Annotated in this window: 52 protein-coding genes and 1 pseudogene; 29 read left to right on the top strand and 24 right to left on the bottom strand. The window is 73.0% G+C overall.

Going from position 1 to position 56,124, the window contains the following annotated elements; translation table 11 throughout:
• Positions 1-134 precede the first annotated feature (134 nt).
• The 13 genes from ACZ3KJ_RS23315 to ACZ3KJ_RS23255 all read left to right on the top strand — a co-directional run bounded on the left by ACZ3KJ_RS23315 (position 135) and on the right by ACZ3KJ_RS23255 (position 11,686).
• Positions 135-1,427: a hypothetical protein gene (locus ACZ3KJ_RS23315; RefSeq protein ID WP_467529651.1), complete on the top strand. Its 1,293-nt coding sequence runs from the start codon at positions 135-137 to the stop codon at positions 1,425-1,427.
• 46 nt (positions 1,428-1,473) lie between these two features.
• The gene (locus tag ACZ3KJ_RS23310) at positions 1,474-2,046 is read left to right on the top strand and encodes a GNAT family N-acetyltransferase (RefSeq protein WP_467529650.1); all 573 of its coding nucleotides are present in this window, start codon (positions 1,474-1,476) and stop codon (positions 2,044-2,046) included.
• Between the two features lie 127 nt (positions 2,047-2,173).
• Complete coding sequence (locus tag ACZ3KJ_RS23305) at positions 2,174-2,257, top strand: putative leader peptide (protein WP_309486338.1); 84 nt, start codon at positions 2,174-2,176, stop codon at positions 2,255-2,257.
• Between the two features lie 128 nt (positions 2,258-2,385).
• Complete coding sequence (locus ACZ3KJ_RS23300; RefSeq protein WP_467529648.1) at positions 2,386-4,083, top strand: nitrite/sulfite reductase; 1,698 nt, start codon at positions 2,386-2,388, stop codon at positions 4,081-4,083.
• Positions 4,080-4,262 carry a hypothetical protein gene (locus ACZ3KJ_RS23295; protein WP_385066436.1) on the top strand — a complete coding sequence of 61 codons (183 nt, stop codon included), beginning with the start codon at positions 4,080-4,082 and terminating at the stop codon, positions 4,260-4,262. The genes ACZ3KJ_RS23300 and ACZ3KJ_RS23295 overlap by 4 nt, the downstream gene beginning before the upstream one ends.
• The gene (locus ACZ3KJ_RS23290; protein WP_467529646.1) at positions 4,259-4,978 is read left to right on the top strand and encodes a phosphoadenylyl-sulfate reductase; all 720 of its coding nucleotides are present in this window, start codon (positions 4,259-4,261) and stop codon (positions 4,976-4,978) included. Before ACZ3KJ_RS23295 ends, ACZ3KJ_RS23290 begins: the two co-directional genes overlap by 4 nt.
• Before the next feature lie 62 nt (positions 4,979-5,040).
• Complete coding sequence (gene cysC, locus ACZ3KJ_RS23285; RefSeq protein WP_467529902.1) at positions 5,041-5,601, top strand: adenylyl-sulfate kinase; 561 nt, start codon at positions 5,041-5,043, stop codon at positions 5,599-5,601.
• Positions 5,598-6,542, top strand: a complete 945-nt coding sequence (gene cysD / locus ACZ3KJ_RS23280) for a sulfate adenylyltransferase subunit CysD (protein WP_467529644.1) — start codon at positions 5,598-5,600, stop codon at positions 6,540-6,542. Before cysC ends, cysD begins: the two co-directional genes overlap by 4 nt.
• A gap of 2 nt (positions 6,543-6,544) precedes the next feature.
• Positions 6,545-7,879: a sulfate adenylyltransferase subunit 1 gene (locus ACZ3KJ_RS23275; protein WP_467529642.1), complete on the top strand. Its 1,335-nt coding sequence runs from the start codon at positions 6,545-6,547 to the stop codon at positions 7,877-7,879.
• 230 nt (positions 7,880-8,109) lie between these two features.
• Entirely contained in the window at positions 8,110-9,216 is a 1,107-nt protein-coding gene (locus ACZ3KJ_RS23270; RefSeq protein WP_467529640.1) for an aliphatic sulfonate ABC transporter substrate-binding protein, read from the top strand.
• A gap of 12 nt (positions 9,217-9,228) precedes the next feature.
• Complete coding sequence (locus tag ACZ3KJ_RS23265) at positions 9,229-10,038, top strand: ABC transporter ATP-binding protein (RefSeq protein ID WP_401693136.1); 810 nt, start codon at positions 9,229-9,231, stop codon at positions 10,036-10,038.
• Complete coding sequence (locus tag ACZ3KJ_RS23260) at positions 10,025-10,939, top strand: ABC transporter permease (RefSeq protein ID WP_467529638.1); 915 nt, start codon at positions 10,025-10,027, stop codon at positions 10,937-10,939. The genes ACZ3KJ_RS23265 and ACZ3KJ_RS23260 overlap by 14 nt, the downstream gene beginning before the upstream one ends.
• 6 nt (positions 10,940-10,945) lie before the next feature.
• Positions 10,946-11,686, top strand: a complete 741-nt coding sequence (locus ACZ3KJ_RS23255; protein WP_467529636.1) for a sirohydrochlorin chelatase — start codon at positions 10,946-10,948, stop codon at positions 11,684-11,686.
• 139 nt (positions 11,687-11,825) lie between these two features.
• Here ACZ3KJ_RS23255 and ACZ3KJ_RS23250 read toward each other — a convergent pair whose 3' ends face one another.
• Positions 11,826-12,086, bottom strand: coding sequence for a hypothetical protein (locus ACZ3KJ_RS23250; RefSeq protein ID WP_467529635.1), 261 nt, complete (start codon positions 12,084-12,086; stop codon positions 11,826-11,828).
• Entirely contained in the window at positions 12,083-12,631 is a 549-nt protein-coding gene (locus tag ACZ3KJ_RS23245; protein ID WP_467529633.1) for a DUF1697 domain-containing protein, read from the bottom strand. Before ACZ3KJ_RS23245 ends, ACZ3KJ_RS23250 begins: the two co-directional genes overlap by 4 nt.
• Positions 12,632-12,986: 355 nt before the next feature.
• Between ACZ3KJ_RS23245 and ACZ3KJ_RS23240 the strand changes: the two genes are divergently transcribed.
• Positions 12,987-15,299, top strand: a complete 2,313-nt coding sequence (locus ACZ3KJ_RS23240) for an MMPL family transporter (RefSeq protein ID WP_467529631.1) — start codon at positions 12,987-12,989, stop codon at positions 15,297-15,299.
• Positions 15,300-15,410: 111 nt separating this feature from the next.
• Here ACZ3KJ_RS23240 and mgt read toward each other — a convergent pair.
• The 4 genes and pseudogenes from mgt to ACZ3KJ_RS23220 all read right to left on the bottom strand — a co-directional run bounded on the left by mgt (position 15,411) and on the right by ACZ3KJ_RS23220 (position 19,775).
• Positions 15,411-16,644 (bottom strand): annotated as a pseudogene (gene mgt / locus ACZ3KJ_RS23235) (macrolide-inactivating glycosyltransferase).
• Positions 16,645-16,687: 43 nt separating this feature from the next.
• On the bottom strand, positions 16,688-17,965 hold the full coding sequence (locus ACZ3KJ_RS23230) for an ABC transporter substrate-binding protein (RefSeq protein WP_467529629.1): 1,278 nt from the start codon (positions 17,963-17,965) through the stop codon (positions 16,688-16,690).
• The gene (locus tag ACZ3KJ_RS23225) at positions 17,965-18,798 is read right to left on the bottom strand and encodes a carbohydrate ABC transporter permease (RefSeq protein WP_467529627.1); all 834 of its coding nucleotides are present in this window, start codon (positions 18,796-18,798) and stop codon (positions 17,965-17,967) included. Before ACZ3KJ_RS23225 ends, ACZ3KJ_RS23230 begins: the two co-directional genes overlap by 1 nt.
• Positions 18,795-19,775 carry a carbohydrate ABC transporter permease gene (locus tag ACZ3KJ_RS23220; RefSeq protein WP_467529900.1) on the bottom strand — a complete coding sequence of 327 codons (981 nt, stop codon included), beginning with the start codon at positions 19,773-19,775 and terminating at the stop codon, positions 18,795-18,797. The genes ACZ3KJ_RS23225 and ACZ3KJ_RS23220 overlap by 4 nt, the downstream gene beginning before the upstream one ends.
• 190 nt (positions 19,776-19,965) lie before the next feature.
• On the opposite strand from ACZ3KJ_RS23220, the gene ACZ3KJ_RS23215 reads away from it, so the two are divergent.
• Positions 19,966-20,835: a phosphotransferase enzyme family protein gene (locus ACZ3KJ_RS23215; RefSeq protein WP_467529625.1), complete on the top strand. Its 870-nt coding sequence runs from the start codon at positions 19,966-19,968 to the stop codon at positions 20,833-20,835.
• A 38-nt stretch (positions 20,836-20,873) separates the two neighbouring features.
• Here ACZ3KJ_RS23215 and ACZ3KJ_RS23210 read toward each other — a convergent pair whose 3' ends face one another.
• The 4 genes from ACZ3KJ_RS23210 to ACZ3KJ_RS23195 form a co-directional block, all read right to left on the bottom strand.
• Positions 20,874-21,596 (bottom strand): exonuclease domain-containing protein, encoded by a 723-nt coding sequence (locus tag ACZ3KJ_RS23210; RefSeq protein ID WP_467529623.1) that lies wholly within the window; start codon positions 21,594-21,596, stop codon positions 20,874-20,876.
• Between the two features lie 124 nt (positions 21,597-21,720).
• Positions 21,721-22,959, bottom strand: a complete 1,239-nt coding sequence (locus ACZ3KJ_RS23205; RefSeq protein WP_467529621.1) for an SAV2148 family HEPN domain-containing protein — start codon at positions 22,957-22,959, stop codon at positions 21,721-21,723.
• Positions 22,960-23,061: 102 nt separating this feature from the next.
• Positions 23,062-24,414 carry a copper amine oxidase gene (locus tag ACZ3KJ_RS23200; protein WP_467529619.1) on the bottom strand — a complete coding sequence of 451 codons (1,353 nt, stop codon included), beginning with the start codon at positions 24,412-24,414 and terminating at the stop codon, positions 23,062-23,064.
• 220 nt (positions 24,415-24,634) lie between these two features.
• Positions 24,635-25,486 (bottom strand): Tat pathway signal sequence domain protein, encoded by an 852-nt coding sequence (locus tag ACZ3KJ_RS23195; protein ID WP_467529617.1) that lies wholly within the window; start codon positions 25,484-25,486, stop codon positions 24,635-24,637.
• 193 nt (positions 25,487-25,679) lie between these two features.
• Between ACZ3KJ_RS23195 and glgX the strand changes: the two genes are divergently transcribed.
• From glgX to ACZ3KJ_RS23180, 3 genes are all read left to right on the top strand, one after another.
• Positions 25,680-27,800 carry a glycogen debranching protein GlgX gene (gene glgX / locus ACZ3KJ_RS23190; protein ID WP_467529615.1) on the top strand — a complete coding sequence of 707 codons (2,121 nt, stop codon included), beginning with the start codon at positions 25,680-25,682 and terminating at the stop codon, positions 27,798-27,800.
• 182 nt (positions 27,801-27,982) lie between these two features.
• The gene (gene treY, locus ACZ3KJ_RS23185; RefSeq protein ID WP_467529613.1) at positions 27,983-30,331 is read left to right on the top strand and encodes a malto-oligosyltrehalose synthase; all 2,349 of its coding nucleotides are present in this window, start codon (positions 27,983-27,985) and stop codon (positions 30,329-30,331) included.
• 235 nt (positions 30,332-30,566) lie between these two features.
• Positions 30,567-31,817, top strand: a complete 1,251-nt coding sequence (locus ACZ3KJ_RS23180) for a M14 family zinc carboxypeptidase (protein WP_467529612.1) — start codon at positions 30,567-30,569, stop codon at positions 31,815-31,817.
• 186 nt (positions 31,818-32,003) lie between these two features.
• On the opposite strand, the gene ACZ3KJ_RS23175 is transcribed toward ACZ3KJ_RS23180, so the two are convergent.
• The 3 genes from ACZ3KJ_RS23175 to ACZ3KJ_RS23165 form a co-directional block, all read right to left on the bottom strand.
• Entirely contained in the window at positions 32,004-32,480 is a 477-nt protein-coding gene (locus ACZ3KJ_RS23175) for an SSI family serine proteinase inhibitor (protein WP_467529610.1), read from the bottom strand.
• Positions 32,477-33,799 carry a M14 family zinc carboxypeptidase gene (locus ACZ3KJ_RS23170; RefSeq protein WP_467529608.1) on the bottom strand — a complete coding sequence of 441 codons (1,323 nt, stop codon included), beginning with the start codon at positions 33,797-33,799 and terminating at the stop codon, positions 32,477-32,479. Before ACZ3KJ_RS23170 ends, ACZ3KJ_RS23175 begins: the two co-directional genes overlap by 4 nt.
• A 177-nt stretch (positions 33,800-33,976) precedes the next feature.
• Positions 33,977-34,528 (bottom strand): FHA domain-containing protein, encoded by a 552-nt coding sequence (locus tag ACZ3KJ_RS23165; protein ID WP_467529607.1) that lies wholly within the window; start codon positions 34,526-34,528, stop codon positions 33,977-33,979.
• A gap of 157 nt (positions 34,529-34,685) precedes the next feature.
• Here ACZ3KJ_RS23165 and treZ point away from each other — a divergent pair, with 157 nt between their 5' ends.
• Complete coding sequence (treZ, locus tag ACZ3KJ_RS23160; protein WP_467529605.1) at positions 34,686-36,431, top strand: malto-oligosyltrehalose trehalohydrolase; 1,746 nt, start codon at positions 34,686-34,688, stop codon at positions 36,429-36,431.
• A 93-nt stretch (positions 36,432-36,524) separates the two neighbouring features.
• On the opposite strand, the gene ACZ3KJ_RS23155 is transcribed toward treZ, so the two are convergent.
• The 4 genes from ACZ3KJ_RS23155 to ACZ3KJ_RS23140 all read right to left on the bottom strand — a co-directional run bounded on the left by ACZ3KJ_RS23155 (position 36,525) and on the right by ACZ3KJ_RS23140 (position 40,100).
• A complete protein-coding gene (locus ACZ3KJ_RS23155; RefSeq protein ID WP_467529603.1) occupies positions 36,525-37,256 on the bottom strand; it encodes a siderophore-interacting protein in 732 nt (243 codons plus the stop codon).
• 13 nt (positions 37,257-37,269) lie between these two features.
• On the bottom strand, positions 37,270-37,881 hold the full coding sequence (locus tag ACZ3KJ_RS23150) for a TetR/AcrR family transcriptional regulator (protein ID WP_467529601.1): 612 nt from the start codon (positions 37,879-37,881) through the stop codon (positions 37,270-37,272).
• Positions 37,882-38,130: 249 nt separating this feature from the next.
• A complete protein-coding gene (locus ACZ3KJ_RS23145; RefSeq protein WP_467529599.1) occupies positions 38,131-38,610 on the bottom strand; it encodes a MaoC family dehydratase in 480 nt (159 codons plus the stop codon).
• Positions 38,611-38,660: 50 nt separating this feature from the next.
• Entirely contained in the window at positions 38,661-40,100 is a 1,440-nt protein-coding gene (locus ACZ3KJ_RS23140) for a class II 3-deoxy-7-phosphoheptulonate synthase (RefSeq protein WP_467529597.1), read from the bottom strand.
• Between the two features lie 279 nt (positions 40,101-40,379).
• Here ACZ3KJ_RS23140 and ACZ3KJ_RS23135 point away from each other — a divergent pair, with 279 nt between their 5' ends.
• From ACZ3KJ_RS23135 to ACZ3KJ_RS23110, 6 genes are read left to right on the top strand one after another with little or no spacing between them, the layout of a single operon-like run.
• Positions 40,380-41,972, top strand: a complete 1,593-nt coding sequence (locus ACZ3KJ_RS23135) for a 4-hydroxyphenylacetate 3-hydroxylase family protein (protein ID WP_467529596.1) — start codon at positions 40,380-40,382, stop codon at positions 41,970-41,972.
• Positions 41,969-42,526 carry a flavin reductase family protein gene (locus ACZ3KJ_RS23130; RefSeq protein ID WP_467529594.1) on the top strand — a complete coding sequence of 186 codons (558 nt, stop codon included), beginning with the start codon at positions 41,969-41,971 and terminating at the stop codon, positions 42,524-42,526. The genes ACZ3KJ_RS23135 and ACZ3KJ_RS23130 overlap by 4 nt, the downstream gene beginning before the upstream one ends.
• A gap of 44 nt (positions 42,527-42,570) precedes the next feature.
• A complete protein-coding gene (locus ACZ3KJ_RS23125) occupies positions 42,571-43,773 on the top strand; it encodes an FAD-dependent monooxygenase (RefSeq protein WP_467529592.1) in 1,203 nt (400 codons plus the stop codon).
• 55 nt (positions 43,774-43,828) lie between these two features.
• The gene (locus ACZ3KJ_RS23120; RefSeq protein WP_467529590.1) at positions 43,829-44,440 is read left to right on the top strand and encodes an acyltransferase; all 612 of its coding nucleotides are present in this window, start codon (positions 43,829-43,831) and stop codon (positions 44,438-44,440) included.
• Between the two features lie 10 nt (positions 44,441-44,450).
• Positions 44,451-45,635: a chorismate synthase gene (gene aroC, locus ACZ3KJ_RS23115; RefSeq protein ID WP_467529589.1), complete on the top strand. Its 1,185-nt coding sequence runs from the start codon at positions 44,451-44,453 to the stop codon at positions 45,633-45,635.
• Positions 45,632-46,168, top strand: a complete 537-nt coding sequence (locus ACZ3KJ_RS23110) for a shikimate kinase (protein WP_467529587.1) — start codon at positions 45,632-45,634, stop codon at positions 46,166-46,168. The genes aroC and ACZ3KJ_RS23110 overlap by 4 nt, the downstream gene beginning before the upstream one ends.
• Positions 46,169-46,196: 28 nt before the next feature.
• Here ACZ3KJ_RS23110 and ACZ3KJ_RS23105 read toward each other — a convergent pair whose 3' ends face one another.
• The 3 genes from ACZ3KJ_RS23105 to pdhA are packed head-to-tail and all read right to left on the bottom strand — an operon-like array spanning position 46,197 to position 49,656.
• Positions 46,197-47,495 carry a dihydrolipoamide acetyltransferase family protein gene (locus ACZ3KJ_RS23105; RefSeq protein WP_467529585.1) on the bottom strand — a complete coding sequence of 433 codons (1,299 nt, stop codon included), beginning with the start codon at positions 47,493-47,495 and terminating at the stop codon, positions 46,197-46,199.
• Positions 47,492-48,538: an alpha-ketoacid dehydrogenase subunit beta gene (locus ACZ3KJ_RS23100; RefSeq protein ID WP_467529584.1), complete on the bottom strand. Its 1,047-nt coding sequence runs from the start codon at positions 48,536-48,538 to the stop codon at positions 47,492-47,494. The genes ACZ3KJ_RS23105 and ACZ3KJ_RS23100 overlap by 4 nt, the downstream gene beginning before the upstream one ends.
• A complete protein-coding gene (gene pdhA, locus ACZ3KJ_RS23095) occupies positions 48,535-49,656 on the bottom strand; it encodes a pyruvate dehydrogenase (acetyl-transferring) E1 component subunit alpha (RefSeq protein WP_467529582.1) in 1,122 nt (373 codons plus the stop codon). Before pdhA ends, ACZ3KJ_RS23100 begins: the two co-directional genes overlap by 4 nt.
• Positions 49,657-49,900: 244 nt before the next feature.
• Between pdhA and ACZ3KJ_RS23090 the strand changes: the two genes are divergently transcribed.
• Genes ACZ3KJ_RS23090 through ACZ3KJ_RS23080 form a run of 3 tightly spaced genes read left to right on the top strand, consistent with a single transcriptional unit; the run spans position 49,901 to position 52,456 of the window.
• On the top strand, positions 49,901-50,662 hold the full coding sequence (locus tag ACZ3KJ_RS23090; RefSeq protein ID WP_467529580.1) for an AfsA-related hotdog domain-containing protein: 762 nt from the start codon (positions 49,901-49,903) through the stop codon (positions 50,660-50,662).
• A 1-nt stretch (position 50,663) separates the two neighbouring features.
• Positions 50,664-51,872 (top strand): chorismate mutase, encoded by a 1,209-nt coding sequence (locus ACZ3KJ_RS23085; RefSeq protein ID WP_467529578.1) that lies wholly within the window; start codon positions 50,664-50,666, stop codon positions 51,870-51,872.
• Positions 51,848-52,456 carry a TetR/AcrR family transcriptional regulator gene (locus tag ACZ3KJ_RS23080; protein ID WP_467529576.1) on the top strand — a complete coding sequence of 203 codons (609 nt, stop codon included), beginning with the start codon at positions 51,848-51,850 and terminating at the stop codon, positions 52,454-52,456. Before ACZ3KJ_RS23085 ends, ACZ3KJ_RS23080 begins: the two co-directional genes overlap by 25 nt.
• Before the next feature lie 56 nt (positions 52,457-52,512).
• Here the strand turns inward: ACZ3KJ_RS23080 and ACZ3KJ_RS23075 are convergent, their stop codons facing one another.
• The 3 genes from ACZ3KJ_RS23075 to ACZ3KJ_RS23065 form a co-directional block, all read right to left on the bottom strand.
• Positions 52,513-53,523 carry a LysR family transcriptional regulator gene (locus ACZ3KJ_RS23075; protein WP_467529574.1) on the bottom strand — a complete coding sequence of 337 codons (1,011 nt, stop codon included), beginning with the start codon at positions 53,521-53,523 and terminating at the stop codon, positions 52,513-52,515.
• Positions 53,520-53,735 (bottom strand): hypothetical protein, encoded by a 216-nt coding sequence (locus tag ACZ3KJ_RS23070; RefSeq protein WP_467529572.1) that lies wholly within the window; start codon positions 53,733-53,735, stop codon positions 53,520-53,522. The genes ACZ3KJ_RS23075 and ACZ3KJ_RS23070 overlap by 4 nt, the downstream gene beginning before the upstream one ends.
• A 172-nt stretch (positions 53,736-53,907) precedes the next feature.
• On the bottom strand, positions 53,908-54,408 hold the full coding sequence (locus ACZ3KJ_RS23065) for a hypothetical protein (protein WP_467529570.1): 501 nt from the start codon (positions 54,406-54,408) through the stop codon (positions 53,908-53,910).
• A gap of 583 nt (positions 54,409-54,991) precedes the next feature.
• Here ACZ3KJ_RS23065 and ACZ3KJ_RS23060 point away from each other — a divergent pair.
• Positions 54,992-55,246: a response regulator transcription factor gene (locus tag ACZ3KJ_RS23060; protein WP_467529569.1), complete on the top strand. Its 255-nt coding sequence runs from the start codon at positions 54,992-54,994 to the stop codon at positions 55,244-55,246.
• A 64-nt stretch (positions 55,247-55,310) separates the two neighbouring features.
• Here ACZ3KJ_RS23060 and ACZ3KJ_RS23055 read toward each other — a convergent pair whose 3' ends face one another.
• Positions 55,311-55,868 (bottom strand): TetR/AcrR family transcriptional regulator, encoded by a 558-nt coding sequence (locus ACZ3KJ_RS23055; RefSeq protein WP_467529568.1) that lies wholly within the window; start codon positions 55,866-55,868, stop codon positions 55,311-55,313.
• Between the last annotated feature and the right edge of the window lie 256 nt (positions 55,869-56,124).

The raw sequence follows: 56,124 nt of genomic DNA, 5'->3' as shown, positions 1-56,124 counted from the left end.
GACTTCCGCACATCTGCGAGGTCCGGGCCCGGGCGGACGCCCACTGCCGTAGCATCCCCCTACGGGTCACCCCACCTGCTCCTCGGTCAACGTAAGGATCAACAGGCGCAGTTGGCCCCGCCTCGGGAGGACGAATGAAACATCGTGGCCGACATCGCCGGCACAGGCGGGGCAGGGCACTGCGTGCGTTCCTGACCGGAACGGCGCTGGCGCTCACCGCCGCCGCCACCATGATCAGCGCCTCCCAGGCGACGGTCGCGGACGGCCCCGGGGCCCTGGAGCCGCTCACCGCCTCCACCGACACCGAAGCCCTGCGGCTGACGGAGAACCTGGTGCCGCGGGCCTCCCTGGACCGGCTCGCCGCGGAGATGGGTCCGCCGGTCGGCGTCGGCGCGGTGCTCGACGACGCCGACCGCACCCTGCGCGACGCGGCCGGCTGTACGGCCGCGGAGCGGCGGGCGCTCCCCGTCTCCCCCTCCGCCACGCACGCCTACTGCTGGGACGCCGAGGACACCCGGGGCTGGCAGCCGGGCGCGGTGACCACCTCCGGCGAGGCCGACGACGACGGGCTGTGGGGCGCGCACCGGGTGATCCTCTCCGGCTGGTCGCGCAGCACCGGCCCGAGCACCGACCGGGGCCTGGCCCGGGTCGCCTTCGTCGACGCGGGCGAACCGGACCGCCTCGCCTACACCTGGGCGCTGCTCGCCGTACCGGTCGAGGGCGGCCGCGACTACCGCGGACTGGTCTCGCGTGTCTCGGGCATGGCCTGGTCCGAGGACAAGCTGCTGGTCACCGCCGACGAGGAGGACGGCACCGCGCTGTACGTCTACGACCTGAACCGCGTCCAGCGCGCCACCGTCAGCGGTGCGGCGATCGGGCGGGTACCCGGCGGCTGGTCGGCGTACGGCAGCCGCTACGTCCTGCCCGCCGTCGCCTCCTACCGGCTGGACGGCGGCGCGGACGCCCCGCGCCCGGCCACCGTCTCCCTCGACCGCAGCACCTCCCCCGACACCCTGGTCGCCGGGGAGTGGACCCTCGACGACAGCGACCGGGGCGCCCGGCTGTGGCGGTACGCCCTCGATCCGGCGCCCGGCCGGACCGGGCTCCTCGCCTCCGACGCGGCCGGACGGGTCCGGGTGACCGAGGCGTACCGCACGAAGGCGACCGGGGTACGGGGCGTGCTCGCGCACGGCTCGGCCTGGTACCTGACCCGGGCGGCCGCCACGGACCACCGGCACGGGACGCTGTGGCGGCAGGACACCGACGGGGCACGGGGCGCCACCTGCGGCGCCGACGGCAGCCGCACCTGCTGGAGCACCCGGACCGAGTCCCTCTCCTACTCGGCGCGGACCGGCGAGGTCTGGACGCAGTCCGGCCGGGTGCTGTTCGCGCTGCCCCTGGCCTCCGTCGACCGGGCGGCGAAGTGACGGACGCGATCGACAGACCGGCGGAGCGGATGATTCCCTGAACGGCATGACCAACATCCCCGTGACCACCTGGTCCCTGGAGCAGACCGCGCCGAGTGACCTGCTGCCGGCCGCCGCGCCCGAGGGCGACGTCCGGATCGTCCGCTCCGAGGTCCCCTCGCCCGAGTTCAGCCGCTTCCTGTACGCCTCCGTCGGCGGCGACATCCGCTGGACCGACCGGCTGGGCTGGAGCCACGCGCGCTGGCAGGAGCACCTCGAGCGGCCGGGCCTGGAGACCTGGGTGGCCTACGACCGGGGCACGCCGGCCGGGTACGTGGAGCTCGAACCCGGGGACGACGCGGTGGTGGAGATCGGTTACTTCGGCCTGATCCCCGCCTTCCGCGGACGGCGGATCGGCGGGCACCTGCTGTCCTACGGCGCGGCCCGCGCCTGGGACCTGGGGGACCGCTGGCCCACGCTGCCGCCGACCAAGCGGGTGTGGCTGCACACGTGCAGCAAGGACGGCGAGTACGCCATGGACAACTACCTGCGGCGCGGCTTCCGGCTCTTCGACACCAAGGTCGAGGAGGAGGCCGAGGTCGCCGCCCCGGGCCCCTGGCCGGGCGCATACCCAGCCTGACCTGCGCGGACAAGACACCGTGCAGCACATGTGACCGATGCCACCCTTGTCTCACTCTTCGGGACAAGGGTGTCCGCATGACGGACGAAGCTGGACTCTGTCCAGATCGCCGTGACACGCTTTCGTCATGTCTGGAACTGGAATTGCCTTGGTGAGTCGGCGGCACGTCGACCTCGGCCGCATGTCCAGCGCCATCTGTCCGGCGAGCTGACGAGCCGCAGCACCGCCGACACACCCCTTCCAGAACTTCCCGCCCGCGCAATGGCGCGCAGGTATGCCCATGCGCCCGTACGCGCAGGTCAGCGTCGCATTCCGCCTGTCCCGAAGGACGTATTCACCATGGCCGCCACCCCGCAGAACCCTGCCGCCTCCGCGCCCCGCCGCAAGGTGAGCCGTCACCGCGGTGAGGGTCAGTGGGCCGTGGGTCACTTCACCCCGCTCAACGGCAACGAACAGTTCAAGAAGGACGACGACGGTCTCAACGTGCGGACGCGTATTGAGACGATCTACTCCAAGCGGGGCTTCGACTCGATCGACCCCAACGACCTGCGCGGCCGGATGCGCTGGTGGGGGCTCTACACCCAGCGCAAGCCCGGGATCGACGGCGGCAAGACCGCGATCCTGGAGCCGGAGGAGCTGGACGACGAGTACTTCATGCTGCGGGTCCGCATCGACGGCGGCCGGCTCACCACCCAGCAGCTGCGCGTGATCGGCGAGATCTCGCAGGAGTTCGCGCGCGGCACCGCGGACATCACCGACCGGCAGAACGTCCAGTACCACTGGATCCGCATCGAGGACGTGCCGGAGATCTGGAACCGGCTGGAGGCGGTCGGCCTGTCCACCACCGAGGCCTGCGGTGACACCCCGCGTGTGATCCTCGGCTCGCCCGTGGCCGGCATCGCCGAGGACGAGATCATCGACGGCACCCCGGCCATCGAGGAGATCCACCGCCGGGTCATCGGCAACCCGGCCTTCTCGAACCTGCCCCGCAAGTTCAAGACCGCGATCTCCGGCTCGCCGCTGCTGGACGTGGCGCACGAGATCAACGACGTCGCGTTCGTCGGCGTCGTCCACCCCGAGCACGGTCCCGGCTTCGACGTCTGGGTCGGCGGCGGCCTGTCCACCAACCCCAAGATCGGTGTCCGGCTCGGCGCCTGGGTCCCGCTGGACGAGGTCCCGGACGTCCACGAGGGCGTCGTCTCCATCTTCCGCGACTACGGCTACCGGCGGCTGCGCAACCGCGCCCGGCTGAAGTTCCTGGTCGCGGACTGGGGCCCGGAGAAGTTCCGCCAGGTGCTCCAGGACGAGTACCTCAAGCGCACGCTCGTCGACGGTCCCGCCCCGGCCCAGCCCGTGGAGCGCTGGCGCGACCACGTCGGTGTGCACCGGCAGAAGGACGGCCGCTACTACGTCGGCTTCGCCCCGCGCGTGGGCCGCGTCGACGGCACCACCCTGACGAAGATCGCCGACCTGGCCGAGGCCCACGGCTCGGGCCGGGTCCGCACCACCGTCGAGCAGAAGATGATCGTGCTGGACGTCGAGGAGGCGCAGGTCGAGTCGCTGGTCGAGGCCCTGGAGGCGCTGGACCTGACCGCCAAGCCCTCCCCGTTCCGGCGCGGCACCATGGCCTGCACCGGCATCGAGTTCTGCAAGCTGGCCATCGTCGAGACCAAGGCGCGGGGCTCCGCGCTCATCGACGAGCTGGAGCGCCGCCTGCCGGACTTCGACGAGCCGCTCACCATCAACCTCAACGGCTGCCCGAACGCCTGCGCCCGTATCCAGGTGGCGGACATCGGTCTCAAGGGCCAGCTGATGCTCGACGACCGCGGTGAGCAGGTCGAGGGCTACCAGGTGCACCTCGGCGGCGCGCTCGGCCTGGAGGCCGGCTTCGGCCGGAAGGTCCGCGGCCTGAAGGTGACCTCGGAGCAGCTGCCCGACTACATCGAGCGCGTCCTGAAGCGGTTCCAGGCGGAGCGCGAGGACGGCGAGCGGTTCGCCGCCTGGGCCGCGCGCGCCTCCGAGGAGGCCCTGTCATGAGCGAGCGGGCGGCCCCCTTCTACTGCCCCTACTGCGGCGACGAGGACCTGCGTCCCAGCGAGCAGGGCCACGGCGCCTGGGAATGCGCGGCGTGCAACCGCGCATTCCAGCTGAAGTACCTCGGGCTCCTCGCCCGTGGCGTTCAGCGAGCCGACAACGGAGGGGATGACCGGATATGACGACGGCTCAGGAAGCTCGTGAAGCTCGCGTCGAGGACGAGTTGAAGGCACTCGCCGAGCAGGCCGGACGCGACCTGGAGGACGCCTCCGCGCTGGAGGTCCTCCAGTGGGCCGTGGACACCTTCGGCGAGCAGTTCTGTGTGACGTCCTCCATGGAGGACGCCGTGGTGGCCCATCTGGCGTCCCGCGTCCGCAAGGGCGTCGACGTGGTGTTCCTCGACACCGGCTACCACTTCCCCGAGACCATCGGCACCCGGGACGCGGTCGAGGCCGTGATGGATGTGAACGTCATCACCCTCACCCCGCGCCGGACGGTCGCCGAGCAGGACGCCGAGTACGGTCCGAAGCTCCACGACCGCGACCCGGACCTGTGCTGCAAGCTCCGCAAGGTCCAGCCGCTGGAGGAGGGCCTGCGAGGGTACCGGGCCTGGGCGACCGGGCTGCGCCGCGACGAGTCCCCGACCCGGGCGAACACCCCGGTCGTCGGCTGGGACGAGAAGCGCCGCAAGGTCAAGATCTCCCCCATCGCCCGCTGGACCCAGGACGACGTCGACGCCTACGTCGCCGAACACGGCGTCCTGACCAACCCGCTGCTGATGGACGGCTACACCTCCGTCGGCTGCGCCCCCTGCACCCGCCGGGTCCTGGAGGGCGAGGACGCGCGCGCCGGCCGCTGGGCGGGCCGCGCCAAGACCGAGTGCGGGCTGCACGGATGACGGACACCAAGGTCATTCATACGACTCCCACAGCTCCTGTTGCTACTGCTGTTACAGAAGCGATCACTGCGACCCAGGAGAATCACGTGACGACCGGAGCCACCGTCTGGCTCACGGGTCTGCCGAGTGCCGGCAAGACCACCATCGCGTACGAGCTGGCCGGCCGGCTGCGCGAGGAAGGCCACCTCGTCGAGGTGCTCGACGGCGACGAGATCCGCGAGTTCATCTCGGCGGGCCTCGGCTTCAGCCGCGAGGACCGGCACACCAACGTGCAGCGCATCGGCTTCCTCGCCGATCTGCTCGCCCGCAACGGCGTCAAGGCGCTGGTGCCGGTGATCGCGCCGTACGCCGACAGCCGTGACGCGGTCCGCAAGCGGCACGAGGCGAGCGGCACGGCCTACGTGGAGGTGCACGTGGCGACCCCGGTCGAGGTGTGCAGCGAGCGCGACGTCAAGGGCCTGTACGCCAAGCAGGCGGCGGGCGAGCTGTCCGGCCTCACCGGCGTCGACGACCCGTACGAGGTGCCCGCGTCGCCCGATCTGCGGATCGAGTCGCAGAACCAGACCGTGCAGGAGTCCGCGGCGTCGGTCTACGCGCTGCTCAGCGAGAGGGGACTGGCGTGACGACCGTCGCCAAGACCAAGGGGGGCGAAGAGGGCACCGACAGCCCGTACGCCCTCAGCCACCTCGACTCGCTGGAGTCGGAGGCGGTGCACATCTTCCGCGAGGTGGCGGGCGAGTTCGAGAACCCGGTGATCCTGTTCTCCGGCGGCAAGGACTCGATCGTCATGCTGCACCTGGCGCTCAAGGCGTTCACGCCGGCGCCGGTGCCGTTCTCGCTGCTGCACGTGGACACCGGGCACAACTTCCCGGAGGTCATCGAGTACCGCGACCGCACGGTCGCCCGGCACAACCTGCGGCTGCACGTCGCCTCGGTGCAGGACTACATCGACCGGGGTGTGCTCAAGGAGCGCCCGGACGGCACCCGCAACCCGTTGCAGACCCTGCCGCTGACGGAGAAGATCCAGTCGGAGAAGTTCGACGCGGTCTTCGGCGGCGGCCGCCGCGACGAGGAGAAGGCCCGCGCCAAGGAGCGCGTGTTCTCCCTGCGGGACGAGTTCTCCCAGTGGGACCCCCGCCGTCAGCGCCCCGAGCTGTGGAACCTGTACAACGGGCGCCACGCCCCCGGCGAGCACGTCCGCGTGTTCCCGCTGTCCAACTGGACCGAGCTCGACGTCTGGCAGTACATCGCCCGCGAGGAGATCGAGCTGCCCCAGATCTACTTCGCGCACGAGCGCGAGGTGTTCGCGCGCGGCGGCATGTGGCTGACCGGCGGCGAGTGGGGCGGGCCCAAGGACGGCGAGACCGTCGAGAAGCGGCTCGTCCGCTACCGGACCGTCGGCGACATGTCCTGCACGGGCGCCGTCGACTCCGACGCGGTGACGCTGGAGCAGGTCATCGCCGAGATCGCCGCGTCCCGGCTGACGGAGCGCGGCGCCACCCGCGCCGACGACAAGCTCTCCGAGGCCGCGATGGAAGACCGTAAGCGCGAGGGGTACTTCTAAGCATGAGCACGACCACGACCGAGGAACTCTCGGCCACGACCCTGCTGCGGTTCGCCACCGCCGGCTCCGTCGACGACGGCAAGTCCACTCTCGTCGGCCGGCTGCTGCACGACTCCAAGTCGATCCTCACGGACCAGCTCGAGGCCGTGGAGCGCGCCTCGGCGAGCCGTGGCGCGGAGGGCCCGGACCTCGCGCTGCTCACGGACGGCCTGCGCGCCGAGCGCGAGCAGGGCATCACCATCGACGTCGCGTACCGCTACTTCGCCACTCCGCGCCGCCGGTTCATCCTCGCCGACACGCCCGGCCACGTGCAGTACACCCGCAACATGGTCACCGGTGCCTCCACGGCCGAGCTGACGGTGATCCTGGTCGACGCGCGCAACGGCGTCGTCGAGCAGACCCGCCGGCACGCGGCGATCGCGGCCCTGCTGCGCGTCCCGCACGTCGTGCTCGCCGTGAACAAGATGGACCTGGTCGACTACCGGGAGTCCGTGTTCGCCGCGATCGCCGAGGAGTTCACGGCGTACGCCACCGAGCTGGGCGTCCCGGAGGTCACCGCGATCCCGATCTCGGCGCTCGCCGGGGACAACGTGGTGGAGCCGTCCGCCCACATGGACTGGTACGGCGGCCCGACCGTCCTGGAGCACCTGGAGACCGTCCCGGTCAGCCACGACCTGGCGCACTGCCACGCGCGGCTGCCCGTGCAGTACGTGATCCGGCCGCAGACCGCCGAGCACCCGGACTACCGGGGCTACGCGGGCCAGATCGCCGCCGGCACGTTCCGGGTGGGCGAGCAGGTCACCGTCCTGCCGTCCGGGCGGACGACGACGGTCGCCGGGATCGACCTGCTCGGCCGGGCCGTCGACGTGGCGTGGACGACGCAGTCGGTGACGCTGCTGCTCGCGGACGACATCGACGTCTCGCGCGGCGACCTGATCGTGCCGAGCAAGGACGCGCCGGCCACCACGCAGGACGTCGAGGCCACCGTGTGCCACGTCGCCGACCAGCCGCTGACCGTCGGGCACCGGGTGCTGCTCAAGCACGGCACCCGCACGGTCAAGGCGATCGTCAAGGACATCCCGTCCCGCCTCACCCTCGACGACCTCTCCCTGCACCCGCACCCGGGGCAGCTCGTCGCCAACGACATCGGCCGGGTGAAGATCCGCACCGCGGAGCCGCTGCCGGTGGACTCCTACGCCGACTCGCGCCGCACGGGCTCGTTCATCCTGATCGACCCCAGCGACGGCACCACGCTCACGGCGGGCATGGTCGGCGAGTCGTTCGCGGCCCCCGAGCCCGTACGGGACGAGGCCGAGGACGACGGGTGGGACTTCTGACATGACCACCGGCCACTGCGTGACGTGCCCGAAGGGGGGCGGCCGCGTCGGCAGCGGCCCGCTCGGCCGCGGGCAGGGCTCAGTGGCGCGAGGTGCGTGGTGAGGTCCGCGCCGCGTCCGCGCGACCTCACCCGCCGAGCACCGTCCCGGACGAGACGAACAGACTTGCCGAACTCCCGGCCACGACCAGCCACACCGTGACCGCCGGGCCAACGAGAGGAACACCTCCCGTGCCTGCCACACCCAGCCTCCGCCGTGCCTTCGCGGTGATGGCCGTCCTCCCCCTGCTGGCCCTCGCCGCCTGCGGTTACGGGTCGAGGGCCCAGGACGCGTCGTCCGCCCAGCAGATCGCCGCCGGGGCGGAGAAGATCGACGGACTCGACTCCGTGAAGATCGGCTACTTCGGCAACCTGACCCACGGGACCGCGCTCGTCGGGGTGAACAAGGGCTACTTCCAGAAGGCCCTCGGCGCCACCAAGGCCACCTACCAGGTGTTCAACGCGGGGCCGTCCGAGATCGAGGCCCTCAACTCCGGCTCCCTCGACATCGGCTGGATCGGCCCCTCCCCCGCCATCAACGGCTACACCAAGTCCTCGGGCAAGAACCTCCGCATCATCGGCGGCTCCGCCTCCGGCGGCGTCAAGCTCGTCGTCGACCCGGACAAGATCAAGTCCGTGAAGGACGTCAAGGGCAAGAAGATCGCCACCCCCCAGCTCGGCAACACCCAGGACGTCGCCTTCCTCAACTGGATCTCCGACCAGGGCTGGAAGGTCGACGCCGAGAGCGGCAAGGGCGACGTCTCCGTCGTCCGCACCGACAACAAGACCACCCCCGACGCCTACAGGTCCGGCTCCATCGACGGCGCCTGGGTGCCCGAGCCCACCGCCTCCAAGCTGGTGTCCGAGGGCGCCAAGGTGCTCATCGACGAAGCGGACCTGTGGCCCGACAAGAAGTTCGTGATCACGAACATCATCGTGTCGCAGACGTTCCTCGAGGAGCACCCGAAGGCCGTCGAGGCCGTGCTGAAGGCGTCGGTCGAGGCCAACGCGTACATCGGCGCCCACCCCGACGAGGCGAAGACCGCCGCCAACGCGCAGCTGGAGTCGGACTCCGGCGCGGCACTGCCCGCGGACGTCCTGGACCCGGCGTGGGAGTCCATCCGGTTCACCGACGACCCGCTCGCCTCCACCCTCAAGACCGAGGCGGCGCACGCGGTGCAGGCCGGCCTGCTGGAGGACCCGGAGCTGGACGGCATCTACGACCTCACCCTCCTGAACAAGGTCCTCGCGGCCGAGGGCGAGAGCACCGCCGACGACGCCGGCCTCGGCGCCGAGTAGAGCCCCAGTCGCATGAGTTCCCAGGAGGTGACGACCATGGCCACGACCCTCGTCAAGGCGGACAGCGCCGAGTCGGTGGGGTACGCCGCCCGCATCGAGCACGTCTCGAAGTCCTTCGCCGGGCCCGCGGGGCAGCAACTCGTCCTGGACGACATCAGCCTCGATGTCGCGCCGGGCGAGTTCGTCACCCTGCTGGGTGCCTCCGGCTGCGGCAAGTCCACGCTGCTGAACCTGGTGGCGGGGCTCGACCGGCCCACCGCCGGCAGCATCAGCACCGACGGGCGTCCCGCTCTGATGTTCCAGGAGCACGCCCTGTTCCCGTGGCTGACCGCGGGCAAGAACATCGAGCTCGCCCTGAAGCTGGGCGGGGTCGCGAAGAACGAACGGCGCGACCGGGCCGAGGAACTGCTCGAACTGGTCCGTCTGAAGGGCTCGTACGGCAAGCGGGTGCACGAGCTGTCCGGCGGTATGCGCCAGCGTGTCGCGATGGCGCGCGCCCTCGCGCAGGACGCCCGGCTGCTGCTGATGGACGAGCCGTTCGCGGCCCTCGACGCCATCACCCGGGACGTGCTGCACGACGAACTGACCCGCATCTGGTCGGAGACCGGACTGTCGGTCCTGTTCGTCACGCACAACGTGCGGGAGGCGGTACGGCTCGCCCAGCGCGTCATCCTGCTCTCCTCCCGGCCCGGCCGGGTGGCCCGCGAGTGGACGGTCGGCCTTCCGCAGCCCCGTCGCATCGAGGACGCCCCCGTGGCCGAACTGTCCCTGGAGATCACAGAAGTCCTGCGTGGGGAGATCCGCCGTCATGGCCAGCACTGAGACGAAGACGACGGACGAGCGGACCGGGAGCGCCGACGACGACCGGCAGACCGCCTCGGTCGAGGCGGGCCTGGACGCCCTGGAGACCGGTGTCACCAGCCGTACGTCCTTCCGTCAGACCTTCGTCGGCAAGGTCCTGCCGCCGGTCGTCGCCGTCGCGGTGGTCCTGGTGGTCTGGCAGGCCCTGGTCTCCTTCAAGATCGTCGATGATCCGACCAAGCTGCCCTCGCCCGCCGACGTCGGCGGCGAGTTCCGCGACGCCTGGCTGGAAGGCAGGTTCTTCGGATACATCTGGACCAGCGTCTCGCGCGGTCTGCTGGGCTTCCTGCTGGCGCTCGCCATCGGCACCCCGCTGGGGCTGCTGGTGGCCCGCGTGAAGTTCGTGCGCGCGGCCATCGGGCCGATCCTGTCCGGACTCCAGTCGCTGCCGTCGGTGGCCTGGGTGCCGCCGGCCGTCATCTGGCTGGGCCTGAACAACTCGATGATGTACGCGGTGATCCTCCTCGGCGCGGTCCCGTCCATCGCCAACGGCCTGGTCTCCGGCATCGACCAGGTGCCGCCGCTGTTCCTGCGGGCGGGCCGCACGATGGGCGCGACCGGGCTGAAGGGGGCCTGGCACATCGTCCTGCCCGCCGCGCTCCCCGGCTACCTGGGCGGTCTGAAACAGGGCTGGGCCTTCTCCTGGCGCTCGCTGATGGCGGCGGAGATCATCGCCTCCTCCCCCGACCTGGGCGTCGGCCTGGGCGCGCTGCTGGAGAACGGCCGCAACGCCAGCTCCATGTCGATGGTCTTCGAGGCGATCATCCTGATCCTGTTCGTCGGTATCGCGATCGACCTGCTGATCTTCAGTCCGCTGGAGCGGCGGGTGCTGCGCGGCCGGGGTCTGCTGGTGAAGGGCTGACATCCCATGCACAGAGAGCCGGTCCTCCTCGTCATCGCCCACGGCAGCCGCGATCCGCGGCACGCGGCGACCGTCCACGCCCTGGTGCGCCGGGTGCGGTCGCTGCGGCCCGGGCTGCGCGTGGAGACCGGCTTCCTGGACTTCAACGTCCCGTCCGTGCAGGGGGTGCTGGAGTCCCTGGCGGCGGAGGGCGTCCGTGACGTCGTGGCACTGCCGCTGCTGCTGACGCGCGCCTTCCATGCGAAGGCGGACATCCCGGCGGTCCTGCGGGACGCGCCGCAGCGGCTGCGGATCCGCCAGGCGGAGGTCCTCGGACCGTCGCCGCTGCTGCTGTCCGCGCTGGAACGGCGGCTGTACGAGGCGGGGCTGTCGCCCGCCGACAGGTCCTCCACCGGGGTCGTGCTGGCCTCGGCGGGGTCCACCGACCCGGAGGCGATCGCGGTGATCGCCGATATCGCGCGGGAGTGGTGGCACACCGGTTGGTGCGCCGTGCGGCCCGCGTTCGCCTCCGCCTCCCTGCCGCGCACCGAGGACGCGGTGCGCGAGCTGCGGGAACTGGGCTGCTCGACGGTGGCGGTCGCCCCCTACGTCCTGGCACCCGGCTTCCTGCCGGACCGTATCGCGCGGGGCGCGGCCGGGGCGGACGTCCTCGCCGAGGTGCTGGGCCCGGCGCCCGAGGTGGCGCGGGTGCTGCTGGAACGCTACGACGCGGCCCGGGTGCCCCGGCTAACCGCCATCGGCGCGTAGGGGCGCCGGTCCGGCGCGTCACGGCGTGAGCCGGTTCCGCGGTGAGCCGGTTCCGCCGTGAACCGGTCCCGCCGTGAACCGGTCCCGCCGTAAGCCGGTCACGCGGTGAACCGGTTCCGCGCGCCGGGACGGCGTGCGCTCAGATCTCCCGGCCGGACCGGGCGGGCTCCGGGGACTCCGCGGACCCGGCCGACCCGGCCGACCCGGCGGACCCTGCCTCAGCGGCCTCGACGGCCTCGTCGGCCAGCCGGGCCAGTTCCCTCAGGGGCAGCGAGCCGGGCGGCCGGCGCTCGTGCGCGAAGGTGTTCGCGAGGTGTTGCAGCAGTTCGTTCAACGGTGTCGGTACGCCGTGGGGGCGGCCGAGATACGTGATCTCGCCTCCGCCCCGCGGCGGGGTCACCCCCCGGTCATCTCCACCAGCTTGACCACGGTGTTCCAGTTGCGGGTGGTGGCGATCAGCCGCTTGTTCCCTCGGGGCTTGGAGAGCTGTTCGGCGAGTTTGGAGCGGCCCAGGCCGTCGGGGGCGTACAGGTACAAGGCGCGGTCGCCGAGGTGGAACTCCTCGGGCAGGAAGGCGGCCCGGTCGATGCCGGTGAAGCGGTCGGGCCCGACGGGGGCGGAGAGATAGGTGACGTGGAGCTGTCTGGCCTCCAGGTCGGCGGCCGGGAACGGGCAGGCCTCGGCGACGGCCCTCAGATAGGCGTGGTCGCGCACGATCACGTCGACGCCGAACCCGAACCGCGTCTCGATCGCGCCCGCGATCTCCGCGGCGAGGGTGTCCTCGTCCCCGTGAGCGGAGGAGAAGACCGCCTGGCCGCTCTGGAGATAGGTGCGCACACCGCCGAGTCCGAGGCCTTCCAGGAGGGCGCGCAGGTCGGCCATCGGGACCTTCCGGGCCCCGCCCACGTTGATGCCGCGCAGCAGCGTCGCGTATGTCGTCGTCATCCGCCCACCCTAGGGCGCTTCTGTCCCAGGTCGGCCGCCGCGCCCCGTGGGGGTGGGCGCGGTGGCCGCGGGGCCCGGTCCGGCGGGACGGGTTGGCGAAACTCTGGTGGAAGGGGAACGCTGCCGGACGGACCGGGCGGCCGCGTCGCGCCCCTGATCACGGCCCCCGAGACCGCCGGCATAGATGTAAGGGCCCGCCTCCTCCCGTGCGGTGAGGCGCCGGGGTCCGAGGGGAGGAGCCGTGCGGCCGGTACCTCACCGGGCAGTACGACGAGATGGCTTTATGCCGCCCCTACCGTCGAAGCGGAAGGTGGCGGCAGGGGGCCGCCACCGCACCTCGAGGGGGCAGCCCGTCATGGGGAACGGAGATTCACGGGTGCGGGGCATCGCCGCGCGGGCCGGCGGCTGGAGCGCCCGGCACCGCTGGGCGGCCGTCGGCATCTGGGTGCTGTTCGTCGTCCTGGCCATGGGGCTCGGGTCGGCGGCGGGCCGGGTCGACGTCGACGACAGCGACCAGCTCAAGGGCGAGACGCACACCGCCGCCCGGATCGTCGAGGACGCCGGGATCGAGGAGCCGGCCGGTGAGACGGTCCTCGTCCAGGCGAAGGACGGCGAACTGAAGGCCACCGACGCCGAGTTCCGCGCGGCCGTCGAGGCGGTCGTCACGGCCGTCGAGGGCACCGGCGAGGCCACCGACGTCACCTCGCCGTACGACACGCGGACGATCTCGGAGGACGGCCGCAGCGCGCTGGTGCAGTTCGACATCAGGGGCGACTCCGCCACCGCGGGCGAGCGGGTGGAGCCGGTGCTGGAGGCCGTCCAGGGCGTGCAGGAGGACCACGCGTCGCTGCGGATCGAGGAGATCGGCGGCGCCAGCATGATGAAGACGTTCGACGACGCCTTCGGGGACGACTTCCAGAAGGCCGAGTACTCCGCGGTGCCGGTGGCCCTCGGTATTCTGCTCATCGCCTTCGGCGCGCTGGTCGCGGCGCTGCTGCCGGTGCTGCTGGCGATCACCGCGATCGTGGCGACGATGGGCCTGATGGGCGTGGTCAGCCACGTCATGCCGATGAGCGACACCGCGAACTCCGTGATGCTGCTGGTGGGTCTGGCCGTCGGCGTCGACTACTGCCTGTTCTACCTGCGCCGGGAGCGTGAGGAGCGGGCCGCCGGCCGGGACCCGCAGACCGCGCTGCGGATCGCCGCCGCGACCAGTGGCCGTGCGATCGTCGTCTCCGGTGTGACGGTGTGCGTGGCGATGGCGGGCATGCTGTTCACCGGGCTCGCCGAGTTCGAGGCGATGGGCCTGGCCTCGCTGATGGTCGTGGCCGTGGCGATGGTCGGCTCCGTGACGGTGCTGCCCGCGCTGCTGTCGCTGCTGGGCGAGCGGGTCGAGAAGGGCCGGATCCCCTTCCTGCGGCGCCGCGGCACCACCGGCACCGCACGCACCGCACGCACCGCCCGCACCACCGGCACCGGTGACAACGGCGGCAACGGCGGCAACGGCGGGAGCCGGTTCTGGACGGCCGTCCTCAAGGGTGTGCTCGCCAAGCCCGTCGTCTCCGTGGTCGTCGCGACCGGCGCCCTGCTCGCCGTCGCGGCGCCCGCGCTCGGCATGAAGACCCAGCAGCTCACCCTGGACCAGGAGTTCGGCGACTCGCTGCCCATCGTCCAGACGTACAACCGGCTCAACGAGGCGTTCCCCGGCGGCTCCGAGCCGGCCGAGGTCGTCGTGAAGGCGAAGGACATCAACGCGCCCGAGGTGCGGGCGGCGCTCGCCGACTTCCGTGAGCGGGCGGTCGCTTCGGGCGCCTCGCGCGGGCCCGTCGAGATCAAGCTGCACGACGCGCAGAACGTCGCCTTCGTGTACGTGCCGCTGGTCGGCGGCTCCGATCTGGACAAGGTGGGCGCGAGCCTGGACATGCTGCGGGACGAGGTGCGGCCGGCGACCCTCGGCGCGGTCGACGGCGTCGAGGCGCCGATCACCGGGCAGGTGGCCGGTTCGAAGGACTTCAACGACCAGCTCGCCGGAGCCGTCGTCCCGGTCTTCGCCTTCGTCGTGGTCTTCGCCTTCGGGCTGATGCTGCTGTCGTTCCGCTCGCTGACGATCGCGCTCACCTCGATCGTGCTGAACCTGCTGTCGGTGGGGGCGGCCTACGGCATCCTCGTGGCGGTCTTCCAGCACGGCTGGGGCGCCTCCCTGGTGGGCGCGGAGGGCGTCGGCGCCATCGTCACCTGGCTGCCGCTGTTCCTCTTCGTGATCCTGTTCGGGCTGTCGATGGACTACCACGTGTTCGTGGTCTCGCGGATCCGTGAGGCACGGCTGCGGGGCCGGACGACGAGGGACGCGATCACCCACGGCGTCGTCACCACGGCGGGTGTCGTGACCAGCGCCGCCGTCATCATGGTCGCCGTCTTCGCGATCTTCGGCACGCTGTCCATGCAGTCCATGAAGCAGATGGGCGTGGGTCTCGCGGCGGCGGTCCTGATCGACGCGACGGTGATCCGGGGCGTGCTGCTCCCGGCGGTGATGGCGCTGCTGGGCGAGCGCAACTGGTACCTGCCGAAGTGGCTGCACCGGCTGCCCGACCTCACCCACGACGAGGCGCCGGACGCCGTCGCCGCGCCGGTGACGCACGACGACGAGGGCGAGCCCGTACGGGTCTGACGCGCACCGCCTTCCTCCGGCCGGGGGCCCGTCGACCACAGGGGAGTCGACGGGCCCCCTCGTGTGCGCGCGCCGCCGTAGCGGTACGCGCCGCTCCACGCGCCCGCGCCGCTACGGCAGTTCGGCCTCGATGAGGTCGGCCGCCCTGCGCGTGCCGCCCTCCCGCGCCATGCCGGCCCGGATCTCCTTCAGCCGCCGGGCGACCTCGGGGTCGTCGACCAGGGCGAGGGCGAGGGCCCGCAGGGTCTCGGCGCTCGCCTCCCGCGTCGGCAGCTGCCGGGCGACACCGAGCGACTGGAGCATGTCCGCGTTCCCGAACTGGTCCGCGGCCTGCGGTACGGCGATCATCGGGGTCGCCGTGGCCAGCCCCTCCTGGCTGCCGCCGGCGCCGGCGTGGGTGACGAACAGGTCGGCCTGCTGGAGGACCGCCCACTGCGGGACCCAGGAGCGCACCTCCACGTGCGCGGGCACGTCGCCCAGTTCGGCCGGGTCGACGTGTCGGCCGATCTGGAGCACCAGGTGCCAGCCGGGCAGCTCCGCGAAGGCCTCCACGCAGGCACGGTAGAAGTCGGGCTGCTTGGTGAAGGCCGAGCCCAGCGAGACGAGGACGACCCTGGCGGCCCCGGCGGGCCGCGTCCAGGCGCCCTCGGCACCGCGGTCGCCCTGGCAGGCGCCGACGAAGCGGTACACCCGTTCGTCGACCCGGTCGGCGTTCGGCTGGAGCACCCTGGGGATGAGCACCAGGGAGCGGGCGGGCCGGCCGGCGAAGGAGTCGGGGTGCTCGGTGATCCCGTTCTCCGCCAGCCAGGCGCCGAAACGGGCGTAGTAGGCCCGGCCGCGTTCGGTCTTCCTCGGCTCGGCCCACATCGGCTCGGCGACCTCCTCCTCGTAGCCCTCCCAGGCGACCATGCTGGGCGAGAGGGAGATCGCGGGCACGCCCCAGCGGTGGGCGAGGACGCGGGCCGGGTAGGAGGCGATGTCGTGCAGGACGAGGTCGGGTTCGTCCCCGGCGTAGGCCTCGGTCAGCTGGGGCAGCGCCTGGATCGCGTCGTCCAGGAAGGGTTCCACGTTGTCGAGGAGGGTGGTCCCCCAGGCCGACGGGTCGGCGTCGGGCGAGGGCAGGGTGGAGTGCCACGGCCTCACCTCGGCGCCGGTCCCGGCGACCTTGCCGGCGAGGGCGGGCGGGACGGCGTAGGTGACGCGGTGCCCGCGCGCGACGAGTTCCCGGATCACCTCCAGGCTGGGGTTCACATGGCCGTGGGCGGCGATGGAGAACATGGCGATGTGGGCGGGAGCGGTCATGTCGTCGACCGTAGGCGAGACGATACGTCTCGTGCAATCGAATTGGGGTCCCTCCCGCGTTCCCCGGGGCGGGGTGGGCCACGCCGTCAGCGCTGGTAGCGCGCCAGTACCAGGTTCCCGTCCTCCTCCAGCCGTCGCCGCAGCTCGCCCAGGCCGATCGCGCCGCTGTAGTACTCCTGGAAGGCGGGGGTGGCGACCTTGTCCTTCCACTCCGGGTAGCCGCGGACGGACTGGGCGGGCGCCGGGCTCAGATGGCCGGCGAGCGCGGTGCCGGTCGCCCAGTCGTCCTCGGTGGTGCGCAGGGCCGGGTCGGCGAGGGCCCGGGTGCCGGTGGGCAGCATCCAGTCGCCCAGGGCCAGCCGCACCATGTTCGGCGGCTGGAGGAGGTAGTCGATGAACGCGGCGGCCTCCTCCTTGTGCGGGCTGTCCTCGGCGATGGACAGGGTCTGCGGGCTGACGCCCTGGGTGAGCCCGTCAGCGCCGGCCGGGGCGGGCAGCACCTGCCAGTCGAAGCCCTCGGGGGCCTGCTGGACGATCTGCTGGCGGTAGGAGAAGCCCAGCGGGACCATCGCGTACTTGCCGGCGAAGAAGCCGGGCAGGGTGTCGGAGCCGCCGCTGCCGAGCAGCGAGTCCGGGGCGCTGCCGTCCACGCCGACCTGGTCGTGGACGGTGCGCGGCACGACCTCGTCGCCCTCCTCGAAGCGGACCGTGACCTTGCCGTCGGCGCCCCGGTGGAAGAGCCGGCCGCCCGCCGACAGGGAGAGGTTGAGGGTGGCGGAGACGGGGTCCTTCAGCGGCCAGGCCACGCCGTACCGGCCGTCGCCGCTGAGCCGCTCGGTGACCTCCCGGAACTCCGTCCAGCTCCACGGCCGTTCGGGCGTCGGGATGCGCACCCCCGACTGCCTCAGCCAGGTCGCGTTGGCGATGAGGACCCGCGGCTCCTGGAGGAAGGGCACGCCGTAGACGCCGTCCCCGAAGGCCGTCGTCTCCCAACTGCGCGGCGGGATGTCGGCCTCGAGCCGCTCGGACAGCAGGCCGGTGAGGTCGGCGAGGTAGCCGCCGTGGGCGAAGTCCGCGAGGTCGTCGGAGGCGTCGTGGATGACGTCCGGTGCCTCGCCGCCCTCGAAGGAGGTCAGGAGCTGGTCGTGGACGCTGTCCCAGCTTCCCTGGACGTACTCCACCCGGACGTCCGGGTGGGCCGCGTTCCACTCCGCCACCAGCTCCTTGTTGGCCTCGACGGACTCCTCCTGCCAGGCCAGGGACTGGAACCGAAGGGTCACCGGGCCTCCGTCGCCGTCGCCGCCGCCCGCGCAGCCCGCCAGCAGCAGGACCAGCGCGAGGACGCCCGCGGCCGCCGCGCGCATCAGCTCTTCACCGCCCCGGCGAGCATCCCGCCGGTGATCCGCCGCTGGATCACCGCGAAGACGACGAGCGAGGGAAGCGTCGCGAGGAAGGCGGCGGCCGCCAGCGGCCCGAGGTCGGCGACGCCCTCGGCCCCGATGAAGTGGGTGAGGACGACCGGCAGGGTCTGTTTCTCCGGCGACTTCAGCAGCACCAGCGCGAAGAAGAACTCGTTCCACGCGGTGACGAAGGCGAACAGTCCGGTCGCCGCGATCCCCGGCGCGAGCAGCGGCGCCGTCACCGACACCAGCGTGCGCAGCCGTCCGGCCCCGTCGACGGCGGCCGCCTCCTCCAGCTCGACGGGCACCGCGCGCACGTATCCGACGAGCATCCACAGCGCGAACGGCAGCGCCCACACCACGTACACCATGACCAGCCCCGCCAGGGAGTCGATCAGCCGCAGGTTCTTCAGCACCAGGAACAACGGGACGATCACCAGCACGAGCGGGAACGCCTGGCTGACCACCACCCAGCCCGTCGCGGCGCGCGCGAGCGGGGTGCGCCGGCGGGCGACGGTGTAGGCCAGGGGTGCGGCGAGCAGTACGGCGATCAGCGCGGCCCCTGCGGCGGCCAGCAGGGAGTTGCCCGCGGCGCGCAGCAGCGGCTGCTCCTCGAAGGCCTGCCGGAAGTTGGCGAGGGTGGGGTCCGCCGGGATCCACGACGGGTGCAGACCGCCCAGCTCCCTGGGCGACTTGAAGGCGGTGGAGACCAGCCACAGGAAGGGGAAGGCCAGGAAGAGGAGATAGGCCAGCAGGGCGAGGTACTGGCCGGCCCGGCCCGCGGTGCTCGTCCTCATGTCTCGTCGCCCCCCTTGAGCCGGCCCACGAGGAACAGGGCGAGCAGCACCGAGATCACCACGACCATCACGCATCCCATCGCCGCCGCGTAGCCGAACTGCCCGTAGCGGAAGGCCTCCTCGTAGGCGAAGAGCATCGGAAGCCGGGTGCGGCCGCCGGGGCCGCCGCTGGTCAGGACGTAGACCAGGGCGAAGGAATTGACGTTCCAGATGAAATTGAGGGCCGTGATCGCGAGGGCGACGGGGCGCAGCGCGGGCCAGGTGACCGTGCGGAAGCGGCGCCAGGGGCCCGCGCCGTCGACCGCGGCGGCCTCGTGCAGTTCGCGCGGGGTGTTCTGGAGCCCGGCGAGCAGGGCGACGGTGGTCTGCGGCATGCCCGCCCAGACGCCGACGGCGATCACCGCGGGCAGGGCGGTGGACAGGCCGCTCAGCCAGTCCCGCCCGTCGCCGAGGCCGAGGTCGCGCAGGGTCTCGTTGAGGACACCGGCGTCGGGGCTGTAGACGAGCCGCCACATGATGCCGACGACGACCTCGGGCATCGCCCAGGGGACGATCGCGAGGGCGCGGGCGAGCCAGCGCAGCCGCAGCTCCTGGTCGAGCAGCAGCGCCAGGCCGAGGGCGAGCAGGAACTGCGGGACGGTCACCCCGACCGCCCACACCAGCCCGATGCGGAACGACTCCCAGAACAGCGTGTCGTGCCACAGGTCCCGGAAGTTGAGCGCGCCGATCCACTGCGTGGGCGTGGTCCGCCCCGACTGGGCGTCGGTGAACGCCAGCAGGATGCCGTACAGCAGCGGGCCGGCGCTCAGCACCAGGACCGGGATCAGCGCGGGCAGGACGAGGAACCAGGCGCCGGGTCTCCCGGTGCGCCGGACCGGCGGGCCGGTGCCGGGCGCGCGGCGCACCGTACGGCTCTCCTCGGTCGTCGTCGGCACGAAGCGATCCCCCTTCCCGGCGGCTCCGGCGGGCTCCGCCATGGTCGTGAAGGGGCGGTACGCCGTCAAGGCACCGCGCACACGGCCCCACCTGTACGAATGCGAGACTGGCCGTCGGACGGCCGGATTCCGGCGCCGTCCCCGGGGCCGGAGACGGCCCCCGCGGCACACGGCACAGCGGTACATGACACAGCGGCACACGGCACAGCGGTACATGACACGGAGGCGGACGATGGACGAGGCACGGGCGCGGGAGGTACTGGCCGCGGCGGGGGTGCTGCCGGGCCCGGCGCGGGACGCGCGGCTCCTCGCCCTGGGCGAGAACGCGGTGTTCGCCGCCGGGGACCTGGTGGTGAAGGTCGGCCGGGACGCCGAACTCCTGGACCGGGCCCGGCGCGAACTGGGCATCGCGGTGTGGCTCGCCGAGGCGGGCGTCCCCGCGGTGCGGGCGGCCGGACCGGAGGCGCTGCTGGTCGAGGGCCATCCGGTGACGGTGTGGCACCGGCTGCCCGACCCGGTACGGCCCGCCGGGCCCCGCGATCTGGCCGGACTGCTGCGGATCGTGCACGCCCTGCCCGCCCCCTCGCCCTCCCTCGCCCTGCCCCCGCGCGATCTGCTGTCCGGCGTGGAGCGCTGGCTGCGGCTGGCGGGAGACGCCATCGACCCGGCGGACGCCGCCTTCCTGCGCGGGCGCCGCGACGGTTTCGCCGCGTCCGCCGCCGCGCTCACCCCGCATCTGCCGCCCGGCCCGATCCACGGTGACGCGCTGCCCCGCAACGTCCACGTCGGCCCGGACGGTCCCGTCCTGGTCGACCTGGAGACCTTCTCCGCCGACCTGCGCGAGCACGACCTGGTCGTGATGGCCCTCTCCCGCGACCGCTACGGGCTGCCCGCCGAGGCCTACGACTCCTTCACCGACGCGTACGGCTGGGACGTCCGGGAGTGGGAGGGCTGCGCGGTCCTGCGCGGGGCCCGCGAGACGGCGAGCTGTGCCTGGGTCGCCCAGCACGCGCCCACCAACCCGGGGGCGCTGGCCGAGTTCGGACGCCGGGTGGCGTCACTGCGGGACGGGGACGAGGCGGTGCGCTGGTACCCCTTCTGAGCCGCGCGGCCGGACCGCTCCTAGGCCCTGTCGGGCGGTCAGACCCTTTCGCCCGCGAGTTCCCGCACCGGCCAGGTCCCGTCGACCACGGCCCGGGTGTCGCCCTTGCGGCGCAGGAAGTCCTGGAAGTCCGCCGCCCACTCGGCGTACCACTCGATCTGGCGGCGGTGCAGCTCCGCCGGGCCGAGGGCCGCGATCTTGGGGTGGCGCTCGGCTATCGCGCCGGCGAGCCGGGCGGCGGCGAGGGCGTCGGCCGAGGCGTCGTGCGCCGCGTCGAGGGGGACGCCGTACTCGGCGCAGACCGCTTCGAGGTTGCGCTTGCCGCGGCGGTAGCGGTCGGCCCGGCGGTCGATCGTGTACGGGTCGACCACCGGGGCCGGGTCGAGGCCGCCGAGGCGGTCGCGCAGGGACGGCAGCCCGTGCCGCCGCAGTTCGGCGGAGAGCAGGGTCAGGTCGAAGGCGGCGTTGTAGGCGACGACGGGGACGCCCGTCCGCCAGTACGTCACCAGGACGTCCGCGATCGCGTCCGCGACCCGGTCGGCGGGGTCGCCCTCGGCGGCCGCCCGCGCGGTGCTGATCCCGTGGACCGCGACCGCCTCCGCCGGGATCTCCACGCCCGGGTCCGCCAGCCACTCCCGGCGTCCCAGGACCTGTCCGCCCCTCACCTCGATCACGGCCCCCGTGACGATGCGCGCCTCGCGCGGATCCGTTCCGGTCGTCTCCAGGTCGAAGCCGATGAGCAGCTCCCGGTGCCAGGCCATGGTGGCCCCCCTTCTTGGTGGTGCTTCCCCCAGTGGCCTCCACCTTCCCATGCGCCACTGACAATCAGAGGATCTCATTCCGTTTCTCGGGCCGGGCACGCCCCTGGACAGGCACCGGGACGTTTCAGGACACCGGCCGCGAATCCGCCCAGGCCAGCTCGAACTCCTCGCGGTAGGCGGCGAAGAGTCCGCCGTCGTCGACCTCGTCCGACTTGACCACCCGGCTGCCGTTGCGCAGCACCAGCACCGGCGCCTCCATGCCGCGCATGCGCCGCAGATAGGACTGGACGACCGCGACGCCGTCGGAGCCGTCGCCGTCGACGAGGTAGGCGGTGAAGCGGGGCGTCTCGTCGTAGACCTGGATCTGGAAGGCGCCCGGGTCGCGCAGCCGGGAGCGCACCCGGCGCATGTGCAGGATGTTCATCTCCACGGCGCGGCTCAGCTCGCCGCGTTTCATGCCGAGCTCGCGTTCGCGGCGCTTGACCGCGCTGGAGGCCGGGTTGAGGAAGAGCAGCCGCACCCGGGCGCCTGCCTCGGCGAGGCGGACCAGCCGGCGGCCGGAGAAGTTCTGCACGAGCAGGTTGAGCCCGATGCCGATGGCGTCGAGGCGGCGGGCGCCGTCGAAGATGTCCTCGGCCGGGAACCGGCGCAGCAGCCGCACCCGGTCGGAGTGGACGGCGACCACGTCCGCGTACCGGTCGCCCACCAGGTCCTCGACGGCGTCGACGGGCAGCCGGCGCGCGGAGGGCACGTCACCGCCGGTGCCGAGCATCTCCAGCAGGCGCGCGGAGGCGCGTTCGGCCTGGTTCAGCACGGCCTCGGACAGGGCCCGGTTGCGGGAGACGACGTTGCGGGTGACCTCCAGCTCGTCCAGGGCGAGTTCGACGTCCCGGCGGTCGTCGAAGTACGGCTCGAAGCACGGCCAGTGCTGCACCATCAGCTCGCGCAGCTGCGGCAGCGTCAGGAAGGAGATCACGTTGTCGTCGGCCGGGTCGAGCAGGTAGCCCTTGCGCCGGCTGACCTCGCGTACGGCGACCGCGCGCTGCACCCACTCCTGTCCGGCGGGGCCGGCCGCGGCGACCACCCAGTCGTCGCCGTGGACGGGTTCGTAGATGGGCCGCAGCACGGCGGCCACGACGGCGCGCAGCCGCTGTTCGACGAGGTTCAGCCAGATGTAGGCCCGGCCGGCCCGCTGGGCGCGGGTGCGTACCTCGCGCCAGGCGTCGGCGTCCCAGTCCAGCTCCGGCCCGATGGCGCCCTCCATCGGCCGGGCCAGCGACACCGTGCCGGGCGGGACGTCTGTGGAGGAGCCTCCCTCGTGACCCTCGTCACCAGGGGGCAGCTCCAGCCCTCCCGAGCCCACCCAAGCACCGCCTTCCGCTCCCCCGAGCACTCCCCGTCCCAACGATCAAGGAAGGGTACTCCGGGAGCGGTCGGCGGTGCAGCCGGATGGACAGGTCGTTTCTCAACCACCGCCCTCGGGCCGTCCGTTCTGGCCCGCGAGAGCGCGCGGAGTGAGCGGATTCATAGCCGTGACGTCCCGCGGGGCGAGGGAGAAGCCCTGCCAGTGGACCGGCATGGGCTGCTGGTCCTCGTCCCGGGCGATGTGGTGGAAACCGACGTTGACCCAGGCCACGGGGTGGGTGAGGGGCTGGCCGTTCACCCACTTGTCCACCGAGTCGCCGTGCCGGGGGCTGCCGCAGTCGCGCACGTTGTTGCTGGCGTACTGCTCGCACGGGTTGTACTGGGTGAAGTAGACGTCGTGCCGGGTGAAGGCGCGCCCCGGGAAGGTGGTGCCGGCCCCGGTGACGATCTCGTAGGACCGCCGGTGGCCGTCCTTGTTCTTGCCGGCCGTGCTCACCACGCGCCACCAGCGCATGTTCGCCGCGTCGCCCGCGCGTTCCTTGGTGACGGCGGTGCGGGTGGTCCTGCTGGACGGGCCCGGCCGTCCGGAGGCGGGCGGGCCGACCTTCGAGTCGTACTGCTCGACCTTCGTCTTCGAGGAGCCGTCGAGGCCGAAGTCGAGCCGCCAGAACACGTTGTGGTGGTGGCTGGTGGCGTACGCCCTGGCCCCCTTGCCCAGCGGCCAGCCCCGGCCGTCCCCGGCGTCGTAGTCGAAGGGGGAGAGGCTGCCGGTGGCGCCGGCGTTCATGCCGATGGTGCCGTCGTCGGAGAAGCGCCACTCGGTGATGTACTCGTACCAGCCGACCTTGTTGACGCTGTAGACCAGCAGGTCCTTGCCCTGGGCCTGGTGGACCCCGCCCGAGTCGGCCTGCATGCGGTAGGCGTGGCCGTGCGCGCGGGTCGTGGTGCACAGGCCTTTGACGTTCGGGGTCCCGGAGTTGTACGCGTCCGGCACCTTCACCGTCTTGAGGGTGCCGCCGGGGCACTCGGCGGGGGTGAGGTTCACCATGCCGTTGCCGAAGTTGAAGTCGGTGATGTCGTTGTACTCGTTCTTGCCGTCGTCGTACGGCACGTGGATCTGGGCGATCCGGGCGCTGTTGAGGACGCGGATCGGGCGGGGCTCACCGGGCGGCTGGTAGGAGATCTTCTCCAGGACGATGCCCGACTTGGCCTCGTGGCGCCAGCACATGCGCCAGGTGGTGCCGGAGGTGAGCTTCTGCTGGATGCGGTAGGCGGCGCTGCACTCGGCGGCGGTGGCCGCCGGAGCGGCCTCGGGCCGGGCGGTGGCCGGGCCGGTGCCGGCGGCCGACGCGGCGGCGGCCAGCGCGGCCACGGACAGGCCGAGGGCCGCGGCCTGGCGGGCACGGCCGGCGCCCCGCGGCGGGAGGCCGCTGTTCACGGACTTGACGCGCATGAGGTGATGGCTGCTTCCTGTGCGTTCCTGCGGCGGACGGTGAAGGTGTCGGGCTCGACGGACGGGCGGACGGGCGGCCCGGCCGGGCGAACGGACGAGCGGCCTCAGCCGGCCGGCGGACGGCTCGGACGCACGGCTCGAACGAGCGGACGGCTCGGCCGGACGGCTCGGACGTGCGGCTCGGCCGGGCGGCTCGGCCGAGCGGATCGGCCGGACGGCCTCAGCCGGTGAGCCTGCCGACCTTGCGGTCGCTCAGGTCGATCAGCAGGGACCGGGCGTCGATCCACGGTCCGTTCCTGACCTTCGGCAGCAGCCGTACGCAGCGGTGGACACCGCAGCTGTCGAAGGCGGCGGGCTGGGCGCCCGGCGAGGCGCGGTACACCATGCCGAACGGCACCAGCTGGTCCGGGGAGGTGAGTTCCCTTCCGGTGGCGTCGTTGTAGTCGGCCTTCAGGCCCGCGCCCAGCGGGTCGGCGAGGAGCAGCCGGACCGCCTCGGCCTCCTCGGCCGCGTTGAGCGGCGGCTGGACGCCCTGCCGGGTGCCGGTGCGCTCGACCGTGCCGGTGTCGAGGTTGACGGTCCGGGTGACGAGGGTGTCGTCCTTGTAGTCGTAGAACGTCACCTCGGCGCGCCGGGGCGCGTCCGGGTCGTCGGCCTCGGCCGCGGCCGGCTCGGCGAGGTCGACGCCCAGCCGCTGCGGGCCGCGGTCGCCGTCGACGTCCTCACCGGCCTCGAAGAGCTGCCGGTTGAGCGCGATCCGTTCGGCGCGCGCGGTCTCGTCGTCGGTCAGCGGATCGCGGCCCTCGCCCCGGGCGCCCTCGGCCGGCGCCTCCTCGACGACGCCGGGTCCCACCGCGGCCGAGCCGCCCTGCCGCCCGGCCCCCTGTCCGGCGCCCTGTCCGGCCTCCTGTTCCGCGGCCGCCTGTCCAGCGGCCTGCCCGGTGCTCCCCGCGGTCCCGCCCGCCCCCGCCGTTCCCGGCAGGGTGATCGCGATCATCGCGGCCGTCGCGGTCAGCGCGAGGCCCGCGCCTGCCACCACCTTGCCCAGGTGGCGGCGCACTGTCGTGCGCACATCTTCCCCCTACTCCCCCATGGCTCCGGGAGTACGTGATTTCTGCCCCACTGGTGCGGCACACACCGATTTCCGGCGTATGCGTCGGTCGACGGGTAAGAGGGACATACGTCACAGGTGGTTCCCTCACTTTCCGGGAGACTCGATGCCAAGGCACCCCCAGCGGGGCGGCACACCTGAAAGAGTCGTATCCATGCAGGTCTGGCCTGGAGAGGCATATCCCCTCGGCGCCACGTACGACGGCGCCGGTACGAACTTCGCGGTCTTCACCGAGGCCGCGGACCGAGTGGAGCTGTGTCTGTTGCACGACGACGGCTCCGAGACGGCCGTGGAGCTGCGCGAGAGCGACGCGTTCGTGCGCCACGCGTACGTGCCGGGCATCATGCCCGGACAGCGCTACGGCTTCCGGGTGCACGGCCCGTACGCGCCGGAGCGCGGGCTGCGCTGCAACTCGGCGAAGCTGCTCCTCGACCCCTACGCGAAGGCGATCAGCGGCTCGATCCGGTGGGGCGAGGAGGTGTACGGCTACCACTTCGGCTCGCCCGACCGGCGCAACGACCTCGACTCGGCCCCCCACACGATGACGTCGGTCGTGGTCAACCCCTACTTCGACTGGGGCGACGACCGCAGCCCGCGCACCGAGTACCACCACACGGTGATCTACGAGGCCCATGTCAAGGGCCTGACGATGCGCCACCCCGGGCTGCCGGACGAACTGCGCGGCACCTACGCGGCCCTCGCGCACCCGGCGATCATCGAACACCTCACCGAACTGGGCGTCACGGCACTGGAGCTGATGCCCGTACACCAGTTCGTCAACGACCACCGTCTGGTCGACATGGGCCTGAACAACTACTGGGGCTACAACACCATCGGTTTCTTCGCCCCCCACAACGCCTACGCCTCCTGGGGCGACCGCGGACAGCAGGTCCTGGAGTTCAAATCGGCGGTGCGGGCGCTGCACGAGGCCGGGATAGAGGTCATCCTCGACGTGGTCTACAACCACACCGCCGAGGGCAACCACCTGGGCCCGACGCTGTCCTTCCGGGGCCTCGACAATCCGCAGTACTACCGGCTGACCGACGATCCGCGCTACTACATGGACACCACGGGCACCGGGAACTCGCTGCTCATGCGGTCCCCGCACGTCCTCCAGCTCATCATGGACTCGCTGCGGTACTGGGTCACCGAGATGCACGTCGACGGGTTCCGCTTCGACCTGGCGGCGACCCTGGCCCGCCAGTTCCACGAGGTGGACCGGCTGTCGTCGTTCTTCGACCTGGTGCAGCAGGACCCCGTCGTCTCGCAGGTGAAGCTGATCGCCGAGCCGTGGGACGTCGGCGAGGGCGGCTACCAGGTGGGCAACTTCCCGCCCCTGTGGACCGAGTGGAACGGCAAGTACCGCGACACCGTCCGGGACCTGTGGCGCGGCGAGCCGCGCACGCTCGCGGAGTTCGCCTCCCGGCTGACCGGCTCCTCCGACCTCTACCAGGACGACGGCCGCCGCCCGCTGGCCTCGATCAACTTCGTGACCTGCCACGACGGCTTCACCCTGCACGACCTGGTCTCCTACGACCACAAGCACAACGAGGCCAACGGCGAGGAGAACCGGGACGGCGAGAGCCACAACCGGTCCTGGAACTGCGGTGCGGAGGGCGACACCGACGACCCGGCCGTCCTGGAGCTGCGCGCCCGCCAGATGCGCAACTTCCTCGCCACGCTGATGCTGTCCCAGGGCGTGCCCATGATCAGTCACGGCGACGAGATGGCCCGCACCCAGCGCGGCAACAACAACGCCTACTGCCAGGACAGCGAACTGTCCTGGGTGCGGTGGCCCGACCCCGGCCAGGACGACGGCGCCGGCCTGCTGGAGTTCACCCGGGCGCTCGTCCGGCTGCGCGCGGAGCACCCCGTCTTCCGCCGGCGCCGCTTCTTCCACGGGCGGCCCGTGGAGGGCACCCACGACGAGCTGTCGGACATCGCCTGGTTCACCCCCGAGGGCAAGGAGATGACCCAGCGGGACTGGAACTCGGCACAGGCGTCGGCGCTGACCGTGTTCCTCAACGGCAACGCGATCTCCGAGCCGGGCGCGCGCGGGGAGCGGATCACCGACGACTCCTTCCTGCTGATGTTCAACGCCTCGCCGCGGCCGCTGGAGTTCGTGGTGCCGGTCGACCACGGGCGGCAGTGGCAGGTGGTCGTGGACACGGCGGACCCGGAGGCACCGGCGCGGGGCGCGGGCGCCAAGGTCGCGGCCGGGGACCGGCTGACCCTGGTGGACCGCGGCATGACGGTGCTCCAGCGGCCGGCGTAGGGCGCTTCCGACGGATCTCCGTGGGAGAAGGAGCGGCGTGCGGTGAGGGTGCGTGCCGGGCGTCGTGACGCCGCGGGGATCCGTCAGAAGCGCCCTGGGGCCGCCGGCCGGGGTGGGCCGGCGGCCCTCCACCTGGCGGGTGCGGTGACACGATCAGGGGCAGGGCGGGTACGTAGGTCTGCATGACCTCTGAGCGCACCGCCCCCGTCGTGCCCACGGCCACCTACCGGCTCCAGGTGCAGCCGGCGTTCCCGTTCGCGGCCGCGGCGGCGGCCGTGCCGTACCTGGCGTCGCTGGGGGTGTCGCACCTGCACCTGTCGCCGGTGCTGGAGGCCGTGCCCGGCTCCCCGCACGGGTACGACGTGGTGGACCCCACGCGCGTGCGCGAGGAGCTCGGCGGGGAGGAGGGCCTGCGGGCGCTGTCCCGCACCGCGCGGGAGCACGGGCTCGGACTGGTCGTGGACATCGTGCCGAACCACATGGCGGTGGCCCCGCGCCACAACCGGGCCCTGTGGGAGGTGCTGCGGGAGGGCCCCAGGTCGCCGTACGCGCGCTGGTTCGACATCGACTGGGAGGCGCAGGACGGCCAGCTGCTGCTGCCGGTGCTGGGCGGGCCGGTCGGCGGCGAACTCGGCCGGCTCCGCGTCGACGGCGGTGTCCTGCGCTACCACGACCATGAGCTGCCGCTGCGCGAGGGGACCGAGGACCTGCCGCTGCCCCAGCTGCTGGACGCGCAGTGGTACCGGCCGGTGTGGTGGCGGCTGGCCCGCACCGAGCTCAACTACCGGCGGTTCTTCAGCATCTCCGAGCTGATCGGGGTGCGGGTGGAGGACCCCGAGGTGTTCGAGGCCACGCACGCGAAGATCCTCCAGCTGCTGCACGAGGGCGTGGTGGACGGGCTGCGCGTCGACCACCCCGACGGCCTCGCCGACCCCGACACCTATCTGGAGCGGCTGCACGGGGCGACCGGGGGCCGCTGGACGGTCGTGGAGAAGATCCTGGCGGACGAGGAGCGCCTGCCGGACTCCTGGCCGGTCGCCGGCACCACGGGCTACGACGCCCTGCGCCACGTCGACGGGCTCTTCACCGACCCGGACGGCGCCGGCGAGCTGCTCGCGCTGTACCGGCGTTTCGCGGCCCCGCAGACCGACCGGGGCGGGGAGTGGGCGGCGACGGCCCGGCGGGCGGCGTACGGGGTGCTCGCGCACGAGCTGGCCACCGAGCTGGACCGGCTGACCCGGACGGCGGTGCGGGTGTGCGCCGCCTCCCCGGACCCGGCGCTGCGCGACCGGGCGCCGTGGGCGCTGCGCACGGCCCTGGAGGAGCTGCTGGTGCGGCTGGAGGTGTACCGGCCGTACGCCTCGGGTGACGCGTCCGACGTGGTCACCGAGGAGGCCGCCGGGGAGGCGCGGCACGCCTTCGTGGTCCCCGAGGAGGCGGGCGCGGTCGACGTGGTGCGCGCCCTGGTGCTGGGCGGGGGCTCGGGCCCGGCGGCGGTGGAGTTCCGGACGCGGTTCGCGCAGACGGCGTCCGCGCTGCGGGCCAAGGCCCTCGAGGACACGGCGTTCTACCGGTACGTGCCGCTGCTGTCGGTGAACGAGGTGGGCGGCGACCCGGGCCGGCCGGGCGTGTCCCCGGACCGGTTCCACGCCTACTGCGCGCGCGTGCAGCGCGACTGGCCGCTGACCGGGACGGTCGTGTCGACGCACGACACCAAGCGCAGCGCCGACGTGCGGGCCGCGCTGGCCGTGCTGTCGCAGTGCCCGCGGCGCTGGGAGGAGGTCCTCGCGCGGGTGACGCGGGCCGAGGAGGCCGTGCCGGACGGGCAGACGGCGTGGGCGGCCTGGCAGACGGTGTTCGGGCTCGGCCCGGCGGCCCCGGAGCGGGTCGGGGAGGCACTGCTCAAGCACGTGCGCGAGGCGGGGCTCTACACGAGCTGGACGGAGCAGGAGCCGCCGTACGAGGAGGCGGTGGCCGCGTTCGTCGCGGCGGGGCCGTGCGGGGCGCCCGGCGAGCCGGTGGCCGCGCTGCGGGAGGCGCTGGAGCCGCACATCCGGGCGAACGTGCTGGGCACGGCGCTGGTGCACCTGACGATGCCGGGGGTGCCGGACCTCTACCAGGGCACGGAGGGCGAGTACCGGGCCCTGGTGGATCCGGACAACCGGCGGCCCGTGTCCCTGCCGCCGGAGGCCCCCGGAGCCAAGGGCGAGGTGACGGCTGCGGCGCTGCGGCTGCGCCGGCGGCGGCCGGACGTCTTCGGGGAGTCGGCGGCGTACGAGCCGCTGGCCGCCGAGGGGCCGGCCGCGGGCCACTGTCTGGCGTTCGCGCGCTCCGGTGAGGTCGTCACGGCCGTGACGCGTCTGTCGCTGCGGCTGGCGGAGGCGGGCGGCTGGCGGGACACCCGGCTCGCGCTGCCGCCCGGGCGGTGGGCCGACGCCCTGGACGGCGGACGGAAGTTCACCGGGCACGCGCGCGTGGCGGAGCTGTTCGACCGGCTGCCGGTGGCGCTGCTGGAGCGGGTGGCCGACTAGGGCGCTTCTGACCGGCGGCGGCAGCGGGCCGCCCGCCGGCGCTCCCGCCCGTCGCCTGCCGGCCGCCTGCGGCGTCGCGGAGATCCGTCGGGAGCGCCCTGAGCGCGCCGGCCCCGCCGACGCGGTCCCGTCCGCGCATCCGGGCGCCCCGGGGAGGCTCCCCCTGGGCGTTCTTGACAGCGCGGGGCGTCCATGGGGTACTGCGGATGGCGAAGGCCGGGCTGACGTGACGGGGGTGAGTCTGGTGCCGGAGCAGCGCTACCCCACGGTGAGCGAACTGACCTCGCTCGCGGGGGCGTTGACCGCGCTCCAACCCGGTCTGTGCGCGCTGCGCCGGGTGGGGCGCTCCCGTGCGGGACGGCCGCTGCACCTGCTGTCCGTGGGCCGTGCCCGACGCGCGGTGCTGGTGGTCGCCGGGGCGCACGCGAACGAGCCGACCGGCGGGCCGACCCTGCTCGCCCTCGCCGAACGGGTGGTGCAGGAGAGGGAGTTGCGGGACGGTCTGTCCTGGCACTTCCTGCTGTGCGCCGACCCCGACGGGGCGAGCCTGCACCGCGCCCCGTCGCCGCGCAGCCTGCTCGACTACCACCTCGGCTTCTTCCGGCCCGCGGGCCCGGAGCAGCCGGAGTGGTCGCCCGCCGTCCTCCCGCCGGACCGGCTGCCGCCCGAGACGCGCGCGCTGACCCGGGTCATCGACGAGTTGCGGCCCTACCTCCAGGTGACGCTGCACGGCACCGATCTGGGCGGCAGCTGGGTGCAGCTGACGAAGGACATCCCGGGTCTGGCCGAGCCGTTCGCCAAGTCGGCGGCGCAGTTGCACATACCGGTGGAGACGGGCTCCTCCGACGCGGCGGGCTGGCCGGCGTCCGGGCCCGGGGTGCACGTGATGCCGGAGCCGGGGGCGGGCGCGGCGTACCCGAGCATGCCGGACGACGCCCGGCACAGCACCTGGTACCACGCCCACCGCTACGGCGGTCTGACCGCGGTCGTCGAGGTGCCGATGTGGGCGAGCGACATGGTGGACGACCCCGCCCCCCACCCCGCCCCGGCCGCGGCGATCCGGCGCCTGGCGCACCGGCTGCTGCGGGACGCGTGGGAAGTGGAGCGGGTGCTGGTGGAGGCGCTGCCGCGGCTGGAGGGGGTGGACGGGCCGTTGCTCAGAGCGGCCCGGTGGGGACTGGAGCTGGTGCCGGGCCTGGCCGCGGACCTGACCCACACCCCACCGGCCGGCACGACGATGGCGTACGTCGGCAGCGTGGACGCCTTCGCCCGGCGGCTGCCGCTGCGGGCGGCGGCGATGCTGTGGCGGGTCCTGCGGGAGCGGGAGGACCGGGCGGCCCCCCGGCTGGAGCACCTCGTCGCGGGCTGGAGCGAGTCCTTCGCCGAACGCTTCCGTGCCCGCTGGGTGCCCGTGGAGCACCAGGTGGAGCACCAGTCCCGCACGGTCGTGGCGGCGGCGCTGCACGCGCGCGAGGGGGCGGCGTAGGCGCGGCACGCGGCAGACCACGGGCGGCAGACCACGGGCGGTGGGCGGCAGGCGAAACACGCAGGTGCACAGGTGCTACGGCTGCACAGGTGCTACGGCTGCACAGGTGGACGGACGCGCACACGGCCGTACGCTCCCCGGAGCTCCCCGCCCGCCCACGGGGGGTTCCGGGGCGCACCGCGAAGGTCAGTCCCCCGACCGCTCGGCGGGACCGGGGAGGGCGGGCGGAAGGCCGGGCGGCCGCTCGTCGTCCAGGGCGAACACGGCGCCCGTCTCCGCGCGCATCACGCAGGCGTTGGCGAAGTCCTCGGTGTACGTGACGGGGCGGCCCTTCCACCGCCCGTGGGCCTCGGCGGTCACCGGGGCGTACACCAGGGAGCAGATGCCGTCCCGCGCGGGGATGGAGCGGATGTCACCGCGCGCCGCGTCGAGGTCGGCGCAGGCCTCGGCGGCACGGGAGTGGCCCCGGGGCGGGTCGCACAGCAGCAGGGTGCCGCGGGTGCCGGCGGAACGGGGGCCGCCCCCGCTGACCGTCAGCCGGACCCAGTCGCCGGGCAGCCCGTCGCGGGGCGCTGCGGCCGGCACCGGGGCGACGGCGGCGAGGAGGAGCGCGGTGGCGGCGGGGAGGGCGCGGAGCAGGGGGTGTGGGGGGAAGTACGTCATTCCCGGTGCATCGGCACGGCGGGCCGGCTTCCCCAGTCGGGCTCACCCGATCGTGCGGGACCGGCGGCGCGGCGCCCGGCGAGGTCGAACGCCGCGAGCACGACCCGCACCTGGTACTCCACCTGGCGGGCGACGGGGATCCAGCGCGCCTGGAAGCCGTCGTGGTAGTCGGCGCACCACCGGTCGATGAGCGCGTCCAGCTCCGGCAGCGTCCCGGCCGGGTCGTCTCCGGCGCCGGTGACGAGCTGGTGCAGCAGGCCGGCCGTCCGGACGGCGATACGGCGGCCGGCGATGCGCAGGGCGGTCAGATGGGCGGTGCTGAGCGGCGGGAGCGGGTGGGCGGGGTCGGCGGTGTCCGGGTCCCAGGCGGTGGCGAGGCCGGGGCAGACCAGGAGGTAGTCGTCGACCGGCGCGAGCAGGCGGGCCGCGTCGGGGGTGCCGGGGAGGTGGGGCCGTACCCGGGTGAGGAGGCGTTCCAGGACGCGGGTGTCGTGCCGCAGGGTCCCGCTGACCGTGCGCAGCGCCGCGTCCCGGTCGGCGGGCGGGGACGCGTCCTCGACGGTGGCGACCCCCCACATGGGCGACTCGACGACGGCGGTGACCGTGCCGTATCGGTGCGGGTGGTACCAGGTCGACTCGACGGCGGCCTCGGTGATGGCGGCGGCCAGGTCGCGCGGGCGCGGCGGCGGGATCCGGTAGACGGCGGGTCCGAGGCGGGGCCAGTACAGGGTGTCGTAGGGGCCGAGTTCGCGGGGGATGCCGAGGCGGGCGGCGGCGTGGGCCGTCCGCTGGGCGAGTCCGGGCAGGTCACGGGTGAGTTCCACGAAGCCGCCGCCGACGTCGACGCCGTGCAGCGAACACTGGAAGAAAGGTTTCAGCTCGTCCTGGAGGCGGAGCAGCGCGCGGGTCTCGGGCAGGGCGGCGGCGGCCGCTCCCTCGGGCAGCCACTCGGGCTGTTCGAGGAAGCCCGGGCGGAAGAACCGCCGGAAGTAGCGGCCGAGGGTGTACGGGCCGGTCAGCCAGCCCTCGTTGTGGCGCAGGCCGTCGGGGTCCAGGCACAGCAGCAGGTTCCAGGTGGCGTCGGCGCCCTCGGTGAGGCGGGGGTCGGCGAGGACGCGTTCGGCCAGCCGCAGGACGGTGGCGCCGCCGACGGGCTCGTTGGCGTGCGGTCCGGCCACCACGAGCGCCTGGCGGGTGCCGTGTCCGACGGACAGCAGCCACAGGGGCGTGCCCGCGCGGGAGAGCCCGACGCGGCGCAGCCGGGCGTCCCCGGGCCGGCCGGCGGCGAGCGCGGCCGCGCGGGCCGCGGTCTCGTCCACGGTCGGGTAGCGCAGGAGTGGCGGCAGGGCACACCTCCGCGTCGGGGCGCCGCCGGTTCGCCGGTTCGTCGGTTCGTCGGTTCGTCGGTTCACCGGGAGTGCGCGGTGTACGCACAGTGAGTCATGACGCGGGAGGTACGTCAACACCGCCGCGGGCGCGGGGCCTTGGAGCGGCGGTCAGTTCGCCGAGAGGCGGAACGTCATCTGTCCGAAGGCGACCTGGTCCCCCTCGCGGACGACGGCCGCGCCGATGACGCGGCGCCCGTTGACGGTCGTGCCGTTGGTGGAGCCGAGGTCACGCAGCACCCACATGCCGCCCTGGCGGCAGAGCTCGGCGTGCACGCGGGAGACGCTCTCGTGCGTCAGCCGCAGCCCGCTCGCGGGGTCCCGGCCGATGCGCAGGGCGTGCGCGGTGCCGGGGTGCGGCAGCAGCAGCTTGGGCAGCCGCTCGGCCTGCCAGGCCCGCCGCAGCCGGACGGTGAACCCGGAGACGGCCTCGACGGTGCCGAAGACGGCCCGGGAGAAGCGGCTCTCCCGGGGGAGGTCGGCGGTGAGGGCGGCGAGTTCGTCGGAGCGCCGGGCGGTGAGCGCCAGCTCCATCCGGCGGATGAACGTGTCGTGGGACAGGCGGCCCATGGCGACGCCGTCACGCAGCACCTTCAGCGCCCTGTCGCGCTCCGCGTCGGACAGCCGCGCGGGGTACGTGTTGAACTCGAAGGACGACGTCACGCTGGTGATTGTCGGTCAGTGAACCCCGGGTGTCCAGGAAACGGGAAATCCGTGCTCCTCGCGCGCGTGCCCGGGTGTTCGCCCGGCGGATCCACCGCGGGTGGAGCACGATGGGAGGGCTGGGGCATCACGGTGAGCAGACGAAGGGGAACCGTCCGTGCAGTTCGAGGTGTGGGCACCGCAGGCCGAACGAGTGACGCTCCGGTGCGACGGGGCCACGCGCGCGCTGGAGCGTGATCCCGGGCGGGCGGGCTGGTGGACCGGCGAGGCGGAGGCCGCGGACGGCTCGCGGTACGGCTTCGCGGTGGACGACGGCCCGGTCCTGCCCGACCCGCGCTCCCGCCGCCAGCCGGACGGCCCCGACGGCCTGAGCGCCGTCGTGGACCAGTCGCGCTTCACCTGGCGCACGCCGTGGCCGGGCCGCCCGTTGCGGGGCGCGGTCCTGTACGAGCTGCACGTCGGCACCTACACCCCCGAGGGCACCCTGGACGCGGCCGCCGAGCGGCTCGACCACCTCGCGGAACTGGGCGTCACGCACGTCGAGTTGCTCCCCCTGTGCCCCATCCCGGGCCGGCACGGCTGGGGCTACGACGGTGTCTCGCTGTGGGCGGTGCACGAGCCGTACGGCGGGCCGGAGGCGCTGAAGCGGTTCGTGGACCGGGCGCACGGCCTCGGGCTCGGCGTCGTCCTGGACGTCGTGCACAACCACCTCGGCCCGTCCGGCAACCACCTCCCGGCCTTCGGCCCGTACTTCACCGACACGCACCACACGCCGTGGGGATCGGCCGTCAACCTCGACGCGCCCGGCTCGGACGAGGTCCGCGCGTACCTGCTGGAGAGCGCGCTGGCGTGGCTGCGCGACCACCGGCTGGACGGGCTGCGCCTGGACGCGGTGCACGCGCTGGCCGACACGCGCGCGTACCCCTTCCTGGAGGAGCTGTCGGCGGCCGTGGACGCCCTGGCCGCCGAGACGGGCCGGCCGCTGTTCCTGATCGCCGAGTCCGACCTGAACGACCCGCGGCTGATCACGCCCCGCCGGGAGGGCGGACTGGGCCTGCACGCGCAGTGGAACGACGACTTCCACCACGCCCTGCACACCGCCCTCACCGGCGAGTCCCAGGGCTACTACGCCGACTTCGCCCGCGACCCGTTCGCCGCGCTCGTCAAGACCCTCACCGGCGGCTGGTTCCACGACGGGACGTACTCCAGCTTCCGGGACCGCCACCACGGCCGCCCCCTGGACCGCACCCGGCTGCCCGCGCACCGCCTCCTCGGCTACAGCCAGACCCACGACCAGATCGGCAACCGCGCCCAGGGCGACCGCCTGTCGGCCACCCTCTCCCCCGGCCTGCTGGCCTGCGCCGCCACGCTGGTCCTCACCGCCCCCTTCACCCCGATGCTCTTCATGGGCGAGGAGTGGGCGGCCGGCACCCCCTGGCAGTTCTTCACCGACCACACCGACCCCGACCTCGCGGAGGCCGTACGGCGGGGCAGACGGCGGGAGTTCGCCGCGCACGGCTGGGCCGAGGAGGACGTGCCCGACCCCCAGGACCCGGCGACGCGCGACCGCTCCTGCCTGGACTGGTCCGAGCCGCGGCGCGAGCCCCACGCGCGCGTCCTGGACTGGTACCGCCGCCTGATCGCCCTGCGCCACACCCAGGCCGACCTCACCGACCCCGACCTCACCGACCTGAAGGTCGCCCACGACCCCCGGGCCCGCTGGCTCGCCTTCCGGCGCGGGGACGTACGGGTGGCCGTCAACCTCGGCAAGGAGACGGCGGCGATCCCCCTGGGGCCTCGCCCCGCCCGCGTCCTGGCGGCGTGGGAGCCGGTGGCGGCGCCGGGGGCGGACGGGGTGCTGCACGTGCCCGGGGAGTCTTGCGTCGTACTGGAGCAGGAGTAGAGGGTCGGGCCCGGGCGTGTGCGGGTGGGCCGGGCCGCCCGAAGGTGGGGACGACCTGGGCGGCGGTGGCCTTCGCGAGGTGACGAAGCACCGCTAGTCCGAGGCCAGTGGATCGCGGTGGTCCGCCTCGTCCTGTTTCCAGTAGCCCTTCGCGTAGGCGTGGTGGCGGTCCAGGCCGAGGTCCTCCGTGAAGTGGCGGCGGATGGCCCTGACGGCACCGGACTCGCCGGCCGCCCACGCGGCGACGCGCGCGTGCGGGACGGTGGCTCCGAGGACGGCCTCGCGCAGCGCCTCGCCCTTCGGACGGCCGGCGCCCCGGTGGACCCACACGACGTCCAGGCCGGCCGGGCGGCTCACCTCGATCTCGGCCTCGGGGCCTTCCACCTCCAGGTAGACCGCGCCGCGCTGACCGGGCGGCAGGCTCTCGGCGATGGTGAGGATCGCGGGCTGGGCGCTCTCGTCGCCGGCCAGGAGGTAGTAGTCGGTGTCGGGGACGGGACGGAAGGACCCCTTGGGACCGCCGAAGGAGACCTCCTGGCCCGGGCGGGCGGCTTCGGCCCAGCGTGCGGCCGGACCGTTGCCGTGCAGCACCACGTCGACGTCGAGCCGCGGTTCGGCGGGACAGTAGTGGCGCACGGTGTAGGCGCGGCCCACCGACCGGCCGTCGAGGGGGTCGGTCACGAACAGCTTCACCCACTGCGTGGGTTCGTCGCGGTGGAAGGCGGACATGCCGGGTCCGGACAGGGTGATGCGGGCCATGCGCGGGGCGATCAGGGAGACCGCCTCCACCGTGGCGGTATGGCGGGTGCGACGGGCGCGGAACATGGGGAACAGCCCTTCAGGTGGCGGAGGGTGCCTGCGGGACGCCGTGCCGGCAGGCCAGGACGGTGGCGGTCAGGCGCTCGACGAACCGCGGGTCCAGCGGCTGTCCCGTGGTGAAGGCCCGGTGGAAGGCGGGTCCGATGAGCAGGTCGAGGAGCTGGTCGGCCTCGTCCCGGGTCACCTCGCGGCCGGGTAGCGGGGCGAGGGCCTGCCGGACGCGGGAGCGGTCGTACTGCCGCTGACGGGTCAGCACCTGGTCGCGCAGGACCGTGGCGGTCGTCGCGTCGTGCAGGGCATGACCGATGAGCACGAACAGCACGTGGCCGGTGGGGGACTGGGTGAAGACCCGGCTCAGGTGCGTCACGTGCTGCTCCAGGGCGGCTTGCGCGGATTCCGGGGGCTCCGGCCAGGACGCCCTGTCGTGCAGGTCCTCCTCCAGGACGTCGAGGAGGATGGCCACCTTCGACCGCCACCACCGGTAGATGGTCTGCTTGGCGACTCCCGCCCGCTCGGCGATCGCGCTCACCGTCATCGCGTGGAAGCCGACGTCCATCAGCAGGTCGTCGGCCGCCCGCAGGACCGCGACGCGTGCGGCCTCGCTGCGCCGCGGGCCGCTCCTGGTGCGCACCGCGGGCGCGTCGGCCGGCTGCCGGGGGTCGTGTGGGGCGTCGATGGCGTGCCCTCCTCCTCGCGTCGCGGCGCCTGTCCCGGGCGGTCGGCGACGACCTGTCCGGAAGATCGACCTCTTAGACTAGACGCAACGGTGCGTACGGTCAAAGCTCCGGCATCCGCCAGGTCCCTCGGGAGGTGCCCCGTTTCCCCCCGGACCGGGGGAAATCCGAAGGGAAACGGGAGTCGGCGGGCCGCACGGGCGCCCTCAGCGGTGCATGGCCGCTTCCTCGCGCGGGGCGCCGCCGGTCTCCGCGCGACCGAACAGCAGCCGCGTGCGCATCCGGTACACCGCTTCGCCCTGCTGGTTGTCCGCCTCGACGACGAAACGGACCGTGCCCGTGTCCGGGCGCCGGGGATGCGGCGCGGCCTCCTCCACGGTGGCCCGTCCGCGCAGCTCGTCGCCGGGCCGCACCGGGCGCAGGAACCGGACCTCGTCCATGCCGTAGGAGCCCTGGCAGGCGGAGCCGGCGAGCAGGGCGCGGACGAACTGCCCCATGACCACGGCGCCGGTGTGCCAGCCGCTGGCCACCAGGCCGCCGAAAGGGGAGCGGGCCGCCGCCTCGGGATCCAGGTGGAAGGGCATCGGATCCCACACCCGCGCATAGCCGATGATGTCCTCGCTCGTGAGCCGGGTGGCCCCCAGCTCGTAGGTGCTGCCGACGCGGAAGTACTCGAAGTGCCGCACGGTGAGTGGTCCTTCCTCTCGGGAGTCTCGCAACGGTCGGGATCCGGCGCTCAGCCGTGGGACGCCGCGTAGGCCGCGTACACCGGCACGCCCGCCGGGCGGATCGAGGCGGGCTCCGGGCGGGGGCGGCCGAGGCGGCGCTTCTCGGCGCTGAACCACTCGGCGACCCGGAAGGCCAGGTCCATCGACTGCCCTCGGTTCAGGCGGGGGTCGCACGCGGTCTCGTACCGCAGGTGCAGGTCGTCGGAGAGGACCTCGTTGCTCCCGCCCACGCACTCGGTGACGTCCTCGCCGGTGAGCTCCACGTGCACCCCGCCGGGATGCGTACCCAGCGCCCGGTGCACCTCGAAGAAGCCCGTGATCTCGTCCAGGACGTCCTCGAAGCGCCGGCTCTTGTGGCCGCTCGGCGCGGTGAAGGTGTTGCCGTGCATCGGGTCGCACACCCACACCACCCGGGCGCCCTCCGCGCGCACCGCCTCCACCAGGGCGGGCAGCCGGTCGCGCACCAGGCCCCGCCCCATCCGCGCGATGAACGTGAGCCGGCCCGGGGTGCGCCGCGGATCCAGCCGGTCCACCAGGGTCAGTACGTCGTCGACGGTGGCGTCGGGACCCAGTTTGACGCCGAGCGGGTTGCTGACCCCGGCGGCGAACGCGACGTGCGCGCCGTCGGGCCGGCGGGTGCGCTCGCCGATCCAGAGCAGGTGCCCGGAGAGGGCGTACCGCCGTCCCGTGTCGGGGTCCGTGCGCACCAGGGCGGACTCGTAGTCGAGGAGCAGCGCCTCGTGGCTGGCGAACACCTCCGTGGTGCGCAGGGTCGAGGTGCTCATGCCGCAGGCCCGGATGAACGTGAGCGCCGCGTCGATCTCGTCCGCCAGCCGCTCGTAGCGGCGTTCCGCCGCGGACAGCGCCACGAAGTCACGGTTCCACTCGCGCACCCGCTGGAGGTCCGCGTGCCCGCCGGCGGTGAAGGCGCGCAGCAGGTTGAGCGTGGCGGCGGAGGCGTGGTAGACGCGTTCCAGCCGGGCCGGGTCGGGGGTGCGGGCCTCGGCGGTGAAGTCCAGCCCGTTGACGGCATCGCCCCGGTACGAGGGCAGCGTCACGCCGTCGCGGGTCTCGGTGGGCTGCGACCGGGGTTTGGCGTACTGGCCGGCGATACGGCCGACCTTGACCACCGGGACGCCGGCCGCGTACGTCAGCACGGCGGCCATCTGGAGAAGGACCTCCAGCTTGTTGCGGACCGACTCCGCGCTCACCGCGTCCAGGGTCTCCGCGCAGTCGCCGCCCTGGAGCAGGAAGGCCTGGCCGAGGGCGGCTTCGCCGAGACGGTCGAGCAAGGTGTCGCACTCCCTGGCGAACACCAGCGGCGGTGCGGCGGACAGGGCCGACAGGGTGGTCCGCAGCGCCGTGGCATCGGGCCAGTCGGGCTGCTGCGCCGCGGGCAGCGCCCGCCACGCTTCGACAGAGGGATCGGGAAGTGAGTTTTCGTCCATTTCCAGGGATTCCACGCTGAAAACCTCAACGCCTTCTGTTCCGAGGGCAGGGCACGGGGGTTGCGGTGGGCGCAGCCTGTCACGCGCCGGCGGGGCCCAGGCAGTGGGTCGTTGTGGCTAGAAGGGCGGATCTACTACCCGCGTACTAGCCCCAGCGGCCGACTGTCGGGGCCGGTCCCGCTCCTGGAGCATTTCGGCAGGCGCGACCGTCATCGGCACCCGACGGCAGGCGCGGTCCGCCGCATCCCGCCACACCACCGGCCCGAAAGGTGATTCCGCATGAGCAGCACCGACAGCCCGTCCGGGTCCGCGTCCCGCCCGCAGACCGGGGACGAGTACCTCGAGAGCCTCCGGGACGGCCGGGAAGTGAGGATCTACGGCGAGAAGGTGCGGGACGTCACGAGCCATGCGGCCTTCCGCAACAACTCCCGCATGGTGGCCCGGCTCTTCGACGCGCTCCACGACCCCGAGCGCAACAGCAAACTGGTCGTCCCCACCGACACCGGCAACGGCGGTTTCACCCACCCCTACTTCAAGGCCCCGTACACCTCCGGCGACCTGCGCGCCGCGGCGCGGGCCATGGAGGAGTGGGCGCGCATGACGTACGGCTGGCTGGGCCGCACCCCCGACTTCAAGGCCGCGTTCCTGTCCACCCTGGGATCGAACAAGGAGCACTACGCGCCGTTCGAGGACAACGCGTCCGCCTGGTACCGCAAGGCGCAGGAGAACGTGCTGTTCATCGGCCACGGCATCGTCAACCCGCCGATCGACCGCAACCGGGGGCTGACCGAGCTCAAGGACGTGATGCTGACGGTGGACCGGGAGACCGACGCCGGCCTCGTGGTGTCCGGCGCCAAGGTCGTCGGCACCGGCGCGGCGCTCACCCAGCACATCTTCATCGGCAGCTACGGGGCCATACCGAAGGGCGCCAAGGAGTTCTCCGCGTACTTCATCGTGCCGACCAACAGCCCCGGCCTGAAGATCATTTCCCGGCCGTCGTACGAGTTCGCCTCGGCCACCGTCAGCAGCCCCTTCGACCAGCCGCTCAGCAGCCGCCTGGACGAGAACGACGGCATCCTCGTCTTCGACCAGGTGCTGATCCCCTGGGAGAACGTCTTCTGCTACGACGTGGACAAGGCGAACAACTTCTTCTACGGGTCCGGCTTCTTCTACCGGGCCATGTTCCACGCCTGCGTCCGCTTCGCCGTGAAGATGGACTTCCTGACCGGTCTGCTCGCCAAGTGCCTGGAGACCACGGGCACCTCGGAGTTCCGCGGGGTGCAGAGCCGGCTCGGCGAGGTCCTCGCCTACCGCAACATGTTCTGGGCCCTGGTCGACTCCATGGCCGAGAACCCCACCAAGTGGCCCGACGGCACCGTCACCCCCAACGGCGAGACCGCGCTGGCCTTCCGCGTCCTGTCCTCGTCCATCTTCCCGAAGGTGCGCGAGATCTTCCTGCGGGACCTCGGCAGCGCGCTGATCTACAACAACTCCCACGCCGCGGACTGGTCCCACCCCGAGGTCCGGCCCTACCTGGACAAGTACGTCCGCGGCCTGGGCGTGGAGGCGATCGACCGGGTGAAGCTGATGAAGCTGGCGTGGGACGCGGTCGGCACCGAGTTCGGGGCCCGCTGGGAGCTGTACGAGATGAACTACGCGGGCAACCACGAGCAGATCCGCTTCGAGGCGCTCCACGCCCAGCAGGCCTCCGGGAAGTTCGACGACTACAAGCAGCTCGTCGACCAGTGCCTGTCGGAGTACGACGAGAACGGCTGGAAGGTCCCGGACCTCGTCGCCCCCAAGGACACCACCGTCATCGGCGCCGGCGCACCGGACACCCGGGCGACCGCCCCCGTCGAGGCCGCGCGGTGAGCAGCCGTCCCCCCGCTCCGGGCGTGCCCGCCGCCCCGCCCGCTGTCCCCGTCCTGCCGGACCAGGCCCATCTCCGGCACGTCCTGGGCCAGTTCGTGACCGGCGTGTGCGCGGTGTCGACCCGCTTCGAGACCCGGTCCGGCGTGCGCCACGACGCCATCGCGGTGAACTCGTTCACCTCGGTCTCCCTCGACCCGCCGCTGGTGTCGATGTACCTGCGCGACGACTCCACCTTCCTGCGGCGCGTGCGCGCGTCCGGCCAGTGGGCCGTGTCGTTCCTCGGCAACCGGGCGCGCTCCCTGGTCGGCGTCCTCACCGCGCCCGCGGCCCGACGCCCGCCGGTGGAGCAGGCCGCCGACTGGGCCGTAGGCCCGCACACCGGCTGTCTGGTCCTGCCGGACGGTCCCGGAACGCTCGAATGCGCCCTGCACCTCACCCAGACACTCGGCGACCACGTCCTCGTCGTCGGACGGGTTCTGGGCGCCGTCGGCCGCGACCACGAGCCCCTGGTCTTCCACCGCGGCACCTTCACCGAGGTCGCACCGGCACCGTGACCGTACGCCGCCGGCCTCCGGCGGCGGACAGGAGAGGAGACCCCATGGCGGGGAAACGCCCGTACGTGGCGGTAGTGGGCGGCGGCATCGGCGGCCTGGCCGTCGCGCTCGGACTGCGCCGGCAGGGCGTCGAGGCGGTCGTCCACGAGCAGGCGCGCGCCCTGTCCCACCAGGGGGCGGGGATCGCGATCGGCGCGAACGGACACCGGGCTCTGCGGGAACTGGGCGTCGCGGAGCGGCTGACCGCCTCGGCCGCCCAGCCGGTGTGCGCCGACTTCCGGCACTGGCGCACGGGCCGGTCCATGGTGTCGCACCGCCTGACGGGCATGTACGAGGAACGCTTCGGCGCCCCCTTCTGGACCGTGGAACGCGCGGCCGTCCAACAGGCCCTGCTCGCCGAACTGGGCCCGCGGCACGTGCGCCTCGGCGCGCGCTGCACCGGCGTGGAGAGGACGGCCGACGGTGCCGTGCTCCGCTTCGAGGACGGCGGCGAGGCGGAAGCCGACGCGGTCGTCGGGGCGGACGGCATCCACTCCGCGGTGCGCCACAGCCTCTTCGGCCCCGACGAGGCCGTGTTCTCGGGCACCAGCGGATACCGCGCGCTGGTCCCCATGGACCGGCTGCGGCACGTTCCCGAACTCGCCGAACCGGTCCTGTGGCTGTGGCTCGGACCGGGCCGGCACTTCATCGCCTACCCGGTGGCCGACGGCAGCGCTCTGAACTTCCTGGCCGTCGTGCCCGACCGCACGTGGACCGTCGAGTCCTGGTCGACGGAGGGCGACGCCGCCGAGCTGCTGGCCGCCTTCGACGGCTGGCACCCGTTCGTCACGGAGGTCCTCGGCGCCTGCGAACGCCCGGGCCGCTGGGCGCTGTACGACCGGGAGCCGCAGCGCACCTGGAGCTCCGGCCCGGTGACACTGCTGGGCGACGCCGCCCACGCGATGCTGCCGCACCACGGACAGGGAGCCAACCAGGCCCTGGAGGACGCGGTGGTCCTCGCCCGCCTCCTGGCGCGGACGGACACCGGCGGTGTGCCCTCGGCCCTGCGCGCCTACGAGCGCCTGCGCCGGCCGCGCACCCGGCTGATCCAGTCGGGCTCCCGCAAGAACGCCGGCTGCTTCCAGCTGCCCGACGGGCCGGAGGCCGAAGCCCGCAACGTCCGGCTGGCCGGCCTGCCCGACGACCTCGCCTGGATCCACGGGCACGACCCCCTCGGCTCCCTCCGCCCGGCCACGGCACCGGCCTGAGCCACGGGCGGAGGGCCCCGACCGCGACGACCATCGACCAACGGTGAGGAACACCATGGCAAGGACCTACTCCTTCGAAGGCAACGTCCCCGTCGTGCATCCCACGGCGTTCGTGCACCCCGACGCCGTACTGATCGGGTCGGTCGACGTCGGACCGGGGTGCTATGTCGGCCCCCTCGCGAGCCTGCGGGGCGACTTCGGGCACATCGAACTCCGGGCGGGCTGCAACGTCCAGGACGGCTGCGTCCTGCACTGCTTCCCGGGCGCCGACACGGTCGTGGAGGAGGACGGGCACGTCGGGCACGGCAGCGTGCTGCACGGCTGCCGGGTGGGCCGGGACAGCCTCATCGGCATGAAGTCCGTGCTGATGGACGGTGTCGTGGTGGGGGCGCAGGCGTTCGTCGGCGCCGGCAGCTTCGTGAAGTCCCGCTTCCAGGTGCCGGAGCGGCACCTGGTGGCGGGCAGCCCGGCCAAGGTGGTGCGCGAGCTCACCACCGACGAGATCACCTGGAAGGGCAACGGAACGGTCCAGTACCGGAAGCTGGCCCAGCGCTGCCTCACCGGTCTGCGCCCGGCGGAGGCCGCCACCGAGCGCGCCACCACGGTGGCCCCCGCCGAGCCCGGCGAGCCCGAGCACGTCACCCTGCACGCGTACCGGTCCCGCTGAAGGAGCACCGTTGAGCAGGTTGCGCTGGCTGACCGCGGGAGAGTCCCACGGCCTGGCACTCGTGGCGACGCTGGAGGGCCTTCCGGCCGGCGTGCCGATCACCACGGAGATGGTCGCGGACCATCTGGCGAGGCGCCGGCTCGGCTATGGGCGCGGTGCCCGGATGAAGTTCGAGCGGGACGAGGTCACCTTCCTCGGCGGTGTCCGCCACGGCCTCACCCTCGGCTCTCCGGTCGCGGTCATGGTGGGCAACACCGAGTGGCCGAAGTGGGAGCAGGTGATGGCGGCCGACCCGGTCGACCCGGAGGTGCTGGCGGGTTCCGCGCGCAACGCGCCGCTGACCCGCCCGCGTCCGGGCCATGCCGATCTGGCGGGCATGCAGAAGTACGGCTTCGACGAGGCCCGTCCGATCCTGGAGCGCGCCTCCGCGCGGGAGACGGCGGCCCGGGTCGCGCTGGGCGCGGTGGCCCGGTCGTACCTGAAGGAGACGGCCGGCATCGAGATCGTCTCCCACGTGGTGGAGCTGGCGGCGGCGAAGGCGCCGTACGGCCTGTACCCGACGCCCGCGGACGTGGAGCGGCTGGACGCGGACCCGGTGCGGTGTCTGGACGCGGACGCGTCGAAGGCGATGGTCGCGGAGATCGACCAGGCGCACAGGGACGGCGACACCCTCGGGGGTGTGGTGGAGGTGCTGGCGTACGGGGTGCCGGTGGGGCTGGGTTCGCACGTGCACTGGGACCGCAGGCTGGACGCGCGGCTGGCGGGCGCGCTGATGGGCATCCAGGCGATCAAGGGCGTGGAGATCGGCGACGGTTTCGAGCTGGCCCGGGTGCCGGGTTCGAAGGCGCACGACGAGATCGTCGGCACGCCGGAGGGCATCCGCCGCGCGACCGGCCGCTCGGGGGGCACCGAGGGCGGTCTGTCCACGGGTGAGCTGCTGCGGGTGCGTGCGGCGATGAAGCCGATCGCGACCGTGCCGCGTGCCCTGCGGACCGTGGACGTGGCCACCGGCGAGGCGACGCAGGCCCACCACCAGCGTTCGGACGTGTGCGCGGTGCCGGCGGCGGGGATCGTCGCGGAGGCGATGGTGGCGCTGGTCCTCGCGGACGCGGTCGCGGAGAAGTTCGGCGGCGACAGTGTCGCCGAGACCCGCCGCAACGTGCGCTCCTACCTCGACCACCTCCCCGTCCGATGAGCGGGCCGCTGGTCGTCCTGGTCGGGCCGATGGGCGTCGGCAAGTCCACCGTCGGGCAGCAACTGGCCGAACAGCTGAAGGTCGCCTACCGGGACACCGACGACGACATCGTCGCCGAGCAGGGCCGCACCATCGCCGACATCTTCGTCGACGAGGGCGAGCCCGCCTTCCGCGCCGTCGAGAAGGCCGCCGTGCACCGCGCGCTCGCCGACCACGACGGCGTCCTGGCGCTCGGCGGCGGCTCGGTCCTGGACGCGGACACCCGCGCCCTGCTGTCCGGGCTGCGGGTGGTCTACCTGTCGATGGACGTCGAGGAAGCCGTACGGCGCACCGGCCTCAACGCGGCCCGCCCGCTGCTCGCGGTCAACCCGCGCCGGCAGTGGCGCGAGCTGATGGAGGCGCGGCGGCACCTGTACGAAGAGGTCGCCACGGCCGTCGTGGCGACGGACGGCCGCACCCCCGACGAGGTCACCCGAGCCGCCCTGGACACGCTGGAGTCGTCTCGGGAGCGGCCCCGCGCGACAGGGCGATGACCGCCTGGCGCGGGGCCGCTCCCCCGCCTCACAGCACTCGCAGGAGCCCCATGGGCTGTTCGACCAGGTCGGCGACGTGACGCAGGAAGCCTCCCGCCGCCCCGCCGTCGCAGACACGGTGGTCGAAGGTGAGGGACAGCTGGCACAGGCTGCGTACGGCCGGCTCGCCGTCGACGACCCAGGGGCGGGGCAGGATGCGGCCCACCCCGAGCATCGCCGCCTCCGGATGGTTGATGATCGGCGTGGAGCCGTCGACGCCGAAGACCCCGTAGTTGTTCAGGGTGAAGGTCCCTCCGGACAGCTCCGCGGGGGTCAGCTTCCCCTCGCGGGCACGGGCGGTGAGGCGGGCGATCTCGGCCGACAGTTCGGGGAGTCTCCTCCGGTCCGCGTCCCTGACCACCGGTACGACCAGGCCGCGTTCGGTCTGCGCGGCGAATCCGAGATGGACCGACGGGAGCCGGACGATCTCCTGACGTTCGGTGTCCACGGTCGCGTTGAGCTCCGGATACCGGGCGAGCGCCGCGACACAGACCCGGGCCAGGAGGGCGAGCAGGGAGATCCTCTCCTCGTCCGGGGCCGCGAGGTGCCGCCGGACCTCCAGGAGCCGGGTGGCGTCCACGTCCACCCAGGTGGTGGCGTCGGGGATCTCCCGGCGGCTGCGCGCCAGTTTGTCCGCGATCGTGCGGCGCCCGCCGCGCAAGGGGATGCGCTCGGCTTGCGGCACCGGGCGCGCTTGCGGCACCGGGCGCGTTTCCGGCACCGGCGTCGGCGCGGGCACGGCCTCCGCCCGGACCGCGTGCACGGGCGACGGTTCCCGGGGCGCCTCGACGTCCCGGCGCAGGACGAGACCGCCGGGCCCGCTGCCCCGGACCGTACGCAGATCGAGGCCGCGTTCCCTGGCCAGCCTGCGCACCAGCGGGGAGATCACCGGGACGGGCCCCGCGCCGGCAGCGGGCGCGGGCGACGGGAGCGCGATCCGTCGCCGGCGGGCCGTGGGCGCGGAGGTCCCGTAGCCGACCAGCACGTTCCCGGAGTGGTCCGCCGGCGCCGGCGCCGCCTCGGCCACCGGTGCCCGCCCGGCACCGATGGACAGCAGCGGCTGCCCCACGTCCAGGCTCTCCCCCTCCCGCCCCCACAGGCGGGTGACCACACCCTCGTACGGGCACGGCACCTCCACCACCGCCTTGGCCGTCTCCACCTCCACGACCGGCTGGTCGACGGAGACGGAGTCACCCTCGGCGACGAGCCACCGTACGATCTCCGCCTCGGTGAGGCCCTCGCCCAGGTCGGGCAGGATGAACTCCCGCGTGGCCGTGGTCGTCGTCATACGCCCTCCCCGGGGACGCCGTCCTGCCATTGGAGTCGCTCGACGGCGTCGAGGATCCGGTCGACGTCCGGAAGATGATGGTGCTCCAGCATGGGCGGCGGGTACGGGATGTCGAACCCGGTGACCCGCAGCACGGGGGCCTCCAGATGGTGGAAGCAGCGCTCGGTGACCCGCGCGGCGATCTCGGCGCCGAAACCGGCGAAGCCCTGGGCCTCGTGGACCACGACGGCCCGGCCGGTGCGCCGGACACTGGCGCACACCGTCTCGTCGTCGAAGGGCACCAGGCTGCGCAGGTCCACGACCTCCAGCTGCCGGCCCTCGGCCGCCGCCGCCTCGGCCGCGTCCAGACAGACGGGCAGGGAGGGGCCGTACGTGATCAGCGTGGCCGAGGAGCCGCTCCGGCGCACCGCGGCCCGGCCCAGGTCGGGCAGGACGGCCGAGCGGTCGAGGTCGCCCTTGGACCAGTACAGCCGCTTGGGCTCCAGGAAGACGACCGGATCGTCCGAGACGATGGCCGCGCGCAGCAGGCCGTACGCGTCCGGGACGGTGGCCGGCGCGACCACGTGGAGACCGGGAGTGTGCGTGTAGTACGCCTCCGAGGCGTCGCTGTGGTGTTCGACGCCGCCGATGCCGCCGCCGTAGGGGATGCGGATGGTGATCGGCATGGGCAGCGCCCCGCGCGTCCGGTTGCGCATCTTGGCGACGTGGCTGACGAGTTGCTCGAACGCGGGGTACGCGAAGGCGTCGAACTGCATCTCCACGACGGGACGCAGCCCGTACATGGCCATGCCGACGGCGGTGCCCAGGATGCCCGCCTCGGCGAGCGGGGTGTCGGTGACCCGGTCGTCCCCGAACTCGGCGGCCAGACCGTCGGTGACGCGGAAGACGCCGCCCAGGGTGCCGATGTCCTCGCCCATCAGGTGGACCCGGTCGTCGTCGGACAGAGCGTCGCGCAGGGCCCGGTTGAGCGCCCCCGACAGGGTCACCTGTTCCACGGCCGGCCCGGTTCCCGCGGCGGTGACGGTGTCCACGGCGGCTGTCATCGTCCGGCCTCCCCTGCACCGCCCGCCGCCACCGCGGCCAACTCCGCGGCGAGCAGCGCGCGCTGCTCGTCGAGTTGCGGGGTGCGCCGGGCGTAGACGTGCTCGAACAGGTCGAGGGCGTCGGGGGACGGGTCCGCGGAGAGGCGGGCACGCAGGTCCGCGGCCATCTCCTCCGCGTCCCGCCGGACGCGGTCGACCCCGGCGTCGTCCAGCAGCCCACGGTCCCGCAGATGCCGTTCCATGCGGTCGACGGGATCCCGGCGACGCCAGAACTCCACCTCGGCCGCGTCGCGGTAACGGGTCGCGTCGTCGGCGTTGGTGTGCGCGTCGAGGCGGTACGTCACCGCCTCGACGAGTGTCGGCCCCCCGCCCTCGCGGGCGCGCCCCGCGGCCTGCCGCACGGTCCGGTAGACGGCCGCGGCATCGTTCCCGTCGACCAGCACGCCCGGCATGCCGTAGCCGATCGCCTTGTGGGCGAGGCTGGGCGCGGCGGACTGCCTGGCGATCGGGACGGAGATCGCGTAACCGTTGTTCTGCACCAGGAACACCACGGGGGCGCGGCTGACGGCCGCGAAGTTCAGCGCCTCGTGGAAGTCGCCCTCGCTGGTGCCTCCGTCCCCGGTCATCGCCAGGACGACCAGGTCGTCCCCGCGGAGTGCGGCGGCGCGGCCCAGGCCCACCGCGTGCAGGGTCTGGGTGGCCAGCGGGGTGCACAGGGGCGCGACGCGCCGGGCCGTGGGGTCGTACCCGTTGTGCCAGTCCCCGCGCAGCAGGGTCAGCACCTCCACGGGGTCGACGCCCCGCACCAGCAGGGCCAGGGTGTCCCGGTAGGTGGGGAAGATCCAGTCCTGGCGGTCGAGGGCCAGGACGGCACCCACCTCGCAGGCCTCCTGCCCCGTGGTCGACGGGTAGACGGCCAGTCTGCCCTGCTTGGTCAGCGCCGTCGCCTGCGTGTTGTAGCGACGCCCCCATACCAGCTGCCGGTACAGCTCCAGCAGGACCGAGTCGTCCAGCGCCCGGGTGCCGGACGGGCCGTCGATGAGGCTCAGGGGTTCGGAGGCGGGCAGCAGGGCCGTCACGCCGTCCTCGGCGACGCCCGGCGGATCGAGAACTGTCATGGGGATGAGACTCCTTCCGGCCGCGTGGAAGGGGCCGGGGCTCCCGGGCGCACGCCCGTGGCCGGGAGCCGGCGACCCCGCACCAGCATTCGCGCCGGGCGGTGGCGACGGCAGTCGGCCGATACGGCTAGTACCTCGTCCCTACTCCCAACAGGCGACTACCGGGCCCTTTTCACGGACTTCACGCTGAAGGCACTCCCGCGGCTCCGCATGACCGCGGCCTTCCCCACCAGGAGGCATGTTCATGAGCAGCTCAGCCACCTCCCGGCTCGTCGTCGGCGACCGGTTCCGCGACTTCGCCGAGGCCGTCGGCGCCGACACGTTCTCGCGGCTCGCCCGCTCGCTCGACGCGGGCGACCTGGACACCGTCGAGGGGCCGGTGCGCGTGGTCACCGGCCAGGGCGTCGGGGAGTTCGAGATCTCCTACCTCCAGGACGCCATCAGCCGGCGGCGGCTGGACGACCGGATCGTGCTGGTGCACTCCGCGGGACAGCCCGCCCGCCGCCAGGAACTGCACAAGGCCCGCGAGGACAACGTGCTGGTCGCCGGGCTCACACAGGTCGACGACCTCACCTACGAGGCCTCCTTGAGGCTGCACGACCACAACGAACTGCTCGTCGACGTCCAGGACCGGGTGCACGTGCAGGGCATGGTGGCCGTCGAGGCGGCCCGCCAGATGTTCGTCGCGGTGGTGGAGCGCTACTTCACGGCACGCTGGCCGCAGCAGCGCTACTACATCGTCCTCAACTCCATGAACACCACGTTCTCCAACTTCCTCTTCCCCGTGGGCGCCACCGTGCGGCTGACGGTGGACGAGTCGGAGGTGTCGGAGCCCAGCCGGCTCACGTTCCGTGCGACGGTGGAGGTGGAGCAGGCCGGGCGGACCGCCGCCGCCGTCACCGTCGACGCGGCCGCGTTCGCCCCCGGGCTGCTGGAGGAGAAGGAACTGCGGCGGGCCAAGAGCGCGGTGGCGAGCACGATGGACGCCGCGCTGGCCACCGCGTGACATGAGGACGCCGACACCGGACATCCAGGCGTTTCCCGCACCGGGACGACTCCCCTGCCCGGAGCGGCGGTTCGCCTATCTGGGCCCGGAAGGCACCTTCACCGAGCTGGCCCTGCGGTCCCTCCCGGAGGCCGCGGGCTCCCGGCTGTCACCGGCCGCCACAGCCGCCGAGGCCCTCACGCTGGTGTGCCGGGGTGCCGTGGACGCGGCCATGCTGCCCGTGGACAACACGGTGGCCGGGTTGGTGGCGGACACGGTGCGCGCCCTCGCCGAGTCACCCGCGCTGACCGTGCTCAGGGAGGTGGTGCTCGCCGTCGAGTTCGCCCTCCTGGTCCGCCCCGGCACGCGGCTCGCGCAGATCCGCACGGTGAGCGGCCATCCGCACGCCGGGGCGCAGGTCGGCGGATGGCTCGGCAGGCGGATGCCACGGGCGCGCTGGACGCCGGCGCCGTCCAACGCCGAGGCCGCGCGCCGGGTCCGGGACCGGGAGTGCGACGCCGCGGTGGCCGGGGACTTCACCGCCGCGCACTACGGCCTTCGGATCCTGGTCACCGGGATACAGGACACCGCCGGCGCGGCCACCCGGTTCCTGCTGTGCGCGCGTCCCGGCGGGCGGAGCGGCCCGCGGCCCGCCGCCGACCGCACCTCGCTGGTCGGGCGTCTCCCGGGCCGGCCCGAGGAGCTCGGCGGGCTGCTCGACGGCCTGCGGCGCCACCCCTTCCTGCGGTCCGTGTCCCTGCGGACCGTGTCCGACGGGCGCGGCGGATCGGTCCTGTTCGCCGACTGCCCGGGCGGCGCCGAACAGGCCGCGGCCGAGCGCGCCGCCGGCCTGCTGCGCCTGCGGGTGCCCGCGCTGAGATCCCTGGGGTCGTACCCCTCGACGACCCATGTCCCGTCGTACGAACGGAGCGAGACGATGCACACCGAGATCACCGGCGAAGCCGGCGGCTCCGCGGACACCGCGTCCGGGGACATCGCCCGGCTGCGCGAACAGATCGACGCCCTGGACCGCTTCCTCATCGGCACGCTCAAGGAACGGCTGGAGACGTCCCGGGAGATCCAGCGGATCCGTACCGGAAGCGGCGGCTCCCAGGTCGACTCCGGGCGGGAGCTCTCCGTACGGGGCAGGTACGCCGAGGAGTTGGGGGAAGGCGGAGCGGGCGTCGCCGAGGCGCTGCTGGAGCTGTGCCGGGGGCGGGCACCGCGGTGAACCCGCCACCGACGACGACGTCGTCGCCCCGCCTCCGTCGCGGCCGTGAGGACGTCCTCGCGGCCGCGACGGCCTTGTTCCACGAGCGGGGCTACGACGCGACGAGCATGAGCGACATCGCCGCGCGCCTCGGCTTCACCAAGGCGGCGCTGTACCGGCACGTGAAGGGCAAGGCCGAACTGCGGCGGGCGATCACGCGGCCGGTCCGCGCGGACGTGCGGGCGTTGCTCGCCGTGAACGCCGCCGGGGCGGGCCGGCCCGTCGACCGGCTCGTCGCGCTGCTGCACGGGGTGGCCGGTGTCGCAGCGGCCCACCCGGGCCGGTCCGCCCTCTTCTGGGGACCGGACGGCGAGCCGGGCCCGCGCGCCCCCGACACCGTGTGCCGTGCAGCGGTGGTCCGGCGGCTGACGGAACTGCTGGAGCGTGCCGTCGAGCGCGGCGACATACGCGGCGGCATCGCTCCCCACCTGGCCGCGCGACTGCTCGTCGGCGCCGTCACCGGGCCGGGCACGCCGGTGTCGCCGTCGGCCGTGGACGTCCTGCTCGACGGGCCGGTGCGGCTTCTGACCGGCGGGGGGAGCTGAGCGCCGCCCGGCTGCCCGTCGGAGCGGTCGTCGGTGCCGGGCCGGGCACGCCGACGTCACCGTCGGTCGCGGACGTCCTGCTCGGCGGAGCGGGCCGGGGGCGCTGACCGGGTCAGTGCGCAGCGGACGGCGTGGCGCAGCCATACGTGGACGGGCTCGGTCTCACGGCGGGGGTGCCAGGCCTGGCAGATGGTGACGGGCTCGGTCTCCACCGGAAGGTCGAACAGCTCGATGCCCACGCACTCCCGCGCGCCGGCGGCGAGCGAGTGGGGCATCGCGGTCACCAGGTCGCTCGACGCGATCATCAGCAACGCCTCGCCGTGGTTCGGCACGGAGGCGATGACGTCCCGGCGCAGACCGCGCGCGTGCAGCGCCCCGTCGATCGGGCCCGTCATCAGGCCCTTGCGGGAGACGCTGACGTGCCGTGCGGAGGCGAACGCCGCCGCGCTCACGGCCGTGGCCAGCAGAGGATGTCCTGATCGCGCCACTCCCACGAACCGGTCCTCGAAGAGCGGTTCGATGCGCAGTTCCGGGCTGCACTCGTCGATGACGCCCACCTCGATGTCCACGGCACCCTCCCGCAGGGGCGCGCTGCCGTGGGTGCTCTCCACCGTGAACGTGAACCGGGCGAGCGGCACCTCCGTGCTCGCCCGGTTCAGCAGCGCCGGGGCCAGCACCGCCGCGTAGGCCTCGTCCGCGACGATGGTCAGGGTCCTGCTGACCTGGGTGAGGTCCTCCTGCCGGCTCGGGGCGAGGACGGCCTCGGCCTCCCGCATCAGGGCCCGCACCTTCGGCTGGAGCTCCAGCGCCCGCGGCGTGGGAACCAGCCCCCGCCCGGCGCGCACCAGCACGGGGTCGCCGAGAGCGCGACGGATCCTGGACAGGGCCCGGCTCATGGCGGGCGGGGACAGCGCCAGCCGCTCCGCCGCCCCGGTGACGCTGCCCTCCTGGAGCAGCGCGTCCAGGGCGGGCAGCAGCCGCAGGTCCACGTGCGGCGCCAGGGCGCCGGGCAGCTCGTGGGCCCAGTCACCGTCCTGTCCGGGGTCGTCGACGCCGGTTCCGCTCAAGGCTGCTCCTGGGAAGTGGTCCGCTCCGCTGCATGGGGACGCAGCCACGCTATGACCAGGAGCGCCGCCAGGAGCAACAGCAGGGCGATCCACCGCAACGACTCGGCCATCCCCGTGGTGTCCTTGACGTTCATCGGGTACTGGCCGTCGAGACAGAACACCGGGTACGTGGCGACGAAGGACACGACGATGCCGAGGGTCCCGGCGCGCATTCCGGGACGGCGGAATACCCGGGGGTCCAGCAAAGGCTGCTCCTGGCGGAGTTCGTACCGGCGGAAAACCGCGAGAAAACCGCGCCGACGGCAAACCCGAGCAGTACGCCGGGGGACGTCCAGCCGAGTTCGGCCCCCTCGATGACGCTGCACAGCACACCGAAGACCGCGATCACGAGGAGCAGAACCCGGCCCGCGCCCAGCGAGCGCTGATGGCGTTCGACCCGCGGCAGGGACTTCGCCGCCACGACGATTCCGAATGCGGCGAGGGGAGCGGCGACCGCGAACAGGGCCTGCCGGTCGAAGAACTGGAGGACGGCGCCGCCCACGATAATGCCCGCCCCCCGCCGCCGCTCAACGCGGTCCACAGCGCGACGCCGTGACCGGCGACGGAGACGTAGCCGTTGGCGGGATCGCGGACGTGATCGAGGTGGGGAAGGGCTAAGGCCGCGCATGTCACGGTGTCGTCCGCGTGCACCAGCGCACCGCTGCGCAGCCGTTGCTCGGCAGCCCGGACGGCGTCGAGGTGGAAGTCGGCCCAGCCGTCCTCACCCGCGACCAGCAGCGAGTGGACGCCGTGGAACAGCCGAAGCTGCTCGACATCATCAGAAAGTGCGGCGACGATATGGTCGAGCACCGCTCGAAACTGTGGGGAAAACAGGGTGAAAAACATTCTACTACGTCCTCCCCGTGGGGTCACCGGACGGTTTCGCGGGGTAAGCGGGCGCCCTGGACCGACCCTACGGAAATCCCTGGATGGGAAATTCGGAAAACCTCCACATTGATTGCGACGAGTGGCTGGATGATCAGGTCGACACTTACGAGAAAACACACTGTGCCGATTCCGAAAGGCCCGCCCATAAGGAAATCTGGAGATCATCAGGGAGGCCTCGACGAGTCCTTTCGACGCCGCCGCCCAGCAGGGCCAGCGCCACCTGCCCGCCTTCGAGTTCCACTTTATTGATCGTTCGACATTCAATCCAGTGCGATGTACGCAACATGCATTCACTTGGAGTGGAATCGCGGCGTCCGGCCGCACGGCGAGAGAAGTTCAGAACACAATCTTTACCTGTGAAGTAACGCACGTTTGCCCCAGGGTTTTCGCTCCCGCCCATATACTGCTTGCGCGACGAGCAATCGTTGAATATGCGGCGGCGTGGGCAATGGCGCTTGCGTGCACGTCTTGATGAGTGATGGTCATGCATGACAGGGGGAAGTACATGTCTCACGCATCCCGTCCGACGCTCGAAGGATTAGTGACCACTCTCGACTCCGAGCAGGTGTCAGGTCGCGTGGCGACCAGAACGGTCTCGGCACTCACTCCGCGGGAGCGTCAGGTCCTGAACGGGATCAAGGAGGGGAACTCCAACAGGATGGTCGCCCGATTGCTCGGTATTTCCGAGCGCACGGTCAAGGTCCATCTGCACTCGATTTTCATCAAGCTGGGCGCGGCATCACGTACCGAAGCGGTTATCGAGGGAATAAGGAGCGGATGCATCAGCCTGCACTGACCCTCTTACGCGAGTGGCCCCCGACGGAAAACGCCGGGGGCCACTCGTTGAGGTCGGCGCGAGGTCAGGAATGCTGGTTCGACGACTCGCGGGCGAGCCCGAGGACGAGGCGGGCCGTGGTGTCCACCAGTTCCCTGTCGATCGGGGAACCGAACACGAGCACGCGGTAGTACAACGGACCGAGCAGCAGATCCACGAGGTGGTCGAGCGTGCGGCCGTCGACGACGAGATCCTGGTCGCGGGCGAGCAGGTGGCGCAGGCCGGCCACGTCACGCTCCCGCTGCTCCCGCAGGAACCCCGACCGCAGCGACGCGGCCGTCTCGCTGTCCAGTTGGGCGTGACCGAGGAGGGCCAGCAGCACCTGGCCGGCCGGCTCGTCGAAGAAGTCGGCCACGCGCCGCAGGTGGGAGGTGAGGATCTCCTCGACGCTGCCGTCCTCGTCCACGCGCCACTCCAGGGCCTCGCGGGCGTCGTCGGTGAGGGTGTCGAGGAGGATGTCGACCTTCGACTTCCACCAGCGGTAGATCGTCTGCTTGGCCACGCCCGCGCGCTGGGCGATGCCCTCGATGGTCAGGGCCGCGAAGCCCCGCTCGACCAGCAGGTCGTCCGCGGCGTTCAGCACCGCGAGCCGGACGCTCTCACTGCGGCGTGGGCCGGTTCGGCTGATGACCGTGCTCGTCTCAGAGGCAGGTTGTGGTTTCCGCGTGGCGCTGATGGTTCCGCCGACCCTTCGCATCGTGTCCGTCGCTGTGATTCTGGCACAGCGGGGTGCGCCCCCCCCCCGGGGGGGGGCGGCCCCCCCCCCCCGGCCCGGCCCGCCGGCCCCCCCCCCCCGGGGCCGGCCCCCCCCGCGGGCCCGCGCCCCCCCCCCCCGCCAC

Source organism: Streptomyces sp. NPDC003248, assembly GCF_055563235.1.
The sequence above is the reverse complement of the archived record's forward strand: the minus strand, read 5'-3'. Positions and strand labels throughout refer to the sequence as shown.

Coding starts and splice junctions, on each gene's coding strand:
- ACZ3KJ_RS23315 (WP_467529651.1), top strand. CDS start 135: ATGAAACATCGTGGCCGACATCGCCGGCACAGGCGGGGCAGGGCACTG.
- ACZ3KJ_RS23310 (WP_467529650.1), top strand. CDS start 1,474: ATGACCAACATCCCCGTGACCACCTGGTCCCTGGAGCAGACCGCGCCG.
- ACZ3KJ_RS23305 (WP_309486338.1), top strand. CDS start 2,174: ATGTCTGGAACTGGAATTGCCTTGGTGAGTCGGCGGCACGTCGACCTC.
- ACZ3KJ_RS23300 (WP_467529648.1), top strand. CDS start 2,386: ATGGCCGCCACCCCGCAGAACCCTGCCGCCTCCGCGCCCCGCCGCAAG.
- ACZ3KJ_RS23295 (WP_385066436.1), top strand. CDS start 4,080: ATGAGCGAGCGGGCGGCCCCCTTCTACTGCCCCTACTGCGGCGACGAG.
- ACZ3KJ_RS23290 (WP_467529646.1), top strand. CDS start 4,259: ATGACGACGGCTCAGGAAGCTCGTGAAGCTCGCGTCGAGGACGAGTTG.
- ACZ3KJ_RS23275 (WP_467529642.1), top strand. CDS start 6,545: ATGAGCACGACCACGACCGAGGAACTCTCGGCCACGACCCTGCTGCGG.
- ACZ3KJ_RS23265 (WP_401693136.1), top strand. CDS start 9,229: ATGAGTTCCCAGGAGGTGACGACCATGGCCACGACCCTCGTCAAGGCG.
- ACZ3KJ_RS23260 (WP_467529638.1), top strand. CDS start 10,025: ATGGCCAGCACTGAGACGAAGACGACGGACGAGCGGACCGGGAGCGCC.
- ACZ3KJ_RS23255 (WP_467529636.1), top strand. CDS start 10,946: ATGCACAGAGAGCCGGTCCTCCTCGTCATCGCCCACGGCAGCCGCGAT.
- ACZ3KJ_RS23245 (WP_467529633.1), bottom strand. CDS start 12,631: ATGACGACGACATACGCGACGCTGCTGCGCGGCATCAACGTGGGCGGG.
- ACZ3KJ_RS23240 (WP_467529631.1), top strand. CDS start 12,987: ATGGGGAACGGAGATTCACGGGTGCGGGGCATCGCCGCGCGGGCCGGC.
- ACZ3KJ_RS23230 (WP_467529629.1), bottom strand. CDS start 17,965: ATGCGCGCGGCGGCCGCGGGCGTCCTCGCGCTGGTCCTGCTGCTGGCG.
- ACZ3KJ_RS23225 (WP_467529627.1), bottom strand. CDS start 18,798: ATGAGGACGAGCACCGCGGGCCGGGCCGGCCAGTACCTCGCCCTGCTG.
- ACZ3KJ_RS23220 (WP_467529900.1), bottom strand. CDS start 19,775: ATGGCGGAGCCCGCCGGAGCCGCCGGGAAGGGGGATCGCTTCGTGCCG.
- ACZ3KJ_RS23215 (WP_467529625.1), top strand. CDS start 19,966: ATGGACGAGGCACGGGCGCGGGAGGTACTGGCCGCGGCGGGGGTGCTG.
- ACZ3KJ_RS23210 (WP_467529623.1), bottom strand. CDS start 21,596: ATGGCCTGGCACCGGGAGCTGCTCATCGGCTTCGACCTGGAGACGACC.
- ACZ3KJ_RS23200 (WP_467529619.1), bottom strand. CDS start 24,414: ATGCGCGTCAAGTCCGTGAACAGCGGCCTCCCGCCGCGGGGCGCCGGC.
- glgX (WP_467529615.1), top strand. CDS start 25,680: ATGCAGGTCTGGCCTGGAGAGGCATATCCCCTCGGCGCCACGTACGAC.
- treY (WP_467529613.1), top strand. CDS start 27,983: ATGACCTCTGAGCGCACCGCCCCCGTCGTGCCCACGGCCACCTACCGG.
- ACZ3KJ_RS23175 (WP_467529610.1), bottom strand. CDS start 32,480: ATGACGTACTTCCCCCCACACCCCCTGCTCCGCGCCCTCCCCGCCGCC.
- ACZ3KJ_RS23155 (WP_467529603.1), bottom strand. CDS start 37,256: ATGTTCCGCGCCCGTCGCACCCGCCATACCGCCACGGTGGAGGCGGTC.
- ACZ3KJ_RS23140 (WP_467529597.1), bottom strand. CDS start 40,100: ATGGACGAAAACTCACTTCCCGATCCCTCTGTCGAAGCGTGGCGGGCG.
- ACZ3KJ_RS23135 (WP_467529596.1), top strand. CDS start 40,380: ATGAGCAGCACCGACAGCCCGTCCGGGTCCGCGTCCCGCCCGCAGACC.
- ACZ3KJ_RS23125 (WP_467529592.1), top strand. CDS start 42,571: ATGGCGGGGAAACGCCCGTACGTGGCGGTAGTGGGCGGCGGCATCGGC.
- ACZ3KJ_RS23120 (WP_467529590.1), top strand. CDS start 43,829: ATGGCAAGGACCTACTCCTTCGAAGGCAACGTCCCCGTCGTGCATCCC.
- ACZ3KJ_RS23110 (WP_467529587.1), top strand. CDS start 45,632: ATGAGCGGGCCGCTGGTCGTCCTGGTCGGGCCGATGGGCGTCGGCAAG.
- ACZ3KJ_RS23105 (WP_467529585.1), bottom strand. CDS start 47,495: ATGACGACGACCACGGCCACGCGGGAGTTCATCCTGCCCGACCTGGGC.
- ACZ3KJ_RS23100 (WP_467529584.1), bottom strand. CDS start 48,538: ATGACAGCCGCCGTGGACACCGTCACCGCCGCGGGAACCGGGCCGGCC.
- pdhA (WP_467529582.1), bottom strand. CDS start 49,656: ATGACAGTTCTCGATCCGCCGGGCGTCGCCGAGGACGGCGTGACGGCC.
- ACZ3KJ_RS23090 (WP_467529580.1), top strand. CDS start 49,901: ATGAGCAGCTCAGCCACCTCCCGGCTCGTCGTCGGCGACCGGTTCCGC.
- ACZ3KJ_RS23085 (WP_467529578.1), top strand. CDS start 50,664: ATGAGGACGCCGACACCGGACATCCAGGCGTTTCCCGCACCGGGACGA.
- ACZ3KJ_RS23070 (WP_467529572.1), bottom strand. CDS start 53,735: ATGCGCGCCGGGACCCTCGGCATCGTCGTGTCCTTCGTCGCCACGTAC.
- ACZ3KJ_RS23065 (WP_467529570.1), bottom strand. CDS start 54,408: ATGTTTTTCACCCTGTTTTCCCCACAGTTTCGAGCGGTGCTCGACCAT.